Source organism: Pseudomonas antarctica (assembly GCF_900624995.1).
Taxonomy (GTDB): Bacteria; Pseudomonadota; Gammaproteobacteria; order Pseudomonadales; family Pseudomonadaceae; genus Aquipseudomonas; species Aquipseudomonas antarctica.
On sequence record NZ_UYXQ01000018.1, the window covers coordinates 1 to 55,641 of the forward strand.

The 55,641-nt window shown below is 60.0% G+C and carries 55 protein-coding genes and 1 pseudogene (1 of these 56 only partly in view); 32 read left to right on the forward strand and 24 right to left on the reverse strand.

Annotation, left to right across the window (positions count from 1 at the left end; all coding sequences use genetic code 11):
- Positions 1-177: pseudogene (locus tag E0F99_RS12965) on the reverse strand (IS256 family transposase); the annotation flags it as partial.
- Between the two features lie 55 nt (positions 178-232).
- On the opposite strand from E0F99_RS12965, the gene E0F99_RS12970 reads away from it, so the two are divergent.
- The gene (locus tag E0F99_RS12970) at positions 233-808 is read left to right on the forward strand and encodes a hypothetical protein (RefSeq protein WP_083355951.1); all 576 of its coding nucleotides are present in this window, start codon (positions 233-235) and stop codon (positions 806-808) included.
- 20 nt (positions 809-828) lie between these two features.
- Here E0F99_RS12970 and E0F99_RS12975 read toward each other — a convergent pair whose 3' ends face one another.
- Positions 829-1,488, reverse strand: coding sequence for an HAD family hydrolase (locus E0F99_RS12975; protein WP_083355950.1), 660 nt, complete (start codon positions 1,486-1,488; stop codon positions 829-831).
- Positions 1,485-2,027, reverse strand: a complete 543-nt coding sequence (locus tag E0F99_RS12980; protein ID WP_083355949.1) for a gamma carbonic anhydrase family protein — start codon at positions 2,025-2,027, stop codon at positions 1,485-1,487. The genes E0F99_RS12975 and E0F99_RS12980 overlap by 4 nt, the downstream gene beginning before the upstream one ends.
- Positions 2,028-2,081: 54 nt before the next feature.
- Here E0F99_RS12980 and prlC point away from each other — a divergent pair, with 54 nt between their 5' ends.
- Both prlC and E0F99_RS12990 read left to right on the forward strand, forming a co-directional pair.
- Positions 2,082-4,181 carry an oligopeptidase A gene (gene prlC, locus E0F99_RS12985; RefSeq protein WP_173667104.1) on the forward strand — a complete coding sequence of 700 codons (2,100 nt, stop codon included), beginning with the start codon at positions 2,082-2,084 and terminating at the stop codon, positions 4,179-4,181.
- Positions 4,178-4,450 carry a YheV family putative zinc ribbon protein gene (locus E0F99_RS12990; RefSeq protein ID WP_027608125.1) on the forward strand — a complete coding sequence of 91 codons (273 nt, stop codon included), beginning with the start codon at positions 4,178-4,180 and terminating at the stop codon, positions 4,448-4,450. The genes prlC and E0F99_RS12990 overlap by 4 nt, the downstream gene beginning before the upstream one ends.
- Before the next feature lie 7 nt (positions 4,451-4,457).
- On the opposite strand, the gene E0F99_RS12995 is transcribed toward E0F99_RS12990, so the two are convergent.
- Complete coding sequence (locus tag E0F99_RS12995; RefSeq protein WP_083360335.1) at positions 4,458-5,144, reverse strand: dual specificity protein phosphatase family protein; 687 nt, start codon at positions 5,142-5,144, stop codon at positions 4,458-4,460.
- Between the two features lie 275 nt (positions 5,145-5,419).
- On the opposite strand from E0F99_RS12995, the gene E0F99_RS13000 reads away from it, so the two are divergent.
- From E0F99_RS13000 to E0F99_RS13025, 6 genes are all read left to right on the forward strand, one after another.
- Entirely contained in the window at positions 5,420-6,172 is a 753-nt protein-coding gene (locus tag E0F99_RS13000) for a gluconate 2-dehydrogenase subunit 3 family protein (RefSeq protein WP_083355947.1), read from the forward strand.
- Between the two features lie 2 nt (positions 6,173-6,174).
- Positions 6,175-7,959: a GMC family oxidoreductase gene (locus E0F99_RS13005; RefSeq protein WP_083355946.1), complete on the forward strand. Its 1,785-nt coding sequence runs from the start codon at positions 6,175-6,177 to the stop codon at positions 7,957-7,959.
- Between the two features lie 12 nt (positions 7,960-7,971).
- Positions 7,972-9,270: a cytochrome c gene (locus E0F99_RS13010; protein ID WP_083355945.1), complete on the forward strand. Its 1,299-nt coding sequence runs from the start codon at positions 7,972-7,974 to the stop codon at positions 9,268-9,270.
- An 81-nt stretch (positions 9,271-9,351) separates the two neighbouring features.
- Positions 9,352-10,410 carry a PA0069 family radical SAM protein gene (locus tag E0F99_RS13015; protein ID WP_083355944.1) on the forward strand — a complete coding sequence of 353 codons (1,059 nt, stop codon included), beginning with the start codon at positions 9,352-9,354 and terminating at the stop codon, positions 10,408-10,410.
- Positions 10,411-10,638: 228 nt separating this feature from the next.
- The gene (locus tag E0F99_RS13020; RefSeq protein ID WP_083355943.1) at positions 10,639-11,370 is read left to right on the forward strand and encodes a carbonic anhydrase; all 732 of its coding nucleotides are present in this window, start codon (positions 10,639-10,641) and stop codon (positions 11,368-11,370) included.
- 85 nt (positions 11,371-11,455) lie between these two features.
- Positions 11,456-12,997, forward strand: a complete 1,542-nt coding sequence (locus tag E0F99_RS13025) for a SulP family inorganic anion transporter (protein ID WP_083355942.1) — start codon at positions 11,456-11,458, stop codon at positions 12,995-12,997.
- A gap of 131 nt (positions 12,998-13,128) precedes the next feature.
- On the opposite strand, the gene E0F99_RS13030 is transcribed toward E0F99_RS13025, so the two are convergent.
- Positions 13,129-13,776 carry a hypothetical protein gene (locus E0F99_RS13030; protein ID WP_083355941.1) on the reverse strand — a complete coding sequence of 216 codons (648 nt, stop codon included), beginning with the start codon at positions 13,774-13,776 and terminating at the stop codon, positions 13,129-13,131.
- A gap of 369 nt (positions 13,777-14,145) precedes the next feature.
- Here E0F99_RS13030 and coxB point away from each other — a divergent pair, with 369 nt between their 5' ends.
- From coxB to E0F99_RS13050, 4 genes are all read left to right on the forward strand, one after another.
- On the forward strand, positions 14,146-15,273 hold the full coding sequence (coxB, locus tag E0F99_RS13035; RefSeq protein ID WP_083355940.1) for a cytochrome c oxidase subunit II: 1,128 nt from the start codon (positions 14,146-14,148) through the stop codon (positions 15,271-15,273).
- A 58-nt stretch (positions 15,274-15,331) separates the two neighbouring features.
- The gene (gene ctaD, locus E0F99_RS13040; protein ID WP_083355939.1) at positions 15,332-16,918 is read left to right on the forward strand and encodes a cytochrome c oxidase subunit I; all 1,587 of its coding nucleotides are present in this window, start codon (positions 15,332-15,334) and stop codon (positions 16,916-16,918) included.
- A gap of 144 nt (positions 16,919-17,062) precedes the next feature.
- Positions 17,063-17,614: a cytochrome c oxidase assembly protein gene (locus tag E0F99_RS13045; RefSeq protein ID WP_083355938.1), complete on the forward strand. Its 552-nt coding sequence runs from the start codon at positions 17,063-17,065 to the stop codon at positions 17,612-17,614.
- A 35-nt stretch (positions 17,615-17,649) separates the two neighbouring features.
- Complete coding sequence (locus E0F99_RS13050) at positions 17,650-18,537, forward strand: cytochrome c oxidase subunit 3 (RefSeq protein WP_083355937.1); 888 nt, start codon at positions 17,650-17,652, stop codon at positions 18,535-18,537.
- Positions 18,538-18,543: 6 nt separating this feature from the next.
- Here E0F99_RS13050 and E0F99_RS13055 read toward each other — a convergent pair whose 3' ends face one another.
- Positions 18,544-18,747, reverse strand: a complete 204-nt coding sequence (locus E0F99_RS13055; RefSeq protein WP_016969525.1) for a twin transmembrane helix small protein — start codon at positions 18,745-18,747, stop codon at positions 18,544-18,546.
- A gap of 28 nt (positions 18,748-18,775) precedes the next feature.
- Here E0F99_RS13055 and E0F99_RS13060 point away from each other — a divergent pair, with 28 nt between their 5' ends.
- The 5 genes from E0F99_RS13060 to E0F99_RS13080 are packed head-to-tail and all read left to right on the forward strand — an operon-like array spanning position 18,776 to position 22,699.
- Positions 18,776-19,540, forward strand: coding sequence for an SURF1 family protein (locus E0F99_RS13060; protein ID WP_083355936.1), 765 nt, complete (start codon positions 18,776-18,778; stop codon positions 19,538-19,540).
- Positions 19,506-20,090: a hypothetical protein gene (locus E0F99_RS13065; protein ID WP_083355935.1), complete on the forward strand. Its 585-nt coding sequence runs from the start codon at positions 19,506-19,508 to the stop codon at positions 20,088-20,090. The genes E0F99_RS13060 and E0F99_RS13065 overlap by 35 nt, the downstream gene beginning before the upstream one ends.
- Positions 20,091-20,100: 10 nt before the next feature.
- Complete coding sequence (locus E0F99_RS13070) at positions 20,101-21,180, forward strand: COX15/CtaA family protein (RefSeq protein ID WP_083355934.1); 1,080 nt, start codon at positions 20,101-20,103, stop codon at positions 21,178-21,180.
- The gene (gene cyoE / locus E0F99_RS13075; protein ID WP_083355933.1) at positions 21,168-22,067 is read left to right on the forward strand and encodes a heme o synthase; all 900 of its coding nucleotides are present in this window, start codon (positions 21,168-21,170) and stop codon (positions 22,065-22,067) included. The genes E0F99_RS13070 and cyoE overlap by 13 nt, the downstream gene beginning before the upstream one ends.
- Positions 22,064-22,699: an SCO family protein gene (locus tag E0F99_RS13080; protein ID WP_083355932.1), complete on the forward strand. Its 636-nt coding sequence runs from the start codon at positions 22,064-22,066 to the stop codon at positions 22,697-22,699. Before cyoE ends, E0F99_RS13080 begins: the two co-directional genes overlap by 4 nt.
- 270 nt (positions 22,700-22,969) lie before the next feature.
- On the opposite strand, the gene E0F99_RS13085 is transcribed toward E0F99_RS13080, so the two are convergent.
- The 3 genes from E0F99_RS13085 to E0F99_RS13095 are packed head-to-tail and all read right to left on the reverse strand — an operon-like array spanning position 22,970 to position 25,476.
- Positions 22,970-23,743, reverse strand: a complete 774-nt coding sequence (locus E0F99_RS13085) for a MetQ/NlpA family ABC transporter substrate-binding protein (protein ID WP_083355931.1) — start codon at positions 23,741-23,743, stop codon at positions 22,970-22,972.
- A 51-nt stretch (positions 23,744-23,794) separates the two neighbouring features.
- Complete coding sequence (locus E0F99_RS13090; protein ID WP_083355930.1) at positions 23,795-24,469, reverse strand: methionine ABC transporter permease; 675 nt, start codon at positions 24,467-24,469, stop codon at positions 23,795-23,797.
- Positions 24,469-25,476: a methionine ABC transporter ATP-binding protein gene (locus E0F99_RS13095; RefSeq protein WP_083355929.1), complete on the reverse strand. Its 1,008-nt coding sequence runs from the start codon at positions 25,474-25,476 to the stop codon at positions 24,469-24,471. The genes E0F99_RS13090 and E0F99_RS13095 overlap by 1 nt, the downstream gene beginning before the upstream one ends.
- A 265-nt stretch (positions 25,477-25,741) precedes the next feature.
- Here E0F99_RS13095 and katE point away from each other — a divergent pair, with 265 nt between their 5' ends.
- Positions 25,742-27,883 (forward strand): catalase HPII, encoded by a 2,142-nt coding sequence (gene katE, locus E0F99_RS13100; RefSeq protein WP_083355928.1) that lies wholly within the window; start codon positions 25,742-25,744, stop codon positions 27,881-27,883.
- A 99-nt stretch (positions 27,884-27,982) separates the two neighbouring features.
- On the opposite strand, the gene E0F99_RS13105 is transcribed toward katE, so the two are convergent.
- From E0F99_RS13105 to zur, 4 genes are read right to left on the reverse strand one after another with little or no spacing between them, the layout of a single operon-like run.
- Complete coding sequence (locus E0F99_RS13105; protein WP_083355927.1) at positions 27,983-28,702, reverse strand: PA5502 family lipoprotein; 720 nt, start codon at positions 28,700-28,702, stop codon at positions 27,983-27,985.
- 37 nt (positions 28,703-28,739) lie between these two features.
- Positions 28,740-29,528, reverse strand: a complete 789-nt coding sequence (gene znuB, locus E0F99_RS13110; RefSeq protein WP_058421933.1) for a zinc ABC transporter permease subunit ZnuB — start codon at positions 29,526-29,528, stop codon at positions 28,740-28,742.
- Positions 29,521-30,306, reverse strand: coding sequence for a zinc ABC transporter ATP-binding protein ZnuC (gene znuC / locus E0F99_RS13115; protein WP_083355926.1), 786 nt, complete (start codon positions 30,304-30,306; stop codon positions 29,521-29,523). The genes znuB and znuC overlap by 8 nt, the downstream gene beginning before the upstream one ends.
- Positions 30,306-30,788: a zinc uptake transcriptional repressor Zur gene (gene zur, locus E0F99_RS13120; protein ID WP_083355925.1), complete on the reverse strand. Its 483-nt coding sequence runs from the start codon at positions 30,786-30,788 to the stop codon at positions 30,306-30,308. Before zur ends, znuC begins: the two co-directional genes overlap by 1 nt.
- A gap of 58 nt (positions 30,789-30,846) precedes the next feature.
- On the opposite strand from zur, the gene E0F99_RS13125 reads away from it, so the two are divergent.
- Entirely contained in the window at positions 30,847-31,776 is a 930-nt protein-coding gene (locus E0F99_RS13125) for a zinc ABC transporter substrate-binding protein ZnuA (RefSeq protein WP_083355924.1), read from the forward strand.
- A 62-nt stretch (positions 31,777-31,838) separates the two neighbouring features.
- On the opposite strand, the gene E0F99_RS13130 is transcribed toward E0F99_RS13125, so the two are convergent.
- Positions 31,839-32,792: a homoserine kinase gene (locus tag E0F99_RS13130; protein ID WP_083355923.1), complete on the reverse strand. Its 954-nt coding sequence runs from the start codon at positions 32,790-32,792 to the stop codon at positions 31,839-31,841.
- 56 nt (positions 32,793-32,848) lie between these two features.
- Positions 32,849-33,139 carry a DUF2782 domain-containing protein gene (locus E0F99_RS13135; RefSeq protein WP_083355922.1) on the reverse strand — a complete coding sequence of 97 codons (291 nt, stop codon included), beginning with the start codon at positions 33,137-33,139 and terminating at the stop codon, positions 32,849-32,851.
- A 74-nt stretch (positions 33,140-33,213) separates the two neighbouring features.
- Between E0F99_RS13135 and polA the strand changes: the two genes are divergently transcribed.
- Positions 33,214-36,003 carry a DNA polymerase I gene (polA, locus tag E0F99_RS13140; RefSeq protein ID WP_083355921.1) on the forward strand — a complete coding sequence of 930 codons (2,790 nt, stop codon included), beginning with the start codon at positions 33,214-33,216 and terminating at the stop codon, positions 36,001-36,003.
- Between the two features lie 282 nt (positions 36,004-36,285).
- Here the strand turns inward: polA and yihA are convergent, their stop codons facing one another.
- Positions 36,286-36,927, reverse strand: coding sequence for a ribosome biogenesis GTP-binding protein YihA/YsxC (gene yihA, locus E0F99_RS13145; RefSeq protein ID WP_083355920.1), 642 nt, complete (start codon positions 36,925-36,927; stop codon positions 36,286-36,288).
- Between the two features lie 192 nt (positions 36,928-37,119).
- Here yihA and E0F99_RS13150 point away from each other — a divergent pair, with 192 nt between their 5' ends.
- The 6 genes from E0F99_RS13150 to E0F99_RS13180 all read left to right on the forward strand — a co-directional run bounded on the left by E0F99_RS13150 (position 37,120) and on the right by E0F99_RS13180 (position 42,708).
- The gene (locus tag E0F99_RS13150) at positions 37,120-37,422 is read left to right on the forward strand and encodes a c-type cytochrome (RefSeq protein WP_083355919.1); all 303 of its coding nucleotides are present in this window, start codon (positions 37,120-37,122) and stop codon (positions 37,420-37,422) included.
- A gap of 33 nt (positions 37,423-37,455) precedes the next feature.
- Positions 37,456-38,082, forward strand: a complete 627-nt coding sequence (locus E0F99_RS13155; RefSeq protein WP_083355918.1) for a c-type cytochrome — start codon at positions 37,456-37,458, stop codon at positions 38,080-38,082.
- A gap of 170 nt (positions 38,083-38,252) precedes the next feature.
- Positions 38,253-38,891: a thiol:disulfide interchange protein DsbA/DsbL gene (locus tag E0F99_RS13165; RefSeq protein ID WP_083355917.1), complete on the forward strand. Its 639-nt coding sequence runs from the start codon at positions 38,253-38,255 to the stop codon at positions 38,889-38,891.
- Between the two features lie 10 nt (positions 38,892-38,901).
- The gene (locus tag E0F99_RS13170) at positions 38,902-39,780 is read left to right on the forward strand and encodes an endonuclease/exonuclease/phosphatase family protein (RefSeq protein ID WP_083355916.1); all 879 of its coding nucleotides are present in this window, start codon (positions 38,902-38,904) and stop codon (positions 39,778-39,780) included.
- Positions 39,777-41,843: a GGDEF domain-containing protein gene (locus E0F99_RS13175; protein ID WP_083355915.1), complete on the forward strand. Its 2,067-nt coding sequence runs from the start codon at positions 39,777-39,779 to the stop codon at positions 41,841-41,843. The genes E0F99_RS13170 and E0F99_RS13175 overlap by 4 nt, the downstream gene beginning before the upstream one ends.
- Before the next feature lie 88 nt (positions 41,844-41,931).
- Positions 41,932-42,708, forward strand: a complete 777-nt coding sequence (locus E0F99_RS13180) for an N-acetylmuramoyl-L-alanine amidase (RefSeq protein WP_083355914.1) — start codon at positions 41,932-41,934, stop codon at positions 42,706-42,708.
- 89 nt (positions 42,709-42,797) lie between these two features.
- Here E0F99_RS13180 and E0F99_RS13185 read toward each other — a convergent pair whose 3' ends face one another.
- Positions 42,798-44,585 (reverse strand): KinB sensor domain-containing domain, encoded by a 1,788-nt coding sequence (locus E0F99_RS13185; protein ID WP_083355913.1) that lies wholly within the window; start codon positions 44,583-44,585, stop codon positions 42,798-42,800.
- Positions 44,586-44,595: 10 nt separating this feature from the next.
- A complete protein-coding gene (algB, locus tag E0F99_RS13190; RefSeq protein ID WP_083355912.1) occupies positions 44,596-45,942 on the reverse strand; it encodes a sigma-54-dependent response regulator transcription factor AlgB in 1,347 nt (448 codons plus the stop codon).
- A 390-nt stretch (positions 45,943-46,332) separates the two neighbouring features.
- Here algB and E0F99_RS13195 point away from each other — a divergent pair, with 390 nt between their 5' ends.
- The 5 genes from E0F99_RS13195 (at position 46,333) to E0F99_RS13215 (ending at position 50,719) form a co-directional block, all read left to right on the forward strand.
- A complete protein-coding gene (locus E0F99_RS13195) occupies positions 46,333-46,617 on the forward strand; it encodes a hypothetical protein (protein WP_083355911.1) in 285 nt (94 codons plus the stop codon).
- 78 nt (positions 46,618-46,695) lie between these two features.
- Positions 46,696-46,860 carry a DUF1328 domain-containing protein gene (locus E0F99_RS13200; RefSeq protein WP_003170804.1) on the forward strand — a complete coding sequence of 55 codons (165 nt, stop codon included), beginning with the start codon at positions 46,696-46,698 and terminating at the stop codon, positions 46,858-46,860.
- 2 nt (positions 46,861-46,862) lie between these two features.
- Positions 46,863-47,330, forward strand: coding sequence for an inhibitor of vertebrate lysozyme family protein (locus E0F99_RS13205; protein WP_083355910.1), 468 nt, complete (start codon positions 46,863-46,865; stop codon positions 47,328-47,330).
- Positions 47,331-48,060: 730 nt separating this feature from the next.
- Positions 48,061-49,392 carry a glutamate/aspartate:proton symporter GltP gene (gene gltP, locus E0F99_RS13210; protein WP_083355909.1) on the forward strand — a complete coding sequence of 444 codons (1,332 nt, stop codon included), beginning with the start codon at positions 48,061-48,063 and terminating at the stop codon, positions 49,390-49,392.
- Between the two features lie 97 nt (positions 49,393-49,489).
- A complete protein-coding gene (locus E0F99_RS13215) occupies positions 49,490-50,719 on the forward strand; it encodes a nucleoside recognition domain-containing protein (RefSeq protein ID WP_083355908.1) in 1,230 nt (409 codons plus the stop codon).
- Positions 50,720-50,813: 94 nt separating this feature from the next.
- Here the strand turns inward: E0F99_RS13215 and E0F99_RS13220 are convergent, their stop codons facing one another.
- The 6 genes from E0F99_RS13220 to E0F99_RS13245 all read right to left on the reverse strand — a co-directional run.
- Positions 50,814-51,425, reverse strand: a complete 612-nt coding sequence (locus E0F99_RS13220; protein WP_083355907.1) for an ABC-type transport auxiliary lipoprotein family protein — start codon at positions 51,423-51,425, stop codon at positions 50,814-50,816.
- Positions 51,422-52,360 carry an MlaD family protein gene (locus tag E0F99_RS13225; RefSeq protein WP_083355906.1) on the reverse strand — a complete coding sequence of 313 codons (939 nt, stop codon included), beginning with the start codon at positions 52,358-52,360 and terminating at the stop codon, positions 51,422-51,424. The genes E0F99_RS13220 and E0F99_RS13225 overlap by 4 nt, the downstream gene beginning before the upstream one ends.
- A 1-nt stretch (position 52,361) precedes the next feature.
- Positions 52,362-53,165: an ABC transporter ATP-binding protein gene (locus E0F99_RS13230; protein ID WP_083355905.1), complete on the reverse strand. Its 804-nt coding sequence runs from the start codon at positions 53,163-53,165 to the stop codon at positions 52,362-52,364.
- Positions 53,162-54,310, reverse strand: a complete 1,149-nt coding sequence (locus E0F99_RS13235; RefSeq protein ID WP_083355904.1) for an ABC transporter permease — start codon at positions 54,308-54,310, stop codon at positions 53,162-53,164. Before E0F99_RS13235 ends, E0F99_RS13230 begins: the two co-directional genes overlap by 4 nt.
- A 54-nt stretch (positions 54,311-54,364) precedes the next feature.
- Complete coding sequence (locus E0F99_RS13240) at positions 54,365-55,396, reverse strand: DUF5924 family protein (protein ID WP_083355903.1); 1,032 nt, start codon at positions 55,394-55,396, stop codon at positions 54,365-54,367.
- Positions 55,397-55,466: 70 nt separating this feature from the next.
- On the reverse strand, positions 55,467-55,641 hold the 3' end of the coding sequence (locus tag E0F99_RS13245; protein ID WP_083355902.1) for a M16 family metallopeptidase. It continues 1,208 nt past the right edge of the window; the window shows 175 of its 1,383 coding nt (coding positions 1,209-1,383); its start codon lies off the right edge, out of view; the stop codon is at positions 55,467-55,469.

Below are 55,641 nucleotides of genomic sequence, written 5' to 3' on the forward strand. Positions count from 1 at the left end.
GTGGTGGCCCAGCTCGGCACCAAGGGCTCGCTCGATCAAGGCCTTTTTGAACGCCATCGACGCATCCTGAATGGCTTCGGCACTCATCGGGCCGCTGACGAACTGGTCGATCAGCTCTTTTGGAATGGCTGGAAGGTCACGCTGGGCCCTGCGGGCCGGTTTCTTTGTGGTTGGCATACATGCACCTCTTCAACATGTTATGCCCGAACACAAAATTTATGACAGTCCCGCGATGAGCGATCCTGCTAACGCAACAGAATTAAATCAGCTCAACGATCTGTTTTTTGACGCGCCGCAGCAAGGCGCGAGTCATCTGCAGCAAACCATGTCCGGGGTTAACTATTTCCATGGCAATTTCCACAGGATAAGTGTCATGGAGGACTATCAGGGCAGAAGGGGCGTACAGGCTATTTCCGCCATGGACACATTGGCTTCCGGCAGGCTGATAACGAGAGGCTTAAAACGCCTGATGTATTTTCAGCGGGATTTTCTTGAGCGCTCTTCTGTGGAAGAAATTGCCCATACCTTCATTCATGAAGTGACACACAGTGCGCTGGGTACACACGATGAGGGCGGCAGTGAGGCGACCGAGATAACGCTGTCGTACTTTTTGAATACACTGGGCCGCAAGGGCATTTCAATTGACCAAAGTGCCGAGGCCAATGCTCATTATTTTTCTTTGTTGGGCGCATTGCACCTCAATAGGGCCGACTACCAGCGCAGAAAAACACTATTGCTGAGCGGTTTATCCCCTCACCGTGGGAGGCTACCGGCATCAAGGGCTCCAACGCGCAGACAAACGCCTTGAAAACAGCGGCTGATGGCCTGTCAACGGTGGCCCATAAACGCCTGGTGCAGCTCGGCCAGCGTCTCGAAATGCCAGGTCGGCGCTTCGGCATTCAGCTCCTCGAAACTGCCAAAGCCATAGCCCACTGCCGCCGAATCCAGCCCGTTGCTACGCGCCCCGATCAGGTCATGCTTGCGATCACCGATCATCAAGGTGGTGGCCGGGTCCAGCCCTTGCTCACGCATCAGGTGGGCGATCAACTCGACCTTGTTGGTACGCGTGCCATCCAACTCGCTGCCGTAGATCACTTTGAAGTGCTTGGCAAAATCAAAATGCCGCGCAATCTCGCGGGCAAACACCCACGGCTTGGACGTGGCCACATACAGCTGGCGACCCTGGCCATTCAGCGCTTCGAGCAGCGGCATGACACCCTCGAATACGCGGTTTTCATACAGCCCGGTGACCTTGAAGCGCTCGCGGTAGAAATTCACCGCTTCCCACGCTTTAGCCTCGTCGAAGCCGTAGAACTGCATGAAAGCTTGCAATAGAGGCGGGCCGATGAAGTGTTCCAGCTTGGTCAGGTCCGGTTCATCAATGCCGAGTTTGGCGAGGGCGTACTGGATCGAGCGGGTGATGCCCTCACGTGGGTCGGTCAGGGTGCCGTCCAGGTCGAACAGGACGGTTTGGTAACGCTGGATCATTGGTCGAATCCTTCAGCCAGGTGCAGGTCTTTAAGCTTCACGTAGTTCGCTGCACTGTAGGTGAAAAAGGCACGTTCTTTGTCGGTCAATGGGCGGACCTGTTTAACCGGGCTGCCCACGTACAAAAAACCACTGTCGAGTTTCTTGCCTGGCGGCACCAGGCTGCCAGCGCCGATGATTACGTCATCGTCCACCACTGCACCGTCCATCACGATGCTGCCCATGCCGATCAGGATACGGTTGCCGACGCTGCAGCCGTGCAGCATGACTTTGTGGGCGATGGTTACGTCGTCGCCGATCAGCAGCGGGAAACCGTCAGGATTGAATGGCCCGGCGTGAGTAATGTGCAGTACGCAGCCGTCCTGCACGCTGGTGCGCGCCCCGATGCGGATGCGGTGCATGTCGCCGCGAATCACCGTCAGCGGCCAAACCGAGCTGTCGGCGCCGATTTCGACATCGCCGATCACCACCGCCGAAATGTCGACAAAAGCCCCGGCGCCCAGGGTTGGCGTGTGGTTCTGATAGGTGCGAAGGGTCACGATAGCCTCTCTCTTATGTGCTGATAGCTGCGGTGGGCGTTGATTGTAATTAAGATGGCCCCATCTTTGTTCTTACATGTTTCTTCAGCCAAGGTGCCAACCGTGAGCGCGAACAACCCTCTTCTGCAGTCCTACGACCTGCCGCCGTTCTCGGCGATCCGTGCCGAGCACGTGCAGCCGGCCATCGAACAGATCCTCGCCGACAACCGTGTTGCCATCGAAGGCATCCTGCAAAGCCAGGGCAAAAATCCGACATGGGCCGGCTTGGTGCTGGCCATGGACGAACTGAATGACCGCCTGGGCGCCGCCTGGAGCCCGGTCAGCCACTTGAATGCCGTGTGCAACAGCGCCGAACTGCGTGAAGCCTATGAGGCCTGCCTGCCGGCATTGAGCGCTTACTCCACTGAGATGGGCCAGAACCGCGCGCTGTTCCAGGCCTTTGAAGCCTTGGCCAACAGCCCGGAGGCTGGCGGTTTCGACGTGGCGCAAAAAACCATCCTTGAGCACGCCTTGCGTGATTTCCGCCTGTCGGGTATCGATTTGCCGCCTGAGCAGCAAAAGCGCTACGCCGAAGTGCAGAGCAAGCTGTCCGAGCTGGGCAGCAAATTCTCCAACCAACTGCTGGATGCCACTCAAGCCTGGACCAAACACGTCACCGATGAGGCCATCCTCGCCGGCCTGACCGACTCGGCCAAGGCACAAATGGCCGCCGCCGCCCAGGCCAAAGGCCTCGACGGCTGGTTGATCACCCTGGAATTCCCCAGCTACTACGCGGTGATGACCTACGCCCACAACCGTGCCCTGCGTGAAGAAGTCTACGCGGCCTACTGCACCCGTGCGTCAGACCAAGGCCCTAATGCCGGTAAGAATGATAACGGCCCAGTGATGGAACAGATCCTCGACCTGCGTCAGGAGCTGGCCAAACTGCTGGGCTACGCCTCGTTCTCCGAATTGAGCCTGGCCACCAAAATGGCCGAGTCCAGCGACCAGGTGCTGAGTTTCCTGCGCGACCTGGCCAAGCGCAGCAAGCCATTTGCCGCCCAGGACCTGCAACAGCTCAAGGCTTACGCTGGCGAACAAGGCTGCGCCGACCTGCAAAGCTGGGACAGTGGTTTCTACGGCGAAAAACTCCGTGAGCAACGTTACAGCGTGTCTCAGGAAGCCCTGCGCGCCTACTTCCCAATCGACAAAGTGCTGGGCGGCCTGTTTGCCATCGTGCAACGCCTGTACGGCATCGAGATCGCCGAGCAAAAAGGCTTCGACACCTGGCACCCGGATGTTCGTCTGTTTGAAATCAAGGAAAACGGCCAGCACGTCGGCCGCTTCTTCTTCGACTTGTACGCCCGCGCCAACAAGCGTGGCGGTGCCTGGATGGACGGCGCTCGCGACCGTCGCCGCACCATTGATGGCGTGCTGCAAAGCCCAGTGGCGAACTTGGTGTGCAACTTCACCCCGGCCGACAGCGGCAAGCCTGCCCTGCTGACTCATGATGAAGTCACCACCCTGTTCCACGAATTCGGCCACGGCCTGCATCACCTGCTGACCCGCGTCGAGCATGCTGGCGTTTCCGGGATCAACGGCGTGGCCTGGGATGCGGTGGAGTTGCCGAGCCAGTTCATGGAGAACTGGTGCTGGGAGCCGGAAGGCCTGGCGCTGATCTCTGGCCACTATGAAACCGGCGAGCCGCTGCCGCAGGACCTGCTGGAAAAAATGCTTGCGGCGAAGAACTTCCAATCCGGCCTGATGATGGTGCGCCAGCTGGAGTTCTCGCTGTTCGACTTCGAACTGCACGCCACCCACGGCGATGGCCGCAGCGCGGCGCAGGTGCTTGAAGGCGTGCGTGATGAAGTCTCGGTGATGCGCCCACCGGCGTACAACCGCTTCCCTAACAGCTTTGCGCACATCTTCGCCGGTGGTTACGCGGCGGGCTACTACAGCTACAAGTGGGCTGAAGTGCTGTCGGCGGATGCCTTTTCCAAGTTTGAAGAAGACGGCGTTCTCAACGCTGAAACCGGCCGTGCATTCCGCGAGGCGATCCTGGCTCGCGGCGGTTCCCAGGCGCCGATGGTGCTGTTCGTCGACTTCCGCGGACGTGCGCCGTCGATTGACGCACTCTTGCGCCACAGTGGCCTGAGTGAGGACGCGGCAGCATGAGCGAAGGGCCTGTGATCACCAAAAAGCAATTTATCGCCGGGGCGGTTTGCCCGGCGTGCAGCGAGCCGGACAAGTTAAAGATGTGGACCGAAGACAGCGTGCCACACCGTGAGTGTGTGGCCTGCGGTTATACCGACACGTTGAATGACCAAGGTCTGTCGGTGCCCAAGGAATTGGGCACGCGGGTTAATACATCGGCGTTGAAAGCGCCGGACCCGAAGGTGCAGGCGGTGCAGTTCTTCCCCAATCCCAAGCTGAAGAAGGACTGATGCCCACTTAGGGTGTGAGCACTAACTCAGGGTCTTTCTTTGGCTCGACACGGCTATTGCCGGCCGTGTTGAGCCAGCTTTTCATTGAGCACAACGCAAACTCACTGGTGCTGCAGTCGCCATTGGCCAAGGCGGTGCGCAACTTGTCGATATCGGCCTTCATCATGTAGCGCACACCGTCCTTGAAGCCATTACTGGTGCCGAAACCGCCCAAGGTCATCTCGTTCAGCGCGTCCTCCTTGCTCCAGCCTTGGATCACCACACGGTACATCGCCGCTATCAGGCCGGTGCGGTCGGAGCCGTGTTTGCAGTGCATCAACACCGGACCGTTCGCTTGCGCTTCCTGAATAGCTCTTAGTGCTGCCAGCACGTCGGAATCGTCGACATGGTTGGTGCGATAAGTCAGCTGTACCTGTTTGATATCAGAAGTCTTAAGCCACGCCGCATCAGATTCAGGCAAAAAGTTGATCACCGTTCCGATCTTCAGATTTTCCAGTACAGGTAACGCGCTGCTGCTCGGCAGTGCGCTGCGATACAGCGTGGGCGTCATCTGGTGCAGGTTGAATTGGTCGCCCACCGGCTGGGCCCATTCCGGCGAGCGCAGCGAAGAGGCGCCGTCGGCTTGGGCGTGAGCGGTGGCGAAAAAGGCCAGGAACGCCATGCCGAGGGCAGGCAGCAATCGAATCTCGAACATGCGTTGGGTGACCGAATAGGGAGTTGGCTGATGGGCCACAGATTCGCCTACCGGGAGTCAACGCCGCGTGAGGTACTCGTCAAAGGATCGTGAATACCCAGCCTGATCCGGTGTTTTTATCGGCGAATCGGTTCTTCTGAATGCTTAGCCTGCTATCATTTGTAACTATTGTTTGCCAGTGTGCTCTATCACATTGGATCCAATTTCGTCGGCAAGCCTTCACGCTGCTCCCAGAAGCGGCTGATAAACCCGTGACCACATGATGAGGTGCACCTATGTCTGATCAAGATCAAGACAACCCCCGGCGTGACTTTTTGCGCAAATCCTTGACCTTGATCCCGGTGGTCACGGTTGCCAGCACCGGCTTTGGTGGCTCGATGCTGATGGCCACGCCGGAACCGGCCCACGCCGCAGAGGCTAAACTGCCGGTCAGCGACAAAGCTTATGAGCCGAGCTACTTCACTGCCGAAGAGTGGGCGTTCATCAATGCGGCCGTTGCCCGTTTGATTCCCGCCGACGCCCAAGGCCCTGGCGCCCTGGAAGCCGGCGCGCCGCAATACATCGACCGCCAGATGAACACGCCGTATGCCGCCGGCGCGCTGTGGTTCATGCAAGGCCCGTTCAACGCCGATGCACCGTCGGAGATGGGCTGGCAGAGCAAATTGGTGCCCAAGGACATCTATCGCTTGGGCATTGCTGCGACGGATGCTTGGTCGAAGGCGTTCAACGGTAAGCCTTTTGCTGCGCAAGACAGCGCTACCCAGGACGACATGTTGCGGCGCATGGAGGCGGGCGGCAGCGAAATGACTGCCCATTTCGAGGCGGTGCCGGCGAAGATGTTTTTCAACTTGCTGCTGCAAAACACCAAGGAAGGGTTCTTCTGTGACCCGATCCACGGCGGCAACCAAGGCATGGTTGGCTGGACCATGATCGGCTTCCCCGGCGCCCGCGCCGACTTTATGGATTGGGTGGAACGCAACGAGCAATACCCCTTCCCGGCTGTTTCCATTCGCGGCGAGAGGGCATAAACGTGGCGACCATCATGAAGAAAGTCGACGCAGTGATCGTGGGTTTCGGCTGGACCGGCGCGATCATGGCCAAGGAGCTGACGGAAGCTGGCCTCAACGTGGTAGCGCTGGAGCGCGGCCCGATGCAGGACACTTACCCGGACGGCAACTATCCGCAGGTCATCGACGAACTGACCTACAGCGTGCGTAAAAAACTCTTCCAGGACATTTCCAAAGAGACTGTGACTATTCGCCATAGCGTGAATGACGTCGCCCTGCCCAACCGTCAGCTGGGTGCGTTTTTACCGGGCAATGGCGTGGGCGGTGCGGGGCTGCACTGGTCGGGCGTGCATTTTCGTGTCGACCCTATCGAGCTGCGCATGCGCAGCCATTACGAAGAGCGCTACGGCAAGAACTTCATTCCCAAAGACATGACCATCCAGGACTTCGGCGTGAGTTACGAAGAACTGGAGCCGTTTTTCGACTACGCGGAAAAAGTCTTCGGCACCTCCGGCCAGGCCTGGACGGTTAAAGGTCAGTTGGTGGGCGAAGGCCGCGGCGGCAACCCGTATGCGCCGGATCGCTCTAACCCGTTTCCGTTGGAGTCGCAGAAAAACACGGTCTCCGCACAGCTGTTTCAGAAAGCGGCTGCCGAGGTCGGTTACAAGCCCTACAACCTGCCGTCGGCCAATACCTCGGGGCCGTACACCAACCCCTATGGCGCGCAGATGGGGCCGTGCAACTTCTGCGGTTTCTGCAGCGGTTACGTGTGCTACATGTACTCCAAGGCCTCGCCGAACGTAAACATCCTGCCGGCGTTGCGCCAAGTGCCGAATTTTGAGCTGCGGGCCAATTCCCACGTGCTCAAGGTCAACCTCGACAGCACCAAGAGCAAAGCGACCGGCGTGACCTATATCGACGGCCAGGGTCGCGAATGCGAGCAGCCGGCGGATCTGGTGATCATCGGTTCCTTCCAGTTCAACAATGTGCGCCTCATGTTGCTCTCGGGTATCGGCAAGCCCTACGACCCGATCACCAATGAGGGCGTGGTGGGCAGGAACTTCGCCTACCAGAACATGGGCACTATCAAAGCCTTCTTCGACAAGGACACCCACACCAACAACTTCATCGGTGCGGGCGGCAATGGCGTGGCCATCGACGACTTCAACGCGGACAACTTCGACCACGGGCCGCACGGCTTTGTTGGCGGTTCGCCGATGTGGGTCAACCAGGCCGGCAGCCGGCCGATTGCCGGTACGTCCAACCCGCCGGGCACTCCGGCGTGGGGCAGTGCGTGGAAGCGCGCCACCGCCGATTACTACACCCACCAGGTGTCGATGGACTCCCACGGGGCGCATCAATCCTACCGGGCCAACTACCTGGATCTGGACCCGGTGTATCGCGATTCCTACGGCCTACCTTTGCTGCGGATGACGTTCGACTGGCAGGAAAACGACATCAAGATGAACCGCTTCATGATGGAGAAGATGGGCAAGGTCGCCGAAGCGATGAACCCCAAGGCCATTGCGGTATTGGGCAAAAAGGTCGGTGAGCACTTCAACACCGCGGCTTACCAGACCACCCACCTCAACGGTGGCGCGATCATGGGCACCGACCCGAAAACCAGTGCCTTGAACCGTTACCTGCAGAGCTGGGATGTACACAACGTGTTTGTCCCAGGCGCATCGGCTTTCCCACAAGGCTTGGGCTACAACCCTACCGGCCTGGTAGCGGCGTTGACCTACTGGTCGGCGCGAGCGATCCGCGAGCAGTACCTCAAAAACCCCGGCCCACTGGTTCAGGCATAAGGAGCGATGACCATGAAAGCACTCGTTATCGCCTCCCTGGCGCTCTTGAGCAGTTGCTCGGTGAGTGCCGCTGAAACCGACCTGATCAAGCAGGGCGAATACCTGGCCCGCGCCGGTGACTGCGTGGCCTGCCACACCGCCAAGGGGGGCAAGCCCTTCGCTGGCGGCCTGCCGATGGAAACCCCGATCGGCGTGATCTACTCCACCAACATCACCCCGGACACGACCGGCCTGGGCGACTACAGCTTCGAAGACTTCGACAAAGCCGTGCGCCATGGCGTCGCCAAGAACGGTAGTACGCTTTACCCGGCGATGCCCTACCCGTCTTACGCACGTGTCAGCGACAGCGACATGCAGGCGTTGTATGCGTACTTCATGAAGGGTGTTGAGCCGGTCGCCCAAGCGAACAAGGACAGCGATATTCCTTGGCCCCTGAGCATGCGCTGGCCGTTGGCGGCCTGGCGGTGGATGTTTGCGCCGACAGTGCAAGAGCATCCGGCACAAGCGGCTGTCGATCCGGTGGTCAGCCGTGGTGCGTATTTGGTTGAAGGCCTCGGCCACTGTGGCGCCTGCCACACGCCGCGCGCGCTGACCATGCAGGAAAAAGCCCTGAGTGCCACTGACGGCAACGCCTTCCTGTCCGGCAGCGCGCCGTTGGAAGGCTGGATCGCGAAAAGCCTGCGTGGCGACCACAAGGACGGCCTCGGCAGCTGGAGCGAGGAGCAGTTGGTGCAATTCCTCAAGACTGGCCGCAGTGACCGCAGCGCGGTGTTTGGCGGCATGAGCGATGTGGTGGTGCACAGCATGCAGTACATGTCCCAGGAGGACCTGACCGCTATCGCCCGTTACCTCAAAAGCCTGCCGGCGGTGGACCCTAAAGATCAGCCGCACCAGTACGACAAACAGGTGGCCGAGGCGCTGTGGAAAGGTGACGACAGCAAGCCGGGCGCGTCGGTGTACATCGACAACTGCGCGGCCTGCCACCGTACCGACGGCCATGGCTATACGCGGGTGTTCCCGGCACTGGCGGGTAACCCGGTGTTGCAGACGGCAGATGCTACGTCGCTGATCAACATTGTGTTGAACGGCGGCACCTTGCCGGCCACCCACACGGCACCCTCGACGTTCACCATGCCGGCATTCGCGTGGCGGTTGTCGGACCAGGAAGTGGCGGATGTGGTCAGTTTCGTCCGTGGCAGCTGGGGCAATAAGGGCGCGCCGGTAAAAGCCAGCGACGTGGCGGACCTGCGCAAGAGTGATAGGCGCCCCCCTTCGGGCGACGACCTGGGCCAAGTGACGCAAAAGCACTAATCCTATGCCCGCCGCCAAACGGCACTGGTCATAACGATGACGCCTCTATACTGTACATAAAAACAGTATCGAGGCGTTTTCATGTCTACACCTCTGCCGCCCCGTGGCCGGGGCACGGCTACCAACCTGCATAACCGCTTTGCGCCTACCGTCAGCGTGGCCGAGGACGACGGTTGGTTCCAGGAAGTGCCGCCGACCCAGGGCACTGAAGTGCGTATCGAAACGGCCAAGAGCATCATCACCCGCAATAACTCGCCGGACTTGCCGTTTGATCGCTCGATCAACCCCTATCGCGGCTGCGAGCACGGGTGCATCTACTGCTACGCGCGGCCCAGCCATGCCTATTGGGATATGTCGCCGGGGCTGGATTTCGAAACCAAACTGATCGCCAAGACCAATGCCGCCGATGTGCTGGAACAACAGCTGTCGAAGCCGGGCTATGTGTGTGCGCCGATCAACCTGGGCTCCAATACCGACCCGTACCAGCCCATCGAGCGCGAATACAAGATCACCCGGCAAACCCTCGAAGTGCTGCTGCGCTACCGCCATCCGGTGACCATCATCACCAAGGGCTCGCTGATTTTGCGCGATCTCGACCTGCTGACCGAGCTGGCCCGGCAACGGCTGGTGGCGGTGATGATCAGCCTTACCAGCCTGGACGACGAGCTCAAGCGCATCCTGGAACCGCGCACGGCGGCGCCCAAGGCGCGGTTGCGGGCGATTCGGGTGATGCGTGAGGCCGGCATCCCGGTGGGCGTGCTGTGCTCGCCGATGATTCCCATGATCAACGACAGTGAGCTGGAAAGTCTGCTGACTGAGGCCCACGCTGCCGGTGCACAAAGTGCGGCCTACATGATGCTGCGCCTGCCGCTGGAGGTGGCGCCGTTGTTCGAGGCGTGGCTGGCGGCGCATTACCCGCAGCGTGCGGCCCATGTGATGAGCCTGGTGCGCCAGGTGCGCGGTGGTGAGGTGTACGACAGCCGCTTCGGTGTGCGGATGCGGGGTGAGGGGCCGTTCGCCGATCTGTTGGCGCAACGCTTCAGCAAGGCGATCAAGCGCTTGGGGCTTAATCGTCGGGAAGGGTTTAATCTGGATTGCACGGCGTTTTGCCCACCGGGCAGGCAGATGGCATTGTTGTAGACTAATGAGGAAATGCGCGGAATTTCTGTAGGAATAGTCGCGTTTTGATATCACTGAAACCCGCGATCTAGAGCGGTTCATTCAGTTTCAGTTAAGTTTCGGCGGTTACCTTGTTCAACGAGTGACTGGCGGGTCGAAGACTCGGTCTTTGGCGTTTTACAACTATTCCACTGACCAAGCGTCGAATTGACCTGAACGCTCTCCCTGCCTTAATCAAGAGGATGAATCATGAGTGACAAGGATAAACAGCCGTTGGCTGCGTCGGCTTCAGCCTCTCACGAGGCGGAGTCCGCCGATGCAGCGCTAAAGCACATCGTTGACGGCTTTTTGCATTTCCATCACGACGTCTTCCCCGAGCAGGAAGCACTCTTCAAGAAACTCGCCACGGCCCAGAGCCCACGGGCGATGTTCATCACCTGCGCCGATTCGCGCATCGTGCCGGAGCTGATCACCCAAAGCTCCCCCGGCGACCTGTTCGTGACCCGTAACGTCGGCAACGTGGTGCCGCCCTACGGCCAGATGAACGGTGGTGTTTCCACGGCCATCGAGTACGCGGTACTCGCGTTGGGTGTGCAGCACATCATCGTGTGCGGGCATTCCGATTGCGGTGCCATGCGCGCGGTACTCAACCCCCAGAGCCTGGAAAAGATGCCGACGGTGCGGGCGTGGCTGCGCCACGCCGAGGTCGCCAAGTCCATGGTCGAGGACAACTGCGACTGCGCCAATGAAGGCGAGAGCATGAAGGTGTTGACCGAAGAAAACGTCATCGCCCAGTTGCAGCATTTGCGCACCCACCCTTCCGTGGCTTCGCGCATGGCCAATGGTCAGTTGTTTATCCATGGTTGGATCTACAACATCGAGACCAGTGAAATCCGCGCTTACGATGCGGATCAAGCGGCGTTCCGACCGCTGAGCGGCGACGGGCCAATCCCTTGCGCGACGCCTAAAGCGCGCTTCTAAAACACTTCCCTGCCGGGTAATGCGGTGGCTGCCATGGATGCAGCCAGGCTTTGCCGCGCCCGGCGAATGCCTCGGGAGAGTCATCATGCGTGCTGCTCAATTGAAAGCTGTATTGCCGCGGGAGCTGCTCGCCTCCGTGGTTGTGTTTCTGGTTGCCTTGCCCTTGTGCATGGGCATCGCGATTGCTTCCGGTATGCCGCCGGCCAAAGGGCTGCTCACCGGGATTATCGGTGGTTTGGTGGTGGGCTGGCTGGCAGGCTCGCCGCTTCAGGTCAGCGGCCCTGCGGCGGGCTTGGCGGTGTTGGTGTTCGAGCTGGTGCGCCAGCACGGGATGATGATGCTCGGGCCGATCCTGCTGTTGGCGGGGTTCCTGCAACTGGTGGCTGGGCGTTTACGCCTGGGCTGCTGGTTCCGTGTCACAGCGCCGGCGGTGGTGTACGGCATGCTGGCCGGGATCGGCGTGTTGATTGTGCTGTCCCAGGTGCATGTGATGCTCGACGGCGCGCCCAAGCCTTCGGGGCTGGATAACCTGGCGGGCTTTCCGGCGGCACTGATCGAGGCGATTCCAACCCTCGGCGGTGGCCTTGGCTGGCAAGCCGGGTTGCTCGGCTTATCGACGATGCTGGTGATGTACCTGTGGGATAAATTCCGCCCGCAAAAGCTGCGCTTCGTGCCCGGTGCCTTGTTGGGCGTGGGGTTGGCGACGGTCACCAGTCTGATGCTGGCGTTGCAGGTCAAACGCGTGGAAGTTCCGGAAAACCTCGCGGACGCCATCGACTGGCTGCGCCCCGGCGACCTGCTGAACCTGGCCGATCCGCAGCTGTTGATCGCCGCGTTCGCCGTGGCGTTTATCGCCAGCGCTGAAACCCTGCTATCTGCCGCAGCGGTTGACCGCATGCACAGCGGCCAGCGCTCTGACTTCGACAAGGAATTGTCAGCTCAAGGTGTGGGCAACATGCTCTGCGGTTTGGTGGGCGCCCTGCCGATGACCGGCGTGATCGTACGCAGCTCGGCTAACGTGCAGGCCGGTGCGACCACGCGCTTGTCGGCGATGTTCCACGGTGTGTGGCTGCTCGGGTTCGTGCTGCTGCTGTCGAGTGTGCTGCAAAGCATTCCGGTGGCGAGCCTGGCGGGTGTGCTGGTGTACACCGGGATCAAGCTGGTGGACGTGAAAGCATTCCGAGCGCTGGGCCGCTATGGGCGGATGCCGATGTTCACCTACGCCGCAACGGCGTTGGCGATTATCTTTACCGACCTGCTGACCGGCGTGTTGGTGGGCTTCGGGCTGACGTTGGTCAAACTCGCCTTCAAGGCGTCGCGACTGAAAATCAGCCTGATCGACCTGCCCCAGGACGGTGAGATGGAGTTGCGTCTGACCGGTGCGGCGACCTTCCTGAAAGTGCCGGCGCTGACCCAAGTGCTGTCCTCGGTACCTGCGGGGACCACGTTGCATGTGCCGCTGAGCAACCTGAGTTACATCGACCATTCCTGCCTGGAGTTGCTGGAGGAATGGGGCCGGGCCAATGCGGCCAAGGGCTCGAAGCTGATGATTGAGGCGCGCGGGTTGAAGCGCCGGCTGGAAGGCCGGGTGCGCACGACGGTGGGGATTGGTTCGGCCCCTGTCTGAGCACCCCAAAACAATGTGGGAGCCGGGCTTGCCCGCGATGAGGGAGTGTCAGTCAACACATTAGCTGATTGACCCACTGCCATCGCGGGCAAGCCCGGCTCCCACATTTGGCTCTGCGTCCGGTCGGAAGTTTAAGCGGGCTGATCCAGCGCCAACTCAACCCCCAGCTGCCGCGACAGGCACGGCCAGCGCTTCCACGCGGCTTCCGTTTCCGGGCTTTTCAGCTGTTCGCGATACGCCTCGACCGACTCCAGCGCAAAGCTGTCTTCGTTGAGCATCTCATCTACCGCCAAGTGCACGGCTTCATCCAACTGGTTGGCGAATGCTTCGCCGATCAGTTGATGAGCAATCAAGTTGGCCACGGTGGTGTCCGCCGGAATCAACGGCTGGCCGAAATGCTTGATATACAGATCGTTGACCTCCTCCACTAAACGGTGAGCCAGGTAAGCCTCATCCAGCAGTCCATCGAGGCCTTCGTGGCCGGCGAGGATCGCGGGCGGTTGCAGGAAGAAATGCTCTGCGATTTTCAGCACCGGCTTGATCTGGCTCTCGATGCCGGCTTCGCGGGCCACGTCATTGGCGGCTTCGAGCAAGTCCGGGACAAGTTCGATGTAGGCGGTAACAAAGCGGGTCATGACAATGTTGCGATCACCGTCAGCCAGGGAAATGGCTGAATGCAGGTGCGGCAATTGTTTTTCCAGTTGCTGGGCAAGCTGGCCGGTGCTGGCTTCGTGTTGATGGGCACGGGAAATCTGCTCGCGCAATGCGGCGGTGTTCATGAAGGCTCCAGTGAAACAGGCGTAAGAAAAGGGAAAGGACAAGGTAGCTCGTTTATACGAGAGCCTAAGATGCGTTTGTCATAATTATTTCATGGTTATGTGTTTGCGTTATATCGAATTGCCATCGTTCGTCGGATAAACGTTTGCGGCCCCGTATTTATTAGGCCCGCCTGTCTGTTTTTGCTCATTTGCCCCTACACGTTGCGGGGTTGGTACGGCTGTCTATACTCGGTTTTGTACGCAATTAGCTGATGACGCCCAACTGCATGAAGCAGGCAAGGCTTGGCGGTTGTAAGCAGTATGGAAGCCGCTCCCTTCGCCGCAGGTGCAAACCGGCGGGATAACAAGAAACATAAAGGGGAACCCGCAATGACGCGACATCCACACGTTTGGATGGGCCTACTGTTGTGGTCAGTATTCGGCCAGGCGCACGCCGCCTGGACAACGAATATGACGCCAGGGGCTACTGAAGTCAGTCACGCCGTATTTGACCTGCACATGACCATTTTCTGGATCTGTGTGGTGATCGGCATTGTCGTGTTTGGCGCGATGTTCTGGTCAATGATCCTGCACCGTCGGTCCACGGGCCAGGTGGCGGCCAAGTTTCACGAGAGCACCACCGTGGAAATCCTCTGGACCGTGGTGCCGTTGCTGATCCTCGTGGCCATGGCCATTCCGGCGACCAAGACCCTGATCAACATCTACGACAGCACCGAGTCGGATATCGACATTCAGGTCACAGGCTATCAGTGGAAGTGGCATTACAAATACCTGGGCCAGGACGTGGAGTTCTTCAGCAACCTGGCCACGCCCGCCGAGCAGATCCATAACCAGGCCGTCAAAGGCGAGCATTACCTGTTGGAGGTCGATCAGCCGCTGGTGCTGCCGGTAGGGGCCAAAGTGCGCTTCCTGGTGACGGCTGCCGACGTTATCCACTCGTGGTGGGTGCCGGCCTTTGCGGTCAAGCGCGACGCCATACCCGGCTTCGTCAACGAGGCCTGGACTCGGGTCGAGAAACCCGGCATCTACCGTGGCCAGTGCGCCGAATTGTGCGGCAAGGACCACGGCTTCATGCCGATTGTGGTCGAGGTCAAATCCAAGGCCGACTACGACACCTGGCTCGGCGAGCGCAAGGCAGAAGCGGCCAAGCTCAAGGAGCTGACCTCCAAAGAGTGGACGCTCGAAGAGCTGGTGGCGCGTGGCGACAAGGTCTACCACACCACCTGCGTGGCTTGTCACCAGGCAGAAGGCCAAGGCTTGCCGCCGATGTTCCCGGCGCTCAAAGGCTCGCCGATTGCCCTCGGGCCCAAGGAAGACCACCTGCACCGCGTGTACTTCGGCAAGCCCGGCACCGCGATGGCAGCCTTCGGCAAACAGCTATCGGAAGTGGATATCGCCGCCGTAGTGACTTACGAGCGCAACGCCTGGGGCAACAACAAAGGCGACATGGTCACGCCTAAAGACGTGCTGGCCATCAAGCAGGCGCAAAGCAAATGACAGCCTTTACTGCGTATGCCACGAACCGCCTCGCCCACTCGCCTGCAGGAGAACGGCCATGAGCACTGTGATCGATGACCATGGTCACACCGACCATGCCCACGGCCCCGCCAAAGGCCTGATGCGCTGGGTGCTGACCACCAACCACAAAGACATCGGCACGCTGTACCTGTGGTTCGCCTTCACCATGTTCCTGCTTGGCGGCTCGTTCGCCATGGTGATTCGCGCCGAACTGTTCCAGCCCGGCCTGCAAATCGTGCAGCCGGCCTTCTTCAACCAGATGACCACCATGCACGGGTTGATCATGGTGTTCGGCGCGGTGATGCCGGCCTTCGTCGGCCTGGCCAACTGGATGATCCCGCTGATGATCGGCGCGCCGGACATGGCCCTGCCGCGCATGAACAACTTTAGCTTCTGGCTGCTGCCGGCGGCGTTCCTGCTGCTGGTCTCCACCTTGTTCGCCCCGGGCGGCGGGCCGAATTTCGGCTGGACCTTCTACGCCCCGCTCTCCACCACCTACGCGCCGGAAAGCGTGACGTTCTTTATCTTCGCCATCCACCTGATGGGCATCAGTTCGATCATGGGCGCGATCAACGTGGTCGCGACCATTCTCAACCTGCGTGCACCGGGCATGACCCTGATGAAAATGCCGCTGTTCGTGTGGACCTGGCTGATCACGGCCTTCCTGCTGATCGCGGTAATGCCGGTGCTGGCCGGCTGCGTGACCATGATGCTGATGGACATCCACTTCGGCACCAGCTTCTTCAGTGCAGCCGGCGGCGGTGACCCCGTGCTGTTCCAGCACGTGTTCTGGTTCTTCGGCCACCCCGAGGTGTACATCATGATCCTGCCGGCCTTCGGCGCCGTCAGCTCGATCATCCCGACCTTTTCACGCAAGCCGCTGTTCGGCTACACCTCGATGGTTTACGCCACGGCGAGTATCGCGTTCCTGTCGTTCATCGTGTGGGCGCACCACATGTTCGTGGTCGGCATTCCCTTGGTGGGCGAGCTGTTCTTCATGTACGCCACGCTGCTGATCGCCGTGCCGACGGGCGTGAAGGTGTTCAACTGGGTGAGCACCATGTGGCAAGGCTCGCTGACCTTCGAGACGCCGATGCTGTTTGCCGTGGCCTTCGTGATCCTGTTCACCATCGGTGGCTTCTCCGGGCTGATGCTGGCGATTGCCCCAGCGGACTTCCAGTACCACGACACCTACTTTGTGGTGGCGCATTTCCATTACGTACTGGTGCCCGGGGCGATCTTTGGCATCTTCGCCTCGGCCTACTACTGGCTGCCGAAATGGACCGGCCACATGTACGACGAAACCCTGGGCAAGCTGCACTTCTGGCTGTCCTTCGTGGGCATGAACATGGCGTTCTTCCCGATGCACTTTGTGGGGTTGGCCGGCATGCCGCGCCGGGTGCCGGACTACAACCTGCAGTTCGCCGACTTCAATATGGTCTCCTCGATTGGCGCGTTCATGTTTGGCGCCACGCAGATCTTCTTCCTGTTCATCGTCATCAAATGCATCCGCGGCGGCCCGCCAGCCCCGGCTAAACCGTGGGATGGTGCCGAAGGTTTGGAATGGAGCATTCCCTCGCCTGCGCCATACCACACGTTCACCACGCCGCCGGAGGTCAAGTGAACACTCTGGCGCAGGCTGCCTGGTTCTCCTGTGGGAGCTGGCTTGCCTGCGATAGCGGTGTGTCAGTCGCCGAATCTATCAACTGCCAGACCCTCATCGCAGGCAAGCCAGCGCCCACAGAAAGTCAAAAGCGGGGTGGCTGCCATGCTTGAGTCCGTGCCCATCAAGCGCCTGGTCACCCGCCTGCTGATCCTGGTGGTGGCGATGTTCGCCTTCGGTTTCGCCCTGGTGCCGATCTACGACGTGATGTGCAAGGCGTTCGGCATCAACGGCAAGACCTCCGGGCAGTACGAGGGCGAGCAGGTGGTCGACCCTACGCGCCAGGTGCGTGTGCAGTTCCTGTCGACCAATGCCATCGATATGGTCTGGGAGTTTCATTCCAAGGCGGATGAGGTGGTGGTCAACCCCGGCGCGGTCACCGAGATGCTGTTCGTGGCCTATAACCCCACCGACAAAGCCATGACGGCCCAGGCGGTGCCGAGTATTTCCCCGGCCGAGGCGGCGATGTACTTCCACAAGACCGAGTGTTTTTGCTTCACCCAGCAAGTGCTACAGCCAGGGCAGCGCATCGAAATGCCGGTGCGTTTTATTGTCGACCGCGACATGCCCAAGGATGTGAAGCATTTGACCCTGGCGTACACGCTGTTTGACATCACTGCGCGCCAACCGCCGGTGGCCGTCCATACCGGCGGCTAGCTACTGTTTGCCCCCTCAATCAGGAGAGCGAATACATGTCGTCTCATGATACGTACTACGTACCAGCGCAAAGCAAATGGCCCATAATTGCGACGTTGGGCATGCTCACCACCGTTTACGGTTTGGCGGTGTGGTTCAACGATTTGAAGGCGGCACGCCCGGAATCCCACGGCCCGTGGATCTTTTTCGTCGGCGGCCTGCTGGTGGCGTACATGCTGTTCGGTTGGTTCGGCGCGGTGATCAAGGAAAGCCGTGCCGGTTTGTACAGCCCGCAGATGGACCGCTCGTTTCGCTGGGGCATGACCTGGTTCATCTTTTCCGAGGTGATGTTCTTTATCGCCTTCTTCGGCGCACTGTTTTATGTGCGGCACATGTCTGCGCCGTGGCTGGCGGGTGAAGGCTCCAAAGGCGTCGCGCATATGTTGTGGCCGAACTTCGAGTTCGCCTGGCCGCTGCTCAACAACCCCGACCCCAAACTGTACCCCGCGCCGGAGGGCACCATCAGCCCGTGGGGCCTGCCGCTGGTCAATACCATCCTGCTGGTGAGTTCCAGTGTGACCATCACCCTCGCCCACCATGCCTTGCGCAAAGGCCATCGCGGCGCGCTGAAAATCTGGTTGGCGATCACAGTGCTGCTGGGGCTGGCGTTTCTCGGGTTCCAGGCTGAGGAATATATCCACGCCTATAAAGAACTGGGCCTGACCCTAGGCTCGGGCGTGTACGGCGCGACCTTCTTCATGCTCACCGGCTTTCACGGTGCCCACGTGACCATCGGCACCATCATTCTGTTTGTGATGTTGATGCGCATCCTGAAGGGGCACTTTAATGCCGAGCACCAGTTCGGTTTCGAGGCGGCCAGTTGGTATTGGCACTTCGTGGATGTGGTGTGGATCGGCCTGTTTTTCTTCGTTTATGTGCTGTGAGCCGACTTACCACGGCGCATGAGACACCAACTGGCCGCTGAAAAAGCCCCAGGCGATCAAGCCCACGGTGATCGCGGCCAGCACGACACGCACGGTCAAGGCAGTGACGAGGCGGTTGGAGTTGCCCTCGTCCTTGACCAGAAAGAACAAGCCACTGAACAGGCTTACAACAGTCGCGATCAGCATCAGGGCAATAGCTGCTTTGAGCATGGTCAGGTTCCCTTCGGATGGGCAGGCAATGAAAATCAGTATAGCCAGCGCCATAAAAGACTTTCGCCCAGGGCTCGCACCCACGTTGGTGGTGCTGGTGCTGCTGCCGTTGATGGTGAGCCTGGGGTTCTGGCAATTGGCACGCGGCCATGAAAAACAGCTGCTGCTGGCCAGCTACGCCGAGCGGCGCGTGGCCGAGCCCATCAGCAGCGTGCAGCTCAATGACATGGCCGACCCGGCCTTTCGCCGCGTGCGCCTGCGTGGTCAATTCGACGCCGAACACAGCGTATTGCTCGACAACCGCATGCGCGATGGCAAGGCCGGTGTCGAGTTGCTGCAACCCTTTCACGACCAGGCCAGTGGCCTGTGGCTGTTGCTCAATCGCGGCTGGCTGCCGTGGCCGGACCGTCGCACGCCACCGGTCTTCAGCACACCCGAGCAACCGTTGAATCTCGACGCCTGGGTGTACGTCGCCCCGGGCGAAACCTTCCAATTGCACGCCGACCCCACGACCACGCAATGGCCGCGCCTGCTCACCGCGCTGCACCCCGCCGCCTTCTGGGCTGAATTGAGCCGTAGCGGGTTTGCCTACCAACTGCGCGCGGAACCTGGCCCTGGCACGTACGACACCACGTGGCCGGTGGTCGCCATGGGCCCGGAAAAACACCTGGGCTACGCCGTGCAGTGGTTCGCTATGGCGTTGGCGCTGTTGGCGCTTTACCTCTACCTCGGATGGCACAACAAAAAGGAGAAGTCCAATGGGCGCGGCCATGAATCCACCCAGCGCATCTGAGGCGCCCGACCGGCGCAAAGGCCGCTGGCAGCTGATTTTGATTTTGATGATGGTGATCGGCCCGATGGCGCTGGCCACCTTCATGTACAAACTGCAGTTCTGGGTGCCGGACAACCGCAGCTACCACGGCGAACTGATCGGCAATGGCCAGACCCGCGCCGACATCGGCGTGCAGGCCGATGAAGACCGCTGGCAGTTGCTGGTCACCGCGCCCACCGCCTGCGCCGCTGAGTGCCAACAACTGGTGTACTTGGCGCGCCAGCTGCAAATCAGCCTGGGCCGCGATGCGTCCCGCGCCAGCCATGCCCTGGCCAGTGCGCAGCCGGTGAGCAGCGACTACGAGGCCAAGCTCAAAGCCGAATACCCGCAACTGCAACGCTACCCGCTGGACCTGTCGACCTTCAGTAAAGACGCCGTTGTGCCCGGTGATGCGCAACTGTGGATCGTCGACCCGCACGGCAATCTGGTGCTGCGCTACGACGCCAGGGTCAAGGGCAAGGACTTGCTCAACGACCTGCGCCTGCTGCTGAAACTGTCGAACATCGGATAAGGGCATCGTCATGGCCAAACCTGGATTTCGCCTCGCGTTGTTTGCCACCTTATTGGCGCTGATTGTCGTGCTGCTCGGCGCCTATACGCGCCTGACCCATGCGGGGCTCGGTTGCCCGGACTGGCCGGGCTGCTACGGCTTTATCAGCGTGCCGCAAAGCGAAGCCCAGCTGGCGCATGCCGAGCTGCATTTCCCAGACACGCCGGTGGAGGCCGACAAGGGCTGGGCGGAGATGACCCATCGCTATTTCGCTGGCACCTTGGGTGTGCTGATTGCGCTGCTGGCGGCGCGTTCGTGGAGCCATCGACGTGATCCGGGCCAGCCGGTGAAGTTGCCGTTGTTTGTGTTGGCGGTGGTGTTTGCCCAGGCGGCATTCGGCATGTGGACGGTGACGTTGAAACTGTGGCCGCAAGTGGTGACGGGCCATCTGCTCGGCGGTTTTGCCACCTTGAGTTTGTTGTTTCTGCTGAGCCTTCGGCTGTCCGGCGTGCTGCCCGCGTTAATTGTGCCCAAGCGTCTGCAATATTGGGCAACCGCTGGGTTGGTGTTGGTGATCGGCCAGATCGCGCTGGGCGGCTGGGTCAGTTCCAACTATGCGGCGGTGGCCTGTATCGACTTGCCCACCTGCCATGGCGAGTGGTGGCCGGCGGCGGACTTTGCCAACGGCTTTCACCTCACCCAGCACATCGGCCCCAATTACCTCGGCGGGCAGCTCGACAGCGAAGCGCGCACGGCCATTCACCTGACCCACCGTATCGGCGCAGTGCTGGTCACGCTGGTGCTGTTGGGTTTGGCGTGGCAGTTGCGCGCTGTGGGCATGACCCGGCTCGCGGGCTTGTTGCTGATCGCGCTGGCGGCACAAATCTGCCTGGGCGTGAGCAACGTCTACTTTCACCTGCCACTGCCGGTCGCAGTCGGCCATAACGCTGGCGGTGCGGCTCTGTTGCTGACGCTGGTGCTGGTCAATTACCACGCGCGCACCAGCCTGGTCCGGGTGCGCCATCAGTTGCCGTTCGGTTGGCGCTTTATTCCACGCAAACACGTTTCGGGCCTCATCACCCTTAAAGGAGAGATGCCATGGCGACCTTGATCGGCGCGCGTCACGATCAGGCGATCTGGCGGGACTATTTGGAGCTGACCAAGCCGAAAGTGGTGGTGCTGATGCTCATCACATCCTTGGTGGGCATGTTCCTCGCGACGCGCGCCGGCGTGCCGTGGGCGGTGCTGATTTTCGGCAACCTGGGCATTGCCCTGTGTGCCGGTGGCGCGGCGGCGGTCAACCATGTGGTGGATCGGCGCATTGATGCAGTCATGGCGCGCACGCATAAGCGGCCAATGGCAGAAGGGCGCGTGTCGCCGGTGGCCGCCCTGGCCTTTGCTTTGTTTCTGGCTGTTGCAGGTTTGGCCCTGCTGCTGGCGTTTACCAACCCCTTGGCGGCGTGGCTGACGCTGGCCTCGCTGCTCGGTTATGCGGTGATCTACACCGGGTTTCTCAAGCGCGCGACGCCGCAAAATATTGTCATCGGCGGCCTCGCTGGCGCCGCGCCGCCGCTGCTGGGTTGGGTTGCGGTTACCGGGCATGTGAGCGCCGAGCCGCTGCTGCTGGTGTTGATCATCTTCGCCTGGACCCCGCCACACTTCTGGGCCCTGGCCATTCACCGCAAGGAGGAATACGCCAAGGCCGACATCCCCATGCTGCCGGTCACCCACGGCGAGCATTACACCAAGGTGCATATCCTGCTCTACACCTTCGCCCTGTTGGCGGTAAGCCTGTTGCCGTATGTGATCCACATGAGCGGCCTGCTGTACCTGGCGTGCGCGTTAGTATTGGGCGGGCGCTTTCTGCAATGGGCCTGGGTGCTGTACCGTGGCAGCAAGCCGCACGCGGCGATCAACACGTTCAAGTACTCTATCTGGTACCTGTTCCTGCTGTTTATCGCGCTGCTCGTAGACCACTACTTACTGTTGAACCTATGACTCGAACTCAAAAAACCGTCTTTATCCTGGTGGCCATCGTCGCGTTGATCATGGGCCTGACCGTTAACAAAGTGCTCAGCGGCAAGGGCCAGGGTGACCCCACCGCGCTGATCGACGCCGGCATCATCCTGCTGCCGCAAAGCCGCCAGTTGCCGCCAGTGACCATGACAAACCAGAACGGCCAGCCGGTGGTGGTCAATGAGTTGAAAGGCAAATGGAGCCTGCTGTTCTTCGGCTACACCTTCTGCCCCGACATCTGCCCGACCACCCTCGCTCAACTGCGTCAGATCAAGAGCGAACTGCCCAAAGAGGCTGTGGATAAGTTGCAGGTGATTCTGGTCAGCGTTGACCCGAACCGCGACACCCCGGCTCAGCTCAAGCAGTACCTGGGCTACTTCGACCCGCAATTCGAAGGCCTGACTGGCGCGAGTGTGGACGATGTGCAGAAGGTATCGAATGCGGTGAGCATTCCGTTCATTCCGGCGGATACCAGCAAGCCGAACTACACCGTTGACCACAGCGGCAACCTCGCGCTGATCGGGCCGGATGGTACGCAGCGCGGGTTTATTCGTGCGCCGTTGAACAATCAAAAGCTGGTGGCGCAGTTGCCAGGGTTGTTGCAGCGCAAGTAAGCACGTAGGCGCTGATCGTTCCCACGCTCCGCGTGGGAATGCCTCTGGTGACGCTCCGCGTCACGACCTGAAGAGCGGACGCAGAGCGCCCTGGGTTGCATTCCCACGCAGAGCGGGGGAACGATCGGAGCAACACAAAACAAATGTGGGAGCTGGCTTGCCTGCGATAGCGGTGGGCCAGTCACCATCTTCGGTGACTGACACTCTGCTATCGCGGGCAAGCCCGCTCCCACATTTTTTGATCTTCAGTGTTTTGAGGATCGAGTTTGATCAGAACGCCGGCAGAATCGCGCCTTTGTACTTCTCAAGAATGAACGCTTTGACTTCAGGCGTGTGCAGGGCTGCAACCAGCTTCTTCACGGCGTCCGAGTCTTTGTTGTCGTCGCGGGTCACCAAGATGTTGACGTAAGGCGAGTCGTTGCCTTCGATCACCAGGGCGTCCTTGGACGGGTCTAGTTTGGCTTCCAGCGCGTAGTTGGTGTTGATCAGCGCCAAGTCGACCTGGGTCAGCACGCGCGGCAGGGTGGCGGCTTCCAGTTCGCGGAACTTCAGCTTTTTCGGGTTACCGGAGATTTCCTTGATGGTCGACAGGATGTCTGTCGGGTCCTTCAGGGTGATCAAGTTGTGCTTGGCCAGCAGCAGCAATGCGCGGCCGCCGTTGGTGGCGTCGTTCGGGATCACCACGTTGGCGCCATCAGGCAGGTCTTCCAGCTTTTTGTACTTGCTGGAGTAGGCGCCCAGGGGCTCCAGGTGCACAGCGGCGACGCTCACCAGGTGAGTGCCTTTGGTTTTGTTGAACTCATTCAGGTACGGCTGGTGCTGGAAGAAGTTAGCGTCCAGGCGCTTTTCAGCCACCTGGACGTTTGGCTGCACGTAGTCGGTGAAAACTTTGACCTGCAAATCCACGCCTTCTTTAGCGAGTGCAGGCTTTACGAATTCGAGGATTTGCGCGTGAGGCACAGGCGATGCGGCGACTGTAATAGTCTCGGCAGCGTGGGCGGAAAACGCGGCAACGGCGGCGAAAGCAACCAGTAGTTTTTTCATCCAACAAGCTCCTTGTTCGGGCATGTGCCGGCGTGGGCCGGGCAATGGCCGTTATTTTCGAGAATAGTGTGTCACCAGCTTGTCGCCGATGGTTTGCAGAATTTGTACCAGCACAATCAACATGACGACGGTGACGACCATGACGTCGTCCTGGAAACGTTGGTATCCATAACGGATTGCCAGGTCACCCAACCCACCGGCACCCACCACGCCCGCCATGGCGGTGTAGCCCACCAGGGCAATTGCGGTGACAGTGATTGCAGCAATGATGCCGGGCTTTGCCTCGGGCAGCAGTGCCTTGACGATGATCTGCCGCGTGGTGGCGCCCATGGCCTGGGTCGCTTCGATGATGCCGCGATCCACCTCGCGCAAGGCGGTTTCGACCAGTCGCGCAAAGAACGTCGAAGCGCCTACCACCAACGGTGGAATCGCGCCGGCCACGCCAAGCGAAGTGCCCGTGATAAAGATCGTAGTAGGGATCATCACAATCAGCAGGATGATAAACGGCAGAGAGCGTATCGCGTTGACGATGAAGGCCAGGACGCCATAGGTGGCTTTCTGCTCGAGCAACTGACGTGGGCTGAACAGGAACAGCAGAATGCCCAGCGGCAGGCCCACCAGTACGGTGAAAAACAGCGAAGTGCTGAGCATCAGCAGGGTGTCGCCCGTGGCAACCCAGATATCAGCCCAGTCAACGTTGTCGAAGTAATGCAGTAATACGTCCATTAACGCAGGACCTCCATGTGCACATCGGCCGCAGTGAAGCGGGCGAACGCCGCTTCCATGTCACCACCAGTGATGGCCAGGGTCAGTTGCCCGTAGGGGGTGTCTTTGATGTGGTCGATGCGACCAGCAAGGATGCTGTAGTCCACCCCCGTTTCGCGGGCGACGGTGCCCAGCAGCGGCGCGTAAGTCGATTCGCCCTGGAACGTCAGGCGTACGATGCGCCCCGGCACATGGGCGAACACATCATGCTGCTCGCCTTCGTCGACCTGATCGGCTTCTTGCACGAAGCGCTTGGTGGTCGGGTGCTTGGGGTGCAGGAACACATCGGTCACCGAGCCTTGCTCGACGATCACGCCAGCATCCATCACGGCCACTTGGTCGCACACGCGGCGGATCACGTCCATCTCATGGGTGATCAGCACGATGGTCAGCTTCAGTTCGCGGTTGATCTCGGCCAGCAGTTTCAGCACCGAGGCGGTGGTTTGCGGGTCGAGGGCACTGGTGGCTTCGTCGCACAGCAAAATTTTTGGCTTAGTCGCCAGGGCGCGGGCGATGCCGACGCGTTGCTTCTGGCCACCGGACAACTGCGCCGGGTACTTCTTGGCGTGCTCCGACAGGCCGACACGGGCGAGCAACTCAGCCACGCGCTGGTCGATGGCCTTGCGCGACAGTTCGCCAGCCAGCGTCAGCGGCAACGCCACGTTGTCGGCAACGGTCTTGGAGGCGAGCAGGTTGAAGTGCTGGAAGATCATCCCGACTTGCTGGCGGAAACGGCGCAGGCCGTTGGCGTCCAGCGCGGTGACTTCCTCACCGTCAACGTGGATCTGACCGCCGCTGGGCTGTTCCAAACGATTGATCAGGCGCAGCAGGGTACTTTTTCCCGCACCGGAGTGGCCAATCAGGCCGAACACCTGGCCGTTTTCGACGCGCAGGCTGGTGGGATGCAGTGCGGGGATTTCCTTACCGGCGACGCGGTAGGTTTTATGGACGTTATGAAACTCGATCACGTAGCGAACCTTGTGGGGCGCATGGAAAAGGGATCAGCGGTTAGCCGGGCGCGCATTTTAGCCTGTCCGTATAGTGTTTCTTAGCATTTATTTCGCATTCAACCAGCGATTTGGCAATAACGCGATCAAAGGTCATAAAAAAGGAACGGTGCAAAACCGTGTCAGTCACTACTTAAGCAACTCAATTTCCCAGGTGCCGTGCCTGGGTGTTTGCTCAAACGAGCCGGGGACCGCTCTGGCCACTTTGAATAAGGAGTTTTGACTGATGAGTACCAAGAAGCCAGCTACCCCGCCGAAGAGTGAGCTTGCGGGCACCGACACCCTCGACCGTGGCAACACCAACGCCAAGCTGCAGGCCTTGGAGGAATTCCGTTCCGACGCGACCGGCCAGGCCCTGCGCACCAACCAAGGCGTAAAGATTTCCGATAACCAGAACACCCTCAAAGTTGGCGCTCGTGGCCCGTCGCTGCTGGAAGACTTCATCATGCGTGAAAAAATCACGCACTTTGACCATGAGCGTATTCCGGAGCGCATCGTGCACGCCCGCGGTACTGGCGCCCATGGTTACTTCCAGACCTATGAGAACCATTCGGCGCTGAGCAAGGCCGGTTTCCTGCGTAACCCCGAGCATAAAACCCCGGTGTTCGTGCGCTTCTCTACCGTACAGGGCCCGCGTGGTTCGGGCGATACGGTGCGTGACGTGCGCGGCTTTGCCGTGAAGTTCTTCACCGACGAAGGCAACTTCGACCTGGTGGGCAACAATATGCCGATATTTTTCATTCAGGACGCGATCAAGTTTCCTGACTTCGTGCACGCGGTAAAACCTGAGCCTCACAACGAGATTCCTACCGGCGGCTCGGCCCATGACACGTTCTGGGATTTTGTCTCGCTGCAGCCGGAATCGGCGCACATGGTGCTGTGGGCCATGTCCGACCGTGCCATCCCCAAAAGCCTGCGCACCATGCAGGGCTTTGGTATTCACACGTTCCGCTTGATCAATACCGAAGGTAAGTCGAGCTTCGTGAAGTTCCACTGGCATCCCAAAGTCGGCACCTGCTCGCTGGTGTGGGACGAAGCGCAAAAGCTTGCCGGTAAAGACACCGATCACCACCGTCGCGACTTGTGGGAAGCGATTGAGGGCGGCGACTACCCTGAGTGGGAGTTGGGCGTACAAATCGTTGCGGAAGAGGACGAACACAAGTTCGACTTCGACCTGCTCGACCCGACCAAGATTATCCCTGAAGAGCTGGTGCCGATTACGCCGCTGGGCAAGATGGTGCTTAACCGCAACCCGGACAACTTCTTCGCTGAGGTCGAACAGGTCGCGTTTTGCCCAGGCCATATCGTGCCGGGTATCGACTTCACCAACGACCCGTTGCTGCAAGGCCGTCTGTTTTCCTACACGGACACACAGATCAGCCGTCTCGGTGGCCCGAACTTTCATGAGCTGCCGATCAATCGGCCGGTCACGCCGTTCCATAACGGGCAGCGCGACGCCCAGCATCGCACCGTGATCGACAAAGGCCGTGCGGCCTACGAGCCGAACTCGATTGATGGCGGCTGGCCGAAAGAAACCCCACCGGCTGCGCAGGATGGCGGTTTCGAGACCTATTACGAGCGTGTTGACGCCAACAAGGTGCGTGAACGCAGTGAGTCGTTTGGCGACCACTTCTCGCAAGCCACGCTGTTTTTCCACAGCATGAGCCACCACGAGAAAGAGCACATCATTGCGGCCTACAGCTTCGAGTTGGGCAAGGTGGAGCGTGAGTTTATTCGCGCCCGTCAGGTTAACGAGATTCTGGCCAATATCGACCTGGAACTGGCCAAGCGCGTTGCGCAGAACCTCGGTTTGCCGGCGCCGACCAAAGGCACTGTGCCGCCTCGTAAGACCTCGCTGAAAGAATCGCCGGCATTGAGTCAGGTGAATCTGCTCTCGGGGGATATCAAGACGCGCAAAGTCGCGATCCTGGCGGCTAACGGTGTAGAGGGTGCGGCGATTGCCGCGCTGAAGAAGGCGCTGGAGGCTGAGGGCGCACACGCCAAGCTGCTGGGGCCGACGTCGGCACCGGTGACCACCGCCGATGGCAAGAGCCTGAAGGTGGATGCGTCGATGGAAGGCATGCCGTCGATTGCGTTTGACGCGGTGTTTGTGCCGGGCGGCGCCAAGTCGGTGCAGGCGTTGAGTGGCGATGGCGTGGCGTTGCACTTCCTGTTGGAGGCGTACAAGCATTTGAAGGCGATTGCGGTTGCCAGTGATGCGAAGCCGTTGTTGGATCTGCTGAAGCTTGAGGCGGATGCGGGGTTGATCGTTGGGTCGGATGCCAAAGCATTTAAGACGTTTTTCGCCGCGATTGCACAGCATCGGGTTTGGGATCGTGAGCCTAAGGCTAAGGCGATTCCGGCTTAAGTTATTGGTTGACCGTTAGACCGCTATCGCGGGCAAGCCCGCTCCCACACTTGGATGTATTAACAGTTCAAAGGTGGGAGCGGGCTTGCCCGCGATGCTTTATTCCGCCTTACGCGGAGTCAGCACAATCTGCGCCGGGATGTGTTTCACAATCTGCCGGTGAATTTTCAGGTCATACCCCGAATCAATTCGCTTCACCCGTTTGCTCAGCAGCGTGGCCAGCCATGGGTAATCCTGGGTGCGCGGCGCCTGGATGGTCACGTCGCACTGGTAATTCACCACGTCGGTGGCGATCGCATCCAACTGATGGCGAAGTTCTTCGATATCGATGAGGTTCAGCGCAACCGTAGTGCTTTCAGCGGCCGGGTCGATGACCTTGGCAGGCGGTTTGGCTTCGGCAGCTTTCAAGGCGGCTTCTGCTTGATCCAGCTCGGCTTTGCGGGCATGGCTGATGGCGCTGTTCACGCCACCGGTCAGCGCCGGGGCCTTGGGCATCAGTGCACGGGCACGGCTCAGGGCTGTGGCGGCGGCGTTGACGTCACCTTTTTGCAGCACGATCTGGCTGCGCTGCAGGTAGGCTTCGGCCAATTGGCGCTGGTAAGCCTCAAGGGCCGGGTCGTTGGGCGACTGAGCCTGTAACGCGGCCAGTTCGTCTTCGGCGGTCGCCAGCTCACTGCTGGCCAGGTTTTGCTCCAGCTGCGCAATGGCCGCAGCGCGTGCGTCCGGTACCTCGGGGGCAGCGGGCGGTGTGCTTTGACAGGCGCCCAGCAGCAGGGAAAATGCGGCAAGGAGCAGATAACGGGCGTTGAACAGCTTCATTCCTGCGACTCTCTATTTGCGCAAAAAGCGAGCAAGTCTACACCCCTCGACGGGGCAGGACAAAACTCAGCAGAAACAGGGCGGCGGCCGTCACCACAATCGACGGCCCCGCTGGCGTGTCCTTGAACCAGGACAACGCCAGGCCCCCGCACACTGCAAGCATGCCCAACAGGCTGGCGCCGATCGCCATTTGCTCCGGTGACCGGGCGTGGCGTTGGGCGGCGGCTGCGGGAATGATCAGCAGCGAGGTAATCAACAATACGCCGACAATCTTCATCGCGACAGCAATCACCACCGCGATCAGCAACATCAGGGTCATGCGCAGGGCCGGCACGGGCAAACCTTCCACGGTGGCCAGCTCCTCATGCACGGTGATCGCCAGCAATGGGCGCCACAGGGTCACCAGCAAGACCAGCACAGCGGCGCTGCCGCCGAGGATCCACGCAAGGTCAGTGGGGCTGATTGCCAGCAGGTCGCCGAACAGGTAAGCCATCAGGTCGATGCGCACTTCATGCATGAAGCTCAGCACCACCAGGCCCAAAGACAAGGTGCTTGGCGCCAGGATCCCCAGCAGTGTGTCGGAAGCCAACGGCTGGCGCTGTTGCAGCGTCACCAGCAGCACCGCCAGCAGCAGGCAGCCCACGGTGACAGCGATGGTCGGGCTCACATCCAGCAAAAAGCCCATGGCCACGCCCAGCAGCGCGGCGTGCGACAACGTGTCGCCGAAATAGGCCATGCGCCGCCAGACCACGAACGAGCCCAACGGGCCCGCCACCAGTGCCAAAGCCAAGCCTGCCAGCAGGGCGTAGAGCAGAAAATCAGCCATGCTTGCAGCTATCTCCATGAACGTGGGTGTGGGGCATAGCGGGATCGTCAACGACTGCACCGTGCAGATCGTGGGCGTGGTCGTGATGGTGGTGGTAGATCGCCAGGCTCTGGGCGTTCTTTCCAAACAGCTCGACAAACGCCGGGTCGCTACTGACCTGTTCCGGGTGACCGGAGCAGCAGACGTGGCGGTTCAGACACACCACTTGGTCGGTGGTGCTCATGACCAGGTGCAGATCGTGGGAGACCATTAAAACACCGCAGCCGTGGCGGTCGCGCAGGCGGGTAATCAAGCTGTACAGCTCAGCCTGGCCGGCGACATCGACGCCTTGCACGGGCTCATCGAGCACCAGCAGCTCTGGCTCGCGCAACAAGGCGCGGGCCAGCAGCACGCGCTGCATTTCGCCGCCGGAGATGCTTTGTACCGGGCTGTCGATGACCTGTTCGGCACCGACTTCCTTCAGCGCAGCCTGCGCGCGAGCGCGGTCTACACCAGGCACCAGGCGCAGGAAGCGCAGCACCGACAGTGGCAAGGTCGGGTCAACGTGCAGTTTTTGCGGCATGTAGCCGACACGCAGTTTGGGCTTGCGCCACACACTGCCCGTGTCGGGCTTGAGCAAGCCGAGCACGGCACGCACCAAGGTGGTTTTACCGGCGCCGTTGGGGCCGATGAGGGTGACGATCTGCCCGGACTCCACGCTGAGTGCGATGTTATCCAGCACGGCTTGCCCGGCGAACGTGACCCCAACCTGTTCCAGGCGGATTAACGCGTTGCTCATCAAGCCCCCTGGCAACCCGAGCAGAGCCCGACCACTTCGACCGTTTGCCCTTCGACCTTGAAGCCAACCTCGGCCGAGCTTTTGATGATGGCGTCGCTGATGCTTTTTTGTTCAAGCTCGATGGCGGCGTGGCACTCGCGGCAGATCAGGAACTGGCCCTGGTGCGCGTGTTCCGGGTGGTTGCAGCCGACAAAGGCGTTGAGCGATGCGATGCGGTGCACCAAGCCGTTTTCCAGCAGGAAATCCAGCGCGCGGTACACCGTCGGAGGTGCGGCGCGGCGGCCGTCCTGCTCGCTGAGCACGCCAAGAATATCGTAGGCGCCCAGCGGCTTGTGGCTTTGCCACACCAGCTCCAGCACCCGACGACGCAAGGCGGTCAGGCGCAGGCCCTGACGGGCGCACAAGGTGTCGGCCTCCGACAGTGCGGTATGCACGCAGTGAGAGTGGTCGTGGGGGCGGCTGGCAATGGGTGTTTTAGGCATGAGCGGCGACAGACATTTGATAGAGACGTTATTATGTTACCTGTTCCTACGCCATTGAGTGGTTATCGTGTTCCGACTTTTTCCCGTTTTTGTCGTATTTGTCACCAGTTTGTTCATCGCCGGGGCTGCTCAGGCTGAGGTCAAGGTGCTGACCAGCATCAAGCCCTTACAGTTGATTGCCGCCGCTGTGCAGGACGGCGTGGCCATTCCAGAGGTGTTGCTGCCGCCCGGCGCGTCGCCGCACAACTATGCTTTGCGCCCATCCGACGTACGGCGCGTGCAGTCGGTAGACCTGCTGTATTGGATCGGCCCGGACATGGAGAGCTTCCTGCCACGCGTGCTTAAAGGCCGTAGCCTGCCGACCGTGGCGGTGCAGGATCTTGCGGGGATGAAATTGCGTCGTTTCGCCGAAGATAGTCATTCTCACGCTGAGGATGCCGACGAGCATGATCATGATCACCGCCCGGGCAGCCTGGATGCGCACTTATGGTTGTCGACCGTCAACGCTCGCGTGATCGCGGCGCGCATGGCGGCTGACCTCAGCGCTGCCGACCCGGCGAATGCTGCGCGTTATCAGAGCAACGTGCAGGCGTTCGATGAGCGTCTGGATGCGTTGGATGCTCGTTTGAAAGCGCGTTTGGCGAGTGTGGGCGACAAGCCTTACTTCGTGTTCCACGAAGCCTTTGATTACTTCGAAGACGCTTACGGGCTCAAGCACACCGGCGTGTTCAGCGTGGCCGCCGAAGTGCAGCCAGGCGCCCAGCATGTGGCGGCGATGCGTACGCGTTTGCAGGAAGTCGGCAAGACGTGTGTGTTCAGTGAACCGCCGTTGCGCCCGCGTCTGGCACAGACACTGGTGGCGGGTTTGCCGGTGAAGTTGGCGGAGTTGGATGCGCTGGGCGGTTATACGCCGGCCACCGCGCAGGGTTATGAGCAGGTGCTGGAGAAGTTGGGCAATGACTTGGCCGGGTGCCTGGAGTCGTTGTAACGACCCGCACAGAGCGACTGTGGGAGCGGGCGTGCTCCCACAATTTCTGACCGCGTGGAGCTTTAGAGCGCGAACGGCAGATGCACAGTGACCTGCTGACGCTGCGCCAGCCGGTGCTCGAACTCCGCCGGGTCATGAATCAACACATCCTGCCCCGCAAACGACTCAGCCGCGATCAAGCGTGATAGCCAGAAACGCACACACGCCACCCGCAACATGGTCGGCCACAGCTCGGCTTCCTTGGCTGTAAAGGGTCGCAGTCCCGCATAGGCCCCCAGCAATGCTCGGGCACGTTGCCCGTCGATCACCCCGTCCGCGTCCGAACACCAGTCATTCAAGGCGATCGCCACGTCGTACAGCATCGGGCCTGAGCAAGCGTTGTAGAAGTCGATCAAACCGGTGAGGTGCGTGCCTTCGAACATCGCGTTGTCACGGAACAGGTCGGCGTGAACGTTGGCGCGCGGCAGGGCGAGGATTTCGGCCTTGTGGGCTTCGATTTCGCTTAGCGCACCTTGCAGCAGGCGTTGCTGTGCATCGTTCAGGTGCGAAATGAGCTGCGCACCTTCAGTGAGCATCCAATCCAGCCCGCGATCAGTCTTGCGCTCCAGCACTTTCTCGCCTTGAGTGGCCAAGTGCAGATGGCCGAGCAGGTCGCCGACTTGGGCGCAGTGCTGGGCGTTGGCGTCCTTGATGTGCTTGCCGGCCAGGCGCGGTTGCAGCAGCGCCGGTTTGCCTTTCAGTTCGCGCAAGGCTACGCCTTCGGTGGTGCGCAACGCATACGGCACCGGCAAGTCGGCGTCGTGGAGCACGTCGAGCAGTTCGATGAAAAATGGCATTTCCGCGACCGGGCCGCGTTCAACCAGCGTCAGGACGAACTCGCCCTGTTCCAGGCTGATAAAAAAATTAGTGTTTTCGCTACCGGCGGCAATCCCCTGGAAATCAAGCAGGCGGCCGAGCCCGTAAGGGGCGAGAAAGGTTTCCAGCTCGGGCCGAGCCAGCGGGGTGAACACAGACATGGTTAAAACTGCCAGTACGGGCGCCGCGATGGGCGGCGCCAATTTAAGTTAAGAAATCATTTCCATTCGAAAATCTTCCATGACGGGATCAGCATATCCGGCTGGTCAGAACGGATGAAGTTCGCATCGGTTCCGTCCGCGCGCACCAGGAAATATGGTGGCGCACCCTTTACGGTGACCTTGATCGCGTACAGGAAACCGTTTTGGCGGTATTCCTGAATGGTTCTGTCACCTTCGGTGCGGATCGTGACTTCCGGGTCTCCCGAGGGCGCGCTGTCAGCTGCCGTGGCGGCCAGCGGCAAGAACGCAATCAAGCCGGTCAACAACAAGCGATTTACTGTGCGCATGATAACCTTGTCCCTTTGTCGTCATTGGTCCGGCTATTCTAGCGCCTGACCCGCCGAAAAGGTTGATCCTGCTCATGAGCCAAGCCCCCCTCGTCCTGGTGGACGGTTCTTCTTATCTGTACCGCGCCTTTCACGCGCTGCCACCGTTGACCACCTCCAAAGGCCTGCCGACCGGTGCGGTCAAGGGCGTGTTGAACATGCTCAAAAGCCTGCGCAAGCAGTACCCGGACAGCCCGTTCGCCGTTGTGTTCGACGCCAAGGGTGGGACCTTTCGCGATGACATGTACGCCGAATACAAGGCCAACCGCCCGAGCATGCCCGATGACATGCGCGTGCAAATCGAGCCTCTGCACCAGAGCGTTATCGCCCTCGGCTTCCCATTGCTGTGTGTAGAAGGCGTGGAGGCCGATGACGTAATCGGCACTTTGGCCCGCAGCAGTGCGGCGGCGGACCGCCCGGTGGTGATTTCTACCGGTGACAAAGACATGGCGCAGCTGGTTGACGGGCACATTACCTTGGTCAACACCATGACCGGTAGCGCGATGGACATCGAGGGCGTGAAGGAGAAATTCGGTGTCGCTCCCGAGCAGATCATCGATTACCTGGCGCTGATGGGCGATTCGTCCGACAACATCCCAGGCGTTCCGGGCATTGGTCCGAAGACCGCTTCCGGCCTGCTGGTGGGCGTGAACGGCGGCCTCAAAGAGCTTTATGAGCAGTTGGATATCGTGGCGACCCTGCCGATTCGGGGCGCGAAGAACCTGCCGGCCAAGCTGGAAGAGCATAAGGAAATGGCCTTCCTGTCTTATCAACTGGCGACGATCAAGATCGACGTGCCGCTGGATGTGGGCCTGGAAGATCTGCACCTGATCGAGCCGGACCGCGAAAAGTTGCTGGAGCTGTACACGCTGCTTGAGTTCAAGAGCTGGATTGATGAGATTCAGCGCGATGCCAAGCGGGTTGAGCTCAAGGCGTCGACCGGGGCTGCTCCGGCTGTTGAGGAAGTGATTGAGACGGCTGCGCCAGTGGAAGCGTCTTACACCACCATCCTTGACCAGGCCACGTTCGACACTTGGCTGAAAAAGCTGAGTGCCGCAAAGCTGTTGGCTTTCGACACCGAAACCACCGGGATCGATGCCCAACAGGCGCAGTTGGTGGGTGTTTCCTTTGCCGTGCAACCGCATGAAGCAGCCTACATTCCGCTGACCCATTCCTACATCGGCGCGCCGCAGCAGTTGGATCGCGACACGGTTCTGTTGGCCTTGAAGCCGCTGTTGGAAGACCCGACCAAACTCAAGGTCGGCCAGCACGCCAAGTTCGACATGAACATCCTGGCCAACTGCGCCATCGGTGGCGACCCTGCGCGGGGCATTACCGTGCGCGGCATCGCCTTCGACACGATGCTCGAATCCTACGTGTTGAATTCCACCGCGACCCGGCACGACATGGACAGCCTGGCCAAGAAGTACTTGGACTACGACACCGTCAGCTTCCAGGACATCGCCGGCAAAGGCGCCAAGCAGCTGACGTTCGACCAAATCGCGCTTGAGCAGGCTGGCCCGTATGCCGCCGAAGATGCCGACGTGACGCTGCGCTTGCATCAGGCCTTGCATGCACAACTGACGGCCATACCGAGCCTGGCCAGTGTGCTGACAGACATCGAAATACCGCTGGTGCCGGTGCTGGCGCGTATCGAGCGCCAGGGTGCGCTGGTGGATAAAGAGCTGCTGGGTATCCAGAGCATCGAGCTCGGTAACAAAATGGTTGAGCTGGAGCGCCAGGCGTTCGAGATCGCTGGGGAAGAGTTTAATTTGGGTTCGCCCAAGCAGCTCGGGGCGATTCTCTACGAGAAACTCGGGCTGCCGGTGTTGAAAAAGACTGGGAAGGGACAGGCGTCCACGGCTGAGGAAGTGCTGGCCAAGTTGGCCGAAGACGACTTCCTGCTGCCCAAGGTACTGATGCAGTACCGCAGCATGAGCAAGCTGAAAAGCACTTACACCGACCGCCTGCCGGAGCAGATTAACCCGCGTACCGGGCGCATTCACACCTCTTATCATCAGGCTGTGGCCGCGACCGGGCGCTTGTCGTCCAGCGATCCGAACCTGCAGAACATCCCGGTACGCACCGCTGAAGGGCGGCGGATTCGCCAGGCGTTTGTCGCGCCCAAAGGCTACAAGCTGCTGGCGGCGGACTATTCGCAGATTGAGCTGCGGATCATGGCGCATTTGTCCAAGGACGAGGGTTTGATGAATGCGTTCCGTAACGATCTGGACGTGCACACCGCTACGGCGGCCGAGGTGTTCAAGGTTGAATTGGCTGAAGTCAGTTCCAACCAGCGTCGCAGTGCCAAGGCGATCAACTTTGGCCTGATTTACGGCATGGGCGCGCAGAAGCTGGGTAAGGACATTGGCGTCGATACCAAGACCGCCAAGGCCTACATCGATGTGTACTTCGCGCGTTATCCCGGCGTTCGCGAGTACATGGAGCGCACGCGCGCCCAGGCGGCCGATCAAGGCTATGTAGAAACCTTCTTCGGGCGTCGGCTGTACTTGCCGGATATCAATTCCAACAAGCCTCAGGAGCGAGCGGCCGCCGAGCGCACGGCGATCAACGCGCCGATGCAGGGCACGGCGGCGGACATTATCAAGAAGGCCATGGTGTTGGTGGATAACTGGCTGACCGAGTCGGGCCTGGATGCCAAAGTGATCCTGCAAGTGCACGATGAACTGGTGCTGGAAGTGCGCGAGGATCTGGTTGCAGAGGTCAGCGAGAAGGTCCGCGAGCACATGAGCGCGGCGGCCAAGCTGGATGTGCCTTTGGTGGTGGACGTGGGCGTGGGCGATAACTGGGACGAGGCGCATTGATGTCGCGGCTCTGCCGTCACCGGGCGTGGTGGCAGAGCGCTTTAGATCAGAAGCAGGCGTCAGTTATTTCCAATAGTTTTTTAGAGCTGCTGGAACTTAACCCGTGAACTGCTACTCAGAGTTACTGAATGGGTGGTGAAGCCCTTCAATGCTCCTATGTTGTGTTAAGTGTTGGCAGATATCTGGACCCCGCCCTAGCGGTCCAGAACTTGAACCCCGAACTTCCCCTCCCCAAACGAAGTCCGGGGTTTTTTTTGCCCCCAAGAAAGTGATTCGGGAAAGTTATTCCGCGACTTCCGCGCCCTTGTCCGCCAATTCCATCCAGCCGGCCAGCACCGTGTAGGCGTCTTCCAGGCCCATGCGTTTAGGCGCCGAGAACAGCTGGATGGTGATTGTATCGCCCCAACCCTTACGGATGTCGGACTGCACTTTTAGCAGGGTGTTCTTGGCTGCGCCGTAGGTCAGCTTGTCGGCCTTGGTCAGCAGGATATGCATCGGCATGCCGCTGGCAACGGCCCAGTCGAGCATCAACAGGTCGAAGTCGGTCATTGGATGACGGATGTCCATCATCAGAATCAGCCCCTTCAAACTCTCGCGGCCACCCAGATAAGCCTCCAGGTGACGCTGCCAGTGCAGCTTCAACGGGATGGGTACTTTTGCATAACCGTAGCCCGGAAGGTCGACCAGACGCCGATCATCGTCTAGCTTGAAGAAATTGAGAAGTTGTGTGCGGCCTGGGGTTTTCGAGGTGCGGGCCAGGCTGGCGTGGGTCAGGGTGTTCAGCGCGCTGGACTTGCCGGCGTTGGACCGGCCGGCAAAGGCGACTTCAAAGCCTTCGTCATCGGGGCATTGGTCCACTTTGGCGGCGCTGAGCATGAACGTGGACTGTTGGCACAGGCCGAGGATGGGGTTCTTGAGTTGCATGAGATTTCCGATGTGGGCGGTGCCGAAAAAGGGTGCGGCAAGCGGTGTCGTTTCCGTTTCAGTAGCGCCAGTATATAATGCCGCAGATTTTGTGTGTGCTTTGTCCCAGCGAAGGATGAAGTTCACGGGAGCGAAAGACCTTCATTGCGCATTAGAACGCAAAACGCTCTCAAACCCTGAAAAGGTCGATGTATGACCCGATGGTTGCTCGCTTTTGGTGTCCTGATTCCGCTTTACGGCGCTCAGGCTACACAGGATCCGGAGGCGGTGTACAACCGAGTTTGCGTGGCTTGCCATGCCGGCCAACTGCCCAGCGCCCCCAGACGGGGTGACCAGGCAGCCTGGGCGCCAAGACTGGCGCAGGGTATGGACACGCTGGTGCAACACGTGACTCAGGGTTTCAAGGCAATGCCGCCGCGTGGTTTGTGCATGGACTGCAGTACTGAGGATTACCAGGCCATCATTGAGTTGATGGTGAGTAAACCCGGTAGATAACTCTTAAACCCTTAGCCGTAGTTGGATTAGCTGATGAACAAACTGATCGTGAGTCTGCTGTTGACCTTGGGCATCACCGGTGTTGCCCATGCCGCAGGCGACGCCACTGCTGGCCAGGCGAAAGCCGCCGTATGTGGTGCTTGCCATGGACCGGACGGTAATAGCCCGGCACCAAACTTTCCAAAACTGGCCGGCCAGGGCGAGCGTTACCTGACCAAGCAGATGCACGACATCAAGGACGGTAAGCGTACGGTGCTGGAAATGACCGGCCTGCTCACCAACCTCAGCGATCAAGACCTGGCGGACATCGCGGCGTATTTTGCGAGCCAGAAGGGCAGTGTGGGAGCTGCCGATCCGAAGTTGGTCGACAAAGGCCAGGCGTTGTTTCAGGGTGGCAAGCTCGCTGAAGACCAGCCCATCGGCGGCATGCCCGCCTGTAAGGCTTGCCACATCGCAGGCGGCAGTGGTCTGGCAGAGGCCGGCTTCCCTCACTTGAGTGGTCAGCACGCCCAATACACCGCCAAGCAATTGAAGGAATTTCGCGAGAAGGTTCGCTTCATCGATGGTGATGCCAGCAACAAAATGATGACTGACATTGCGGCAAAGCTGTCGGATAAAGATATCGAAGCGTTGTCCAGCTATATTCAGGGCCTGCACTGATCAGTCCGGTGACGTTAACGCTCGATTAATCCATCGATGCAAGCATAAAAAGGGTGGCTTAGGCCGCCCTTTTTTGTGGCCGGTGCCGTTACACTAACGAACTCATGCCCGCGTAGACCTGTCACAACTAAAGGTCGCGTGAGGCGACTTTATTTGTCCAGGAGTAAAGCATGCGTAATCTGATCCTCAGCGCCGCTCTCGTCACTGCCAGCCTCTTCGGCATGACCGCACAAGCTGCCGATAATGTGCCGCTTGAAGCCGGTAAAACCTACGTTGAATTGGCCAACCCTGTTCCGGTTTCGGAGCCAGGCAAGATCGAAGTGGTGGAGCTGTTCTGGTATGGCTGCCCGCATTGCTACGCCTTTGAGCCGACCATCAATCCATGGGCTGAAAAACTCCCGTCTGACGTTAATTTCAAACGCATCCCTGCATTGTTCGGCGGCCCATGGGATGCCCATGGTCAGCTCTTCATTACGCTCGATACCATGGGTGTAGAGCACAAGGTTCACAACGCCGTGTTCAACGCGATCCAGAAAGAAGGCAAGCGCCTGACCAAACCTGAGGAGATGGCTGACTTCGTCGCCACTCAAGGTGTTGATAAGGCCAAGTTCCTTGAGACGTTCAACTCGTTCGCCGTCAAGGGCAAAATGGCTCAATACAAAGAGCTGGCCCAGAAGTACGGCGTGCAGGGCGTACCGACCATGATTGTCAACGGCAAATACCGTTTCGACCTGGGCACTACCGGTGGTCCTGAGCAAACCCTCAACGTTGCCGACCAACTGATCGCCAAAGAGCGCGCAGCCAAGTAAGGGGCCTACCATGCGCCGCTGGGGTACTGAACGCGTCGTTGGCCTGCACGACCCGCAGGTCAACGAGCACCATCTGGAAACCACAGGCCTGCCGCCAGACAGCCGCTTGCGCCTGCTGAGCTTCAATATTCAGGTGGGCATCAGTACCGAGAAGTATCGGCACTACATCACCCGTGGCTGGCAGCACCTGCTGCCACACAACGGGCGGGCCGTTAACTTGCAAAAGATCGGCAACCTGCTGAACGACTTCGACTTGGTCGCCCTGCAGGAGGTCGACGGCGGTAGCATACGCTCCGGCTACATCAACCAAGTGGAACACTTGGCCCAGCTTGGCGCGTTCCCTTACTGGTATCAGCAACTCAACCGCAACCTTGGGCGCCTGGCGCAGCACAGCAATGGTGTGCTCAGCCGCTTGAAGCCGACCGCCATCGAAGATCATCCACTGCCAGGTCCCAAGGGCCGGGGGGCGATCCTCGTGCGTTTCGGCGAAGGCCCGGAAGCCTTGGTCGTGGTGATGATGCACCTGGCGCTCGGGGGGCGTACGCGCAACCTGCAACTCGCCTACATTCGTGAATTAATTGGCAACTACAAGCACCAGGTACTGATGGGTGACATGAACACCCATGCCAACGACCTGCTGCAGAATTCCCCGTTGCGGGACCTCGGGTTACTGGCGCCGCAAGTCGAAGCCACGTTTCCCAGCTGGCGCCCCCAACGCTGTCTTGACCATATCCTGCTTAGCCCGACCCTTACGCTCGAAAGCGTGCAGGTGCTGGCGCAGCCCATCTCCGATCACCTGCCGGTCGCGGTAGAGATTCGTCTGCCGGGTTCGCTCACGGCTGATGCATTACCCGCGTTGAGCCCAGGCACCAGCGGACCCCTTGCATGAGCGACGACGCCCAGCGCTGGAAAGAGAAATACCTTAAAAGCGTCGAGCAACAAGACAAACTCGAACGTCGCTGGGCTGCCCGTCTTGACCTGCTACGCCGAGGGTTGGTGCGTAGCACGCTGGCGGCGGAAGGGACCGACCGCGCGGTCGACCAATGCATGAAGGAGATGCGCGACGTAGTGCGTACCGACGACATGGACGCCGCCCTCGCCGCCTTGCTGCCGCGTTTGGAAAAAGCCGTGTTGGATTCGGAGCAGCGCCGCGAAACGCGCGTCGACCAGATGAGTACTGCGCTCACGGCCCTGGTCGCGCAACTGCAAAAGCTGCCGCTGCCGCGTGAGGTGGCCCGCCCGCTGAAAACCTTCGCCAAGCAACTGGATAGCCGAGTCGGACAGGCACGCGAGATTCCGCTGCTACTCAGTGAGCTGAGCAGCCTGCAGGGGCAAGCCCTCAATAACCTGGAGCCGGACGGCGAAACCACGCGCCCTGGGCCAGGGCTGCTACAACGCCTGTTTGGCGCGAAGGAAGTCTCAAATGACGCGCCGCTGGTCGAAGCCACGCCAGAGCTGGTTGCGCCAAAGCTCGTTGCGCCCAAACCCGCGCCTGAGCCTCAAGAGCCCGCGCAATCCGAAGAATTGACAAAAGCTTTGCGCGCCTTCGCGCCGTTGTCGCAAGCACCGTCACCCTCGCAGCCTGAACCCGTTGCACCTGGTGCGGCCGTTAAGGTGGCAGAGGTCGCCGGTGAAACATTTGTGTTCGAAGCTCCGGCATCAGTGGAGTCTGCCGTCCTGCCTGTCGAGGCGCCTGAGCCCAAGACGCCTGTGCCGCCGACAGAGGAAGCTGCTCCCGAAAGCGCGCTCGCCGCATTTATCGAAGCGCCGCAGGCTGCGGTCGACACGCCGGAGCAAACCACCATCGGCAGTTTGTCCCTGCCGCCGGTGCTGGAGAGCCCCGAGCCCGATCCAGATGAACTGCAATTGGACGGCATCTACGCTCTGCCCGACTCGCCGGAGCCGTCCTACAGCTCCGTCGCCAAGCATATCGAAGACACCTTGCTCGGCCTGCTTGATGAGCTGTCGCTGCCTGAGCGTCACCGGCCCCAGGCCGAAGCCATGCGCGAGCGCCTGGCCCACGGCTTGAACTGGTACGAGCTGCTGCCGATCCTCGACGACCTGGCCGTGCTGATGCTGGCGATCACCGACAGTGGCCAGCACGAGTTCGAAGCCTACCTCAAGCAGCTCAACGAGCGCCTCGAGGCATTCCAGGGCCACCTGCAGGTAGCCAGTGAAGGCCATGCCGACAGCCGCTCGGCCGCGCAGGAGCTGGACACGCAGATTCGTGAACAGGTCGACGGTCTGCAAAGCAGCGTGCAGGACGCGGCCGATCTGGACAGCCTCAAGCACGTGCTGGAGAGCCACCTCGAAGGCCTGCTCGGCACGATGGACGCGCACCAGCAGCAGCGTGACCAGCGCGAGCAGGAAGTGGCAGCGCGCCTCAAAGGGCTGGCTGAGCGGGTGGCGAGCATGGAGCAGGAAGCCCAAGGCTATCGCGAGCATCTGGAAGTACAGCGCCAGAAGGCCTTGATCGATCCGCTCACCGGCCTGCCCAATCGTGCAGCCTGGAGCGAGCGCCTGGATCATGAAGTGAATACCTGGCACCAACGCGGCAATAGCCTGTCGCTGGCCATGTTGGACCTGGACCATTTCAAGCGCATCAACGACGGCTATGGCCACTTGGCGGGTGACAAGGTACTGAAGATCATCGCCAATGTGTTGCGCAAACGCCTGCGCCCCACTGACTTTATCGCGCGTTTCGGTGGTGAAGAGTTTGTGTTGCTGATGCCGGACTCAGCCTTGACGGATGCCCTCGCCGTGGGCGAAGTGCTCCGTGCTGCGATCGAAGCGTGCCCTTTCCACTTTAAGGGCGAGCCGGTAACGATCACGGTATCCATGGGCGTGGCGCAGTTCCAGCCGGGTGAGCGCAGTGACTTGGCGCTCAAACGTGCCGATGAGGCACTATACCGGGCGAAGGCGGCGGGACGTAATCAGGTGCAGGCGGCCTAAAATATGTTCCATTTTGTAATTTGACCGTCCAGCCACAAACGGTACGTTACACTGTTGCATTATCGTCTTCAGCGTAATGTCTTCTGCTATGAAATCCTTTTGCATCGCCTTTATGTTCCTCCTGCTCGCCGGCTGCGCCAGTGGCCCGCGCCTGAACACCAGCCATCCTTCGGTTAACCACGACAACCGCGTGCAGTTCGTGGTCGTCCATTACACCTCAACCAACCTTGAACGCTCCCTGGCGCTGTTAACCCACGGCCAGGTCAGCAGCCATTACCTGATCGGTGACGACGCCTCTGGCACTCTCTACAAGCTGGTGGATGAGAGCCAGCGCGCCTGGCACGCTGGTGAAAGCGAGTGGATGGGCCGTACCTGGCTCAACTCCAGCTCGATTGGCATCGAGATCGTCAACCCAGGCTATCGTGATACACCGACGGGCCGTGTCTGGTACCCGTATTCCGAGGCGCAGGTGCAGTCGTTGGTGGTGTTGCTCAAGGACATCAGCAAGCGCAATGGCATCGAACCCAAGAACATCATTGGCCATAGCGACATCGCCCCGTTGCGAAAGCTCGACCCGGGCCCGTTGTTCCCGTGGAAGCGTTTAGCGGCTGAGGGCTTGGGGGTCTGGCCGGACGCGCAGGCCGTTGCTCGATTCCAGGTGCAGTACGCGGCTGAGCTGCCGAGCGTCACCTGGTTCCAGGAAGAGCTGGCACGCCTGGGCTACCAGACACCGCAGACCGGTGAGTTGGATGTTGCTACGCGACATGTGATCGCGGCGTTCCAGATGCACTTCCGGCCATCGCTCTTTGATGGCACGCCGGATGCTGAAAGTGCTGCGATATTGCGCGCATTGAACCGCAGTTAAGCGTGTAACCCGATTCAAATTGTGGGAGCGGTGGTGCGACGCTCCCGCAATTTATTTCGTATGGCCAGCAGGTAACTCGAGCGGCCAGGCTACAGCGGCAACGCCATATAGAATTGCGTACCTTGCCCCGGCCGCGAATACACACCCATGCGGCCGCCGTGCAGTTGCACGATCTCTTTGCACAGTGCCAGCCCAAGGCCGGCGCCGCCTTTTTTGCGGCCCACCTGCACGAAGGGTTCGAAGATCCTGCCCTGCTGGCCGTAGGCGATGCCTTCGCCGTTATCTTCGACGCTGATAATCACGCGCTCGCCATGGCGGCGTGCCTGCAGGCGAATCTGCCCGCCATCGGCGGTATGGCGCAACGCGTTGCCCAGCAGGTTGTCGAGCACACGTTCCAACTGAGCCTGGTCGGCATACAGCCTGGGCAAATCAGGTTGGGCTTCCACCAGCAGTTCGATGTTCTGAGCACTCGCCAGCTCGGTGAAACGCGCCCGTGCGTGCTCCAGCAGGTCGGTGACATCGCAGGGCCCCAGGGTAAGTTTTTGCAGGCCATTCTGGTAGCGCGAAAAATTGAGCAAGTCGTTGATCAACTGCATTAGGCGCTGCATTTCTTCATTGACCGTATCCAGCAAGTCCGCTTCACGGGACTCGGCCGGAAACTTCGCCCGTTCGCGGAACAGCCCGAAGGCCATGTGCATGCCGGTCACCGGCGTGCGCAGTTCGTGGGAGGCGCGCAACACGAATTCGCTGCGCACGCGTTCGAAGGCGCGCTGTTCGGTGACGTCATGCAGCACCATCACTGCCCCGAGGATATGCCCTTGGGTGTGGCTAACCGGCGTCAAGCTGTAGGTCAGCAGGCGCAGTTCGCCCTCAACCTCCACTTCCAGATCTTCCGGCGCCCGCTCCAGGTTGCCGCCGCGCAGTACTAGCTGCAGCTGTTCATCCATTTCCGGGCGGCCCAGCGCCTCGCCCAAGCCCTGGCCTAAACGTGCCTCGTCCCAGCCCAACTGGCGCTGAGCGACGGGGTTCAGATGCTCCAGGCGACCTTGGCGGTCGATCATCAACAGACCGTCGTCGATGCTGTCGAGCACCGCTTGCAGGCGCTGCTGGCCGGCCAGCAATTCATCGATATTGGTTGCCTGGTGCTGGCGCAACGCTTCGGCCATGATGCCGAAGCGCCGGGTCAGCAGATTCATTTCCGCTGCTGAAGAGATCGGCAGCGTCACTTCGAAATCGCCCTGCCCGATCTTGTCAGCGGCTTTGGCCAAAGCTTCGATCGGCCCGCCAAAGCGCCGGGCGACGCCATGGGCGGTGATGAAGCCGATAATCAATACCGCCAGGCCCACTAGGCCCAGAAGACCGGCAATCAACAGCGCTCGGTCGCGGGATTTGTATTCTCTGGCGTTGATGTTCTCCAAGGCGTGCTTGTGTTCGGTGATCAGGCCGTTACGCAACGCATTGAAGGTGTCGGTCAGCTTTTGGTTTTTATTATTGGCCAGCGAGCGTTGCTGGGCCTCGTCAAATGCCTTGATAAAATTCAGGTAGTCAACGCGTGCCTGGCTGAACCCGCTGAGCCTGCCGTCTTGCTGTTCATGGGCGATGCCCTCATCCAGCAGTGCGAGGTATTGCTGTTTTGAGGTTTTCAGCACCTCGGGGTCCGGTTGCTCCTGCAACATCAGGATCAACTGGTCTCCCAAGGTTTGGCGCAGCTTGAGGCCAAGGTCCAGGGTGATGAAGTTGCTGCGGATCAGCGACTCCTGGCTCTTGGCCATTTGCATAACACTGACCAGTCCCAGGACCAGTCCCAGCAGGGCGACGGTGATCAGCGCTGAGATACTCAGGAACAAACGAGTGCGCAGTTTCATCGCTAGCTTCATAAGGTACCGCTCACAAGTTGTACTGTTTGCGTTTGCGGTACAGGGTCGACGCGTCGATGCCCAAAGTACGGGCCGCCTGGTCCAGGGTGTCGCTGGTGGCAAGTACCGCACCGATATGGGCTTTCTCCAGCTCGTCCAGACTCAACGCAGCGCCGATTCGCGGCGCATTGTTGGTCGGCTGCTCGGCCATCCCGAGGTGGCTGATTTCGACCTTTTCCAGTGGGCAGATAATACTGGCTCTCTCAACAACGTTTCTCAGTTCACGGATATTCCCTGGCCATCGGTAGTTGAGCAGTGCTTCACGCGCCTCGTCGCTGAAACCGCGCGCCGGTCGGGCGTATTCCTTGACGAAGCGCGCCAGGAAGCGGTCGGCCAGGGTCAGGATGTCTTCGCTGCGCTCACGCAGTGGCGGCAGGTGCAAGGTGATGACGTTGAGGCGATAGAGCAAGTCTTCGCGGAAACGGCCGTCGCGCACCATGTCTTCGAGGTTCAGGTTGGTGGCCGCCAGGATGCGCACATCGGCACGCCGGGTGACCGGGTCGCCCACGCGCTCGTATTCCTTGTCCTGAATGAAGCGCAATAACTTGGGTTGCAAAGTGAGTGGGAAATCGCCGATTTCGTCGAGAAAAAGCGTGCCGCCGTCTGCTTGGTTGACGCGGCCCAAGGTGCTCTCACTGGCACCGGTAAACGCACCACGGCTGTGGCCGAACAATTCGCTTTCCATCAGCTCGGCCGTGAGGGACGGGCAGTTGATGGTCACGCAGGACTTCTTCGCGCGTTTGCTCCAGCCGTGGATGGCCCGAGCCAATTCACCTTTACCTGTCCCAGACTCGCCCAGGATTAAAATGTTGGCGTCGGTGCCCGCGACTTGGCGTGCGGTTTCCAACACCACCATCATGGCCGGGCTGTGGGAATCGAGCCCGTCTTTGGGTTGGCGCACTTCGCCTTCCAGCGCTTCCAGGCGTGCCGAGAGTTGGCGCACTTCCAATTGCTTGGCGGTGGCCAGGCGCAATTGGTCAGGGCTGCATGGCTTGACCAAGTAGTCGGCTGCACCGGCCTGGATCGCGTCGACTGCGGTATCCACGGCTGAATGCGCGGTAACAATCACCACGCGCATCCACGGCGCCTGGATACGCATCTGCGCCAATACATCCAGGCCATTGTCTTCGCCCAGGCGCAGGTCGAGGAAGCACAGGTCGAACACCTGGCGTTGCATCAGGGCGTCGGCTTGGGCGGCGCTGTTGGCGGTGGCTACGGTATAGCCTTCATCTTCCAGGCAGTAACGGAAGGTGCGAAGGATCGCGGATTCGTCATCCACTAAAAGAATGCGGCCTTGAAGTTCCTTGGCTGATTCCATCTGTCCCGCGCTCCTTAACTATGAATGATGGTGTTTAGTCCCGGAATAATCGGGCAAGTTGCATGGTTTATTCTGATTGATAAAAGGCACCTTCGTGCAGGTATCTGCGCATCCCCCTACAAACGCGCTGGTTGACAGCGTTTTCATGCCTTCTTGCCACTTCGGCAATTCAATATCCCCTTTCGATCCCTTGACCCGACCATTGACCATCGTGCATTTCGCACGGTCTGCATAGGGGCATCGTGCAGGATGCTGGGCTCATAGGCGGCAATGTATTTATAACTATATGATTCTATTGAGTTTTATTTTGTAAAAAATCTGGCATGCACCCTGCAATACCTCTCCCAACAGTGTCATGACCGAATAATCAGAATGCGGGAGAAATGCAGCATGACTCGCCAAAGCCTCAGCCCATTGCGTGTATCGCCACTGCGCTTGCAGCAAGGTCTCTTCGCCAGCCTGGCGTTGATGGTCACGTTGATTGCCGGCCAGCAGTTTCAGCATTGGCAACAGAGTCAGCAGCAAGCCCCGCAATTCGAACGTCCGGTGATGACCCAGACCCATTTTCGTTCCGTTGGCAGCGTTACTGCCGATGTAACCGCCCCGCAGTTGAGAGTGGTTGACCAGGATTCGACCTTGGGCGAATTGCCCGCTCAAGAGCGTTGGGTGTTCTAGGCAACAAAAGGTCGCTTGTGTTGAGCGGCCGCACGGCACTACCGCTGTTACCCCTATAAAAGCGTAAGGAGAATCACCATGTTGAGTTGGGCAATCACATTTCTGATCATCGCCATTGTGGCTGCAGTCCTGGGCTTCGGTGGTATCGCGGGCACCGCCACGGGTATCGCAAAAATTCTGTTTGTGGTCTTCCTGGTGATGTTCATCGCTTCGTTCTTCTTTGGTCGTCGCGGCCGAGGCTGAATATGACCACTTTGTCTATCAAAGCCATTGCTGCCGCCCTGCTCTTGGGCGGTAGCGGCCTGGTGATGGCCGCCAATGACGGCCAATCACGGGCTAACGAGTTGCTCAGTGCGGACAAGCAGTACCGCGAAACCTGGCAAAGCGTGGTGAAGAAAGAAGAGCGCCTGCCGGAATGGGTGATGAACCTGTCCGGTACCGCCGAACAAATGAATGCCGTGCAAGAAGATGGCGAGAAGTACTTGGTCGGGCCGCTCTGCGAAACTGCAGATACCTGCCTGAACAAGCGTCTGATCGTTGCCTTCAGCTACGACAAGGAAGATGCCTACGCCATGTTGGTTCAAGTCCCGGCCGGTCTGCCGGCAGACAAGTCCCCGACACGGCACGCCGACTACCGCTTTATCGGTAAGCCGAACGAAGGCATGCAAAAGCTGCTGATGGAGCAGCTTAAGAAAGATCCGAATTGGTACTAGGTTCCGTCTGACGCTTCTGTCGTCAACGGGGCCGGCGTCCATGGAAAGAAGCCCTTTCGCTTCTTTCTGTCAGCATCGCTCGCCAAGGGCGATGCATGACCAGGGGGCCGGGTTGCTCTGATCAATCGAGATCGGCGTGACCTACGGGCACAGGGAGTGCCTGCGCAAGGGCCGGGTCAGGCGAAAAGCTGCGACGCAAGTTCACAAGTCCTCAAGCTTGCTGAACTTGCGACGGGCTTATAGCGCTCACGACCGATCTTGTATGTCGCCCATAGCCGCTGTTTTATTTTTTGCCTCCTCACAAACATTACTTGGTGTGTCGAGGCGACCTTCTATCGAGAAAATTTCGCTCCCGCCATAGAACATATCCGACGCCAAGCTCATCAAATCCCAGGCATTTTTGCGAATCGCTGAAAGTCGTCCAATATCTCTGAGCAAGCCGGTATTGGTCGGTTCACGGCATATTCACCTGCCTAAATGGCGTATTTGAACTGACCGTTCGGACAGTTATTTACAAAAAAAGCCATGCCGATTCGGCATAGGGTAGGCGTTTACGGCATTAGACGTCGCTCCCTTGCATGGGAATAGTTGCGCCTTTTTTCGCCTGCCAGTAAGCCATTTCGGCCACGCTGCGGTGACCTTCTACGGAGGCAGATGCACACACTTTTTCGCTTCCGAGCGTTCCAGCTGGCGCATTTGCCTTAAGTCCACTTGAAGTAAGGGTAATGACATGAAGAAGGCAAAGCTAAGCCTCGCCTGGCAGATCCTCATCGGTTTGGTATTGGGTATCGCAATCGGTGCAGTGCTTAACCATTTCAGTGCTGAAAAAGCCTGGTGGATCAGCAATGTGTTGCAGCCGGCGGGCGATATTTTTATCCGCCTGATCAAGATGATCGTGATCCCGATTGTGATTTCCTCGCTGATCGTCGGCATCGCCGGTGTGGGAGACGCGAAGAAACTCGGTCGAATCGGCGTCAAAACCATCCTCTACTTCGAAGTGGTCACCACCATCGCCATTGTGGTCGGCCTGTTGTTGGCCAACCTGTTCCACCCGGGCGCCGGGATCGACATGAGTACCTTGGGTACCGTCGACATCTCCAAGTACACCGCCACTGCCGCCGAAGTGCAGCATGAGCATGCGTTCATCGAGACCCTCCTCAACCTGATCCCTTCGAACATCTTTGCCGCCGTTGCCCGTGGCGAAATGCTGCCGATCATCTTCTTCTCGGTGCTGTTCGGCCTCGGGCTGTCGAGCCTCAAGCCGGAACTGCGCGAGCCGCTGGTGACGATGTTCCAGGGCGTGTCCGAGAGCATGTTCAAAGTTACCCACATGATCATGAAGTACGCCCCAATCGGCGTATTTGCCCTGATCGCGGTGACCGTTGCCAACTTCGGCTTCGCCTCTTTGCTGCCGCTGGCCAAGCTGGTGATCCTGGTTTACGTGGCCATCTTGTTCTTCGCTTTTGCGGTACTGGGCCTGATCGCGCGTCTGTTTGGCTTCTCGATCCTCAAGCTGATCCGCATCTTCAAGGACGAGCTGGTACTGGCTTACTCCACCGCCAGTTCCGAAACCGTGCTGCCACGTGTGATCGAGAAGATGGAAGCCTACGGCGCGCCGAAGGCCATCTGCAGCTTTGTGGTGCCGACCGGCTACTCGTTCAACCTCGACGGTTCGACCCTGTACCAGAGCATCGCGGCTATCTTTATCGCCCAGCTGTACGGCATCGACCTGTCGATTGGCCAGCAATTGATGCTGGTGTTGACGTTGATGGTCACCTCCAAAGGTATTGCCGGCGTGCCGGGCGTGTCCTTCGTGGTGCTGCTGGCCACCTTGGGCAGCGTCGGTATTCCGCTGGAAGGCCTGGCGTTCATTGCTGGTGTCGACCGCATTATGGACATGGCGCGTACCGCGCTGAACGTGATCGGCAACGCCTTGGCCGTATTGGTCATCTCCCGCTGGGAGGGCATGTACGACGACGCCAAGGGCGAGCGCTACTGGAACTCCCTGCCGCACTGGCGCAGCAAGCCAGCGTCGCCGGCCGCGCAAGCTACCCGCGGCTGATAGCGCGACTGCTGTGAGACAAACCCCGGGAATTCCGGGGTTTGTCGTTTCTGCCAGCCCCGCTATCATTCGCCCCATCTTTCGGGGGATTCAACTGATGCTCAATGGCCTGTGGCTTGGCTTCTTTGTCGTGGCAATGGTGTCAGCACTGGCGCAATGGCTGATTGGCGGTAATGCCGGGATTTTTGCGGCGATGGTGGAAAGCATTTTCGCCATGGCCAAATTGTCGGTGGAAGTGATGGTGCTGCTGTTCGGCACGCTGACCTTATGGCTGGGCTTTTTGCGCATCGCCGAAAAAGCCGGGATTGTCGACTGGCTGGCCAAGGCCCTCGGCCCGCTGTTTCGCCGCCTGATGCCGGAGGTGCCGGCCGGCCACCCCGCTATTGGCTTGATCACCCTCAACTTCGCGGCCAACGGCCTGGGCCTGGACAACGCCGCCACGCCTATCGGCCTGAAAGCCATGAAGGCGCTGCAGGAACTCAACCCGATCCCCAACACCGCGAGTAACGCGCAGATTCTGTTCCTGGTGCTCAACGCGTCTTCGCTGACGCTGTTGCCAGTGACCATCTTCATGTACCGCGCCCAGCAAGGCGCCGTCGACCCGACGCTGGTGTTCCTGCCAATCCTGCTGGCTACCAGCGCTTCGAGCTTGGTGGGTCTGCTCTCGGTGGCGGTAATGCAGCGCCTGCGGCTGTGGGACCCGGTGGTGCTGGCTTACCTGATTCCCGGCGCGCTGATCCTCGGTGGCTTTATGGCGTTGTTGGCGACCTTGTCCGCCACGGCGTTGGCCGGCTTGTCTTCGATCCTCGGCAACCTGACGCTGTTCGGCCTGATCATGTTGTTCCTGGTGATCGGTGCGCTGCGCAAGGTCAAGGTGTACGAAGCGTTTGTCGAAGGCGCCAAAGAGGGCTTCGACGTTGCCAAGAACCTACTGCCGTATCTGGTGGCGATGCTCTGCGCGGTGGGTGTGTTGCGCGCGTCCGGCGCCTTGGACTTCGGCCTTGAGGGGATTCGCCACGTGGTGGCCTGGACGGGCCTGGACACGCGATTTGTCGACGCGTTGCCGACCGCGATGGTCAAGCCGTTCTCCGGCAGTGCTGCGCGGGCCATGCTGATCGAGACCATGCAGACCCAGGGCGTGGACAGCTTCCCGGCGTTGGTGGCGGCGACGATCCAAGGCAGTACGGAGACCACCTTCTATGTGTTGGCGGTGTACTTTGGCTCGGTGGGGATCCAGCGGGCACGGCATGCCGTGGGATGTGCGTTGCTGGCTGAGTTTGCTGGCGTCGTGGCGGCGATTTCGGTGTGCTACTGGTTCTTTGGTTAAGGCTTAGATTGCTATCGCAGGCAAGCCAGCTCCCACCTGTTTGAATGTATTTACACATCAAAATGTGGGAGCTGGCTTGCCTGCGATGAGGCCCTCAGCGTTTCGCAGCAGTATTGCCCTGCTGCACCACCCAATCCACCACCTGCTTATTCAACTGATCCCCCGCCTGCCCAAACGCAGCCACTACGGCCGGCACCTTGGTGTCACCCACCGGCTGGCGCACCTCAAACCGCCGGCTGGCAATAATCCGCTGATCAGTCCCGCGCACCAACCGCGCATCCAGGCGGATCACTACTTCCACCGCACTGGCGTGATACTCACTCTGAAACGCCTGCAACTGTCCGCCGAGCTCATAGTCGGCCTGCAGGTTAGTCTCGTCGGTGCTCAGCAGCGTCACGCGCCCATCGCGCTGGAAGCCGTCCATAAAGCGATTGCGCAGCAACACCGGCGTCGGGTCGCTCCAGCGTGAATTCGCGTAGCTACTGATCAGGTTGCCATTGGGCACCACGGCAATGCGCGGGCTGTCGAGGAATTCGCTGCTCTGCGGCTTACTCACGCGTAACGACCAACTCACCGGTACGCCTTGGCTGGTCGTCTGGGCTGATGTCAAGCGGTACACATCCGAAGGGTCCGGCTTGGGCAGAATCGAGCAGGCGCTGATCAGCGCCAGCGCCACAGGCGCAATCAGTTGGTAAGCACGCTTCATGGCGTGAACTCCTTGTTCTTATCGCTGCCCAGCAAATAACCGCTGGGGTTGGCTTCGAGGCGGCGGGAGATGGCGCGCAGCGAACCCAAGGTTTCACGCAGTTCGCGCACGGCCGGTGCCAGTTCGTTGAGGCCCTGCATGCCGCTGTTGACCGAGTCCTTGTTGTTGGTCAGCAAGGTGTTGATGGTCGCAGTGCTTTGCTCAAGCGATTTCATCGCCTGCTCGGCGCTGCCGAAGGCCTGCTTGCCTTGATCGTTCAGCAAGCCATTGGCATTGCGCATCAACACTGTGGTTTGTTCCAGGGCGGCAGTCGCCTGTTTGCTCACCTGCATTAATTGCTGCATCACCACTTTGATATCGCCGCGTTGGTCGGCGATGGCGCCGGTGGTTTGCTGCAGATTGGCCAAGGTGTTGCTCAGGCGCTCGACGTTCTCGCGGGAGAACATGTGGTTGGCGTTGTGCAGCAGCAGGTTGATGCTGGTCATCAGGTCGTTGCTGTTATTGAGCAGGCGTGCGATCGGCGAGGGCGAGGCGATGATTTCCGGCAGGTTGCCGTCCTTGCCCGTGAGTTCCGGGCTTTGCGGTGTGCCGCCGCTGAGCTGGATGATCGAGGTGCCGGTGATACCGGTCAGGGCCAGCTTGGCCTGGGTGTCTTCCTTGATTGGCGTCTGCCCGGCCAGGCGGATGCGCGCGAGTACGCGGCGCGGGTCCTTGGGGTCTAAGCGCAGGCTGATGACGTCGCCCACCTTGATCCCGCTGTACTGCACCGAACTGCCCTGCGAAAGGCCGCTGACCGCCTCGTTGAACACCACTTCATAATCCTGGAAGGCGCTGTCGATGCTGGACTTGGCCAGCCACAGGCCAAACAGCATCGCGCCGACCACCACGATCACGCTGAACAGACCGATCATCACATGATGGGCTCGGGTTTCCATGTCATACCTCGTTGAGCGATTGAGCGGCATCCAATGCCGCGCGGCCCCGGGGGCCGTGGAAATATTCGTGAATCCAGGCGTCGTCCGTTTCCGAGACGACATCGATGGCATCGGCCACCAGCACTTTCTTCTGCGCCAGCACCGCCACGCGGTCAGTGATGGTGTACAGCGTGTCGAGGTCGTGGGTGACCAGGAACACACTCAAGCCCAGCGCATCGCGCAGGGTCAGGATCAGTTGGTCAAATTGCGCGGCGCCAATTGGGTCGAGGCCGGCGGTGGGTTCGTCGAGAAACAGGATGTCCGGGTCCAAGGCCAAAGCCCGCGCCAAGGCCGCGCGCTTGATCATGCCGCCGGAGAGTGACGATGGGTACTTGTCCGCCGCCGACAGCGGCAACCCCGCAAGGGCAAGCTTGACCGCAGCCAGGTGCTCGGCATCGGCGCGGCTGAGGCCGGCGTGTTCGATCAATGGCAGCGCGACGTTGTCGGTGACGGTCAGCGAGGAAAACAGCGCGCCTTTCTGGAACAGCACGCCGAAGCGCCGTTCCACCAATGAGCGCTCATGTTCGGGCAGGCTTGGCAGGTTCTTGCCGAACACCCGCACTTGGCCTTCGCTGGGGCGGCGCAGGCCGACGATGCTGCGCAGCAACACCGACTTGCCGCTGCCGGAGCCGCCGACCACTGCCAAGATCTCGCCTTTATACAAATCCAGGTCGAGGTTTTCATGCACGCTCTGGCTGCCAAAGCGGTTGCACAGGCCACGCACTTCGATCACCGCCTCAGTGGGCGCACGGTGTAGACGACTCACCAGCCCATCTCCATAAAGAACAGTGCGGCGACGGCATCCAGCACGATCACCACAAAGATCGATTGCACCACGCTGGAGGTGGTGTGGGCGCCGACCGACTCGGCGCTGCCGCTGACCTTGAAGCCTTCGAGGCAGCCAATTGCGGCAATCAGGAAGGCGAAGATCGGCGCTTTCACCATACCGACCAGGAAATGCTGAACACCAATGTCCGATTGCAGCAGCGAGAGGAACATCGCTGGCGAAATATCCAGCGCCACGGCGCACACCACGCCGCCGCCGACAATGCCTGAGAGCATGGCCAGGAAGGTCAGCATCGGCAGCGACACCAGCAGTGCCATAACGCGTGGCAATACCAGCAGCTCTATCGGGTCCAGGCCCAGGGTGCGGATCGCATCGATTTCTTCGTTGGCCTTCATCGAGCCGATTTGCGCGGTAAAGGCGCTGGCGGTGCGGCCGGCGATCAGGATGGCGGTGAGCAATACGCCGAATTCACGCAGGAAAGAGAACGCCACCAGGTCCACGGTGAAAATGGTCGCGCCGAAACTCTTGAGCACCGTGGCGCCCAAGAAAGCTACCACCGCACCCACCAGAAATGTGAGCAGCGCCACGATTGGCGCAGCGTCGAGGCCGGTTTGTTCGATATGCGCGACCATCGGTGTCAGCCGCCAGCGCTTGGGGCGGAAAATACCGCGGGCGAAGGTTTCGAGGATCAGCCCGATAAAGCCGAGCAGCTTCTTGCTGTCTTGCCAGACGGTGTCCACCGCGCGGCCTATGCGCGCCAGCACTTGGATGCCGGCGGCTTCTTCCGGCGCTTTGTCCGGTACGCAGAAGTTATTGAGTGAGCGGTAAACGGTCTTGAGCAATGCACGGTCGGCGGCGGACAGGCTGCAATCGGTCTGTTCGGCGGAGTCTTCGATACGCTCCGGGCCCAGCAGCTCGACCAGCAGCGACGCGCCGGCGGTATCCAGGGCGCCCAGGCCATTGAGGTCGATGCGTGCGCCGGCGTCGTATTGACCGTCGAGCTTATCGCTCAGCTTTTTTAGATTGGCGTAGTGGGCAAGCGTCCAGTCCCCCGTAATCCTGAGTAACGGAGGTGCGGTAGACGTATCGAGGTGGGCTGCGCCGGCCGTGGTACGGGTGGTCATAAGCTCCGAGCTTGTTTGGCTATCCAGAATTCCTACGTAATAGCACGATACAACCTATTTTGGCGTGTCCGTTTGTGCTGTGTCAGTGACTTTGAAGCGCAGCACACCGATGACCTGGCCGTCCTCCGTCAGCACCCGCACTTGCCAGCGGCCTACCGCATCGGCTGGGAAGTTCTGTTTGTGGGTCCAGGCGCGGTAGCCTTCCTTGCGCCCGCCGTGGATATCCAAGGCGATGCGGTCGACCTCCTTGCCATTGAATTTCCACACATGATAAATCCGCTCATCCAGCCCGCGCGGTGCGTTGATTGCGGTGTAGGCATACAGCCCGCCGCTGCGCAGCTGGGCGGCGGTGACTTCCTTGAGGTCGTCGCCCGGTGTGCGGTCTTGCAACTGAGTGCTGATCGCCACTTCGGTCATCCACAAGGTGGCCGGTGGCACCCAACTGCGCAGGAACCAACCGGCGCAACCAATCGCGGTGGTCACTCCCAGCAGCATCGCCCAGCCTTTGATGCTGCGCAGCGGGAGGCTCACGGCCAGGCTCGGGATCGACAGTGCCATGGCCACGCCCAGCGCCAACTTGTAACTCTCGGCGGTGGTCAAGTGCAGGATGATCGGTAGCGCGGTAAGCAGTGCAGCGAACAGCGTCAGTGTGTGCAGCGCCAGGAACAACGAACGTTTAGGGGCCAGCCACTTGTAGTACAGCGGGTCGGTGATCGACACCAGCGCCGCCGCGCCGAGCAGGCCGGTGAAAACCGATTGGCCACTGTTCCAGGCGGTGGTGACAAAAAAGAACGGCAGCACAAAGAACAGACTTTCCTGGTGGATCATCTGAGTGGCGTAACGCAGCAGCGGCTCGGGAATTTCCCGCTTGAAGACTTTGGTGAACAGCCGGGTAAAGCTGTTTTCCAGCATCAGCCACAACCAGCTCACCAGCATGATCACCGCGATCCAACTGGCCATGCCTTGCTGGCGATCCACCAAGATGAAACTGCACACACCCGAGATAAAGCCGCCGAGCGCAATCACCCCAGGGTAGCGCTTGATCAGTACGAGGATGCGCTGGATAAGGGGCGGCAGGTTTGTCATCGGCGGTTCACAGTATGTGTAGGAAAAAACCCAGACAGAATAACGCCTTAGTCCTGTGTTCGGTGCCTCATTACGCGATCCGTTTGCGATAAAGCCGCAGGCCGCCCAACACCATGGCGATCAACCCAAGCACGCCGGCGCCGACCCAGGCCAGGCTGTCGTAGCTCAGCAGCGGCTTTTCGATACGCCAATAGCCCGGCTGCTCGAATACTTGGCGCATGGCCTGGTTGGCCTGTTTAAGGTTC

What these genes read in the sequence shown, in the direction of transcription:
- E0F99_RS12970 (WP_083355951.1), top strand. Translation starts at nt 233, where the DNA reads ATGAGCGATCCTGCTAACGCAACAGAATTAAATCAGCTCAACGATCTG.
- E0F99_RS12975 (WP_083355950.1), bottom strand. Translation starts at nt 1,488, where the DNA reads ATGATCCAGCGTTACCAAACCGTCCTGTTCGACCTGGACGGCACCCTG.
- prlC (WP_173667104.1), top strand. Translation starts at nt 2,082, where the DNA reads ATGGCCCCATCTTTGTTCTTACATGTTTCTTCAGCCAAGGTGCCAACC.
- E0F99_RS12990 (WP_027608125.1), top strand. Translation starts at nt 4,178, where the DNA reads ATGAGCGAAGGGCCTGTGATCACCAAAAAGCAATTTATCGCCGGGGCG.
- E0F99_RS12995 (WP_083360335.1), bottom strand. Translation starts at nt 5,144, where the DNA reads ATGTTCGAGATTCGATTGCTGCCTGCCCTCGGCATGGCGTTCCTGGCC.
- E0F99_RS13000 (WP_083355947.1), top strand. Translation starts at nt 5,420, where the DNA reads ATGTCTGATCAAGATCAAGACAACCCCCGGCGTGACTTTTTGCGCAAA.
- E0F99_RS13010 (WP_083355945.1), top strand. Translation starts at nt 7,972, where the DNA reads ATGAAAGCACTCGTTATCGCCTCCCTGGCGCTCTTGAGCAGTTGCTCG.
- E0F99_RS13015 (WP_083355944.1), top strand. Translation starts at nt 9,352, where the DNA reads ATGTCTACACCTCTGCCGCCCCGTGGCCGGGGCACGGCTACCAACCTG.
- E0F99_RS13020 (WP_083355943.1), top strand. Translation starts at nt 10,639, where the DNA reads ATGAGTGACAAGGATAAACAGCCGTTGGCTGCGTCGGCTTCAGCCTCT.
- E0F99_RS13025 (WP_083355942.1), top strand. Translation starts at nt 11,456, where the DNA reads ATGCGTGCTGCTCAATTGAAAGCTGTATTGCCGCGGGAGCTGCTCGCC.
- E0F99_RS13030 (WP_083355941.1), bottom strand. Translation starts at nt 13,776, where the DNA reads ATGAACACCGCCGCATTGCGCGAGCAGATTTCCCGTGCCCATCAACAC.
- coxB (WP_083355940.1), top strand. Translation starts at nt 14,146, where the DNA reads ATGACGCGACATCCACACGTTTGGATGGGCCTACTGTTGTGGTCAGTA.
- ctaD (WP_083355939.1), top strand. Translation starts at nt 15,332, where the DNA reads ATGAGCACTGTGATCGATGACCATGGTCACACCGACCATGCCCACGGC.
- E0F99_RS13045 (WP_083355938.1), top strand. Translation starts at nt 17,063, where the DNA reads ATGCTTGAGTCCGTGCCCATCAAGCGCCTGGTCACCCGCCTGCTGATC.
- E0F99_RS13050 (WP_083355937.1), top strand. Translation starts at nt 17,650, where the DNA reads ATGTCGTCTCATGATACGTACTACGTACCAGCGCAAAGCAAATGGCCC.
- E0F99_RS13055 (WP_016969525.1), bottom strand. Translation starts at nt 18,747, where the DNA reads ATGCTCAAAGCAGCTATTGCCCTGATGCTGATCGCGACTGTTGTAAGC.
- E0F99_RS13060 (WP_083355936.1), top strand. Translation starts at nt 18,776, where the DNA reads ATGAAAATCAGTATAGCCAGCGCCATAAAAGACTTTCGCCCAGGGCTC.
- E0F99_RS13065 (WP_083355935.1), top strand. Translation starts at nt 19,506, where the DNA reads ATGGGCGCGGCCATGAATCCACCCAGCGCATCTGAGGCGCCCGACCGG.
- E0F99_RS13070 (WP_083355934.1), top strand. Translation starts at nt 20,101, where the DNA reads ATGGCCAAACCTGGATTTCGCCTCGCGTTGTTTGCCACCTTATTGGCG.
- cyoE (WP_083355933.1), top strand. Translation starts at nt 21,168, where the DNA reads ATGGCGACCTTGATCGGCGCGCGTCACGATCAGGCGATCTGGCGGGAC.
- E0F99_RS13080 (WP_083355932.1), top strand. Translation starts at nt 22,064, where the DNA reads ATGACTCGAACTCAAAAAACCGTCTTTATCCTGGTGGCCATCGTCGCG.
- E0F99_RS13085 (WP_083355931.1), bottom strand. Translation starts at nt 23,743, where the DNA reads ATGAAAAAACTACTGGTTGCTTTCGCCGCCGTTGCCGCGTTTTCCGCC.
- E0F99_RS13090 (WP_083355930.1), bottom strand. Translation starts at nt 24,469, where the DNA reads ATGGACGTATTACTGCATTACTTCGACAACGTTGACTGGGCTGATATC.
- katE (WP_083355928.1), top strand. Translation starts at nt 25,742, where the DNA reads ATGAGTACCAAGAAGCCAGCTACCCCGCCGAAGAGTGAGCTTGCGGGC.
- E0F99_RS13105 (WP_083355927.1), bottom strand. Translation starts at nt 28,702, where the DNA reads ATGAAGCTGTTCAACGCCCGTTATCTGCTCCTTGCCGCATTTTCCCTG.
- znuB (WP_058421933.1), bottom strand. Translation starts at nt 29,528, where the DNA reads ATGGCTGATTTTCTGCTCTACGCCCTGCTGGCAGGCTTGGCTTTGGCA.
- znuC (WP_083355926.1), bottom strand. Translation starts at nt 30,306, where the DNA reads ATGAGCAACGCGTTAATCCGCCTGGAACAGGTTGGGGTCACGTTCGCC.
- zur (WP_083355925.1), bottom strand. Translation starts at nt 30,788, where the DNA reads ATGCCTAAAACACCCATTGCCAGCCGCCCCCACGACCACTCTCACTGC.
- E0F99_RS13130 (WP_083355923.1), bottom strand. Translation starts at nt 32,792, where the DNA reads ATGTCTGTGTTCACCCCGCTGGCTCGGCCCGAGCTGGAAACCTTTCTC.
- E0F99_RS13135 (WP_083355922.1), bottom strand. Translation starts at nt 33,139, where the DNA reads ATGCGCACAGTAAATCGCTTGTTGTTGACCGGCTTGATTGCGTTCTTG.
- polA (WP_083355921.1), top strand. Translation starts at nt 33,214, where the DNA reads ATGAGCCAAGCCCCCCTCGTCCTGGTGGACGGTTCTTCTTATCTGTAC.
- yihA (WP_083355920.1), bottom strand. Translation starts at nt 36,927, where the DNA reads ATGCAACTCAAGAACCCCATCCTCGGCCTGTGCCAACAGTCCACGTTC.
- E0F99_RS13150 (WP_083355919.1), top strand. Translation starts at nt 37,120, where the DNA reads ATGACCCGATGGTTGCTCGCTTTTGGTGTCCTGATTCCGCTTTACGGC.
- E0F99_RS13155 (WP_083355918.1), top strand. Translation starts at nt 37,456, where the DNA reads ATGAACAAACTGATCGTGAGTCTGCTGTTGACCTTGGGCATCACCGGT.
- E0F99_RS13165 (WP_083355917.1), top strand. Translation starts at nt 38,253, where the DNA reads ATGCGTAATCTGATCCTCAGCGCCGCTCTCGTCACTGCCAGCCTCTTC.
- E0F99_RS13170 (WP_083355916.1), top strand. Translation starts at nt 38,902, where the DNA reads ATGCGCCGCTGGGGTACTGAACGCGTCGTTGGCCTGCACGACCCGCAG.
- E0F99_RS13175 (WP_083355915.1), top strand. Translation starts at nt 39,777, where the DNA reads ATGAGCGACGACGCCCAGCGCTGGAAAGAGAAATACCTTAAAAGCGTC.
- E0F99_RS13180 (WP_083355914.1), top strand. Translation starts at nt 41,932, where the DNA reads ATGAAATCCTTTTGCATCGCCTTTATGTTCCTCCTGCTCGCCGGCTGC.
- E0F99_RS13185 (WP_083355913.1), bottom strand. Translation starts at nt 44,585, where the DNA reads ATGAAGCTAGCGATGAAACTGCGCACTCGTTTGTTCCTGAGTATCTCA.
- algB (WP_083355912.1), bottom strand. Translation starts at nt 45,942, where the DNA reads ATGGAATCAGCCAAGGAACTTCAAGGCCGCATTCTTTTAGTGGATGAC.
- E0F99_RS13195 (WP_083355911.1), top strand. Translation starts at nt 46,333, where the DNA reads ATGACTCGCCAAAGCCTCAGCCCATTGCGTGTATCGCCACTGCGCTTG.
- E0F99_RS13200 (WP_003170804.1), top strand. Translation starts at nt 46,696, where the DNA reads ATGTTGAGTTGGGCAATCACATTTCTGATCATCGCCATTGTGGCTGCA.
- E0F99_RS13205 (WP_083355910.1), top strand. Translation starts at nt 46,863, where the DNA reads ATGACCACTTTGTCTATCAAAGCCATTGCTGCCGCCCTGCTCTTGGGC.
- gltP (WP_083355909.1), top strand. Translation starts at nt 48,061, where the DNA reads ATGAAGAAGGCAAAGCTAAGCCTCGCCTGGCAGATCCTCATCGGTTTG.
- E0F99_RS13215 (WP_083355908.1), top strand. Translation starts at nt 49,490, where the DNA reads ATGCTCAATGGCCTGTGGCTTGGCTTCTTTGTCGTGGCAATGGTGTCA.
- E0F99_RS13220 (WP_083355907.1), bottom strand. Translation starts at nt 51,425, where the DNA reads ATGAAGCGTGCTTACCAACTGATTGCGCCTGTGGCGCTGGCGCTGATC.
- E0F99_RS13225 (WP_083355906.1), bottom strand. Translation starts at nt 52,360, where the DNA reads ATGGAAACCCGAGCCCATCATGTGATGATCGGTCTGTTCAGCGTGATC.
- E0F99_RS13235 (WP_083355904.1), bottom strand. Translation starts at nt 54,310, where the DNA reads ATGACCACCCGTACCACGGCCGGCGCAGCCCACCTCGATACGTCTACC.
- E0F99_RS13240 (WP_083355903.1), bottom strand. Translation starts at nt 55,396, where the DNA reads ATGACAAACCTGCCGCCCCTTATCCAGCGCATCCTCGTACTGATCAAG.